Annotated in this window: 47 protein-coding genes and 1 pseudogene; 20 read left to right on the plus strand and 28 right to left on the minus strand. The window is 45.3% G+C overall.

What is annotated here, in order from left to right; all coding sequences use genetic code 11:
• The coding region (locus QT992_RS04340; RefSeq protein WP_333376595.1) for a hypothetical protein at positions 1-199 on the plus strand (199 nt) is incomplete at its 5' end.
• Between the two features lie 16 nt (positions 200-215).
• Here the strand turns inward: QT992_RS04340 and QT992_RS04345 are convergent.
• Positions 216-1,286, minus strand: coding sequence for an Mrp/NBP35 family ATP-binding protein (locus tag QT992_RS04345; protein WP_333057242.1), 1,071 nt, complete (start codon positions 1,284-1,286; stop codon positions 216-218).
• Positions 1,287-1,568: 282 nt separating this feature from the next.
• Between QT992_RS04345 and hemF the strand changes: the two genes are divergently transcribed.
• Both hemF and QT992_RS04355 read left to right on the plus strand, forming a co-directional pair.
• Positions 1,569-2,612 carry an oxygen-dependent coproporphyrinogen oxidase gene (gene hemF / locus QT992_RS04350; RefSeq protein ID WP_333233669.1) on the plus strand — a complete coding sequence of 348 codons (1,044 nt, stop codon included), beginning with the start codon at positions 1,569-1,571 and terminating at the stop codon, positions 2,610-2,612.
• A 57-nt stretch (positions 2,613-2,669) separates the two neighbouring features.
• Positions 2,670-3,032 (plus strand): STAS domain-containing protein, encoded by a 363-nt coding sequence (locus QT992_RS04355; RefSeq protein WP_006631392.1) that lies wholly within the window; start codon positions 2,670-2,672, stop codon positions 3,030-3,032.
• 245 nt (positions 3,033-3,277) lie between these two features.
• Here the strand turns inward: QT992_RS04355 and QT992_RS04360 are convergent, their stop codons facing one another.
• On the minus strand, positions 3,278-3,898 hold the full coding sequence (locus QT992_RS04360) for a chromophore lyase CpcT/CpeT (RefSeq protein ID WP_333376598.1): 621 nt from the start codon (positions 3,896-3,898) through the stop codon (positions 3,278-3,280).
• Between the two features lie 337 nt (positions 3,899-4,235).
• Between QT992_RS04360 and psb29 the strand changes: the two genes are divergently transcribed.
• The gene (psb29, locus tag QT992_RS04365; RefSeq protein ID WP_333322434.1) at positions 4,236-4,949 is read left to right on the plus strand and encodes a photosystem II biogenesis protein Psp29; all 714 of its coding nucleotides are present in this window, start codon (positions 4,236-4,238) and stop codon (positions 4,947-4,949) included.
• A gap of 271 nt (positions 4,950-5,220) precedes the next feature.
• Here psb29 and QT992_RS04370 read toward each other — a convergent pair whose 3' ends face one another.
• From QT992_RS04370 to QT992_RS04400, 7 genes are all read right to left on the minus strand, one after another.
• On the minus strand, positions 5,221-5,757 hold the full coding sequence (locus QT992_RS04370) for a late competence development ComFB family protein (RefSeq protein ID WP_006631395.1): 537 nt from the start codon (positions 5,755-5,757) through the stop codon (positions 5,221-5,223).
• 208 nt (positions 5,758-5,965) lie between these two features.
• Positions 5,966-6,907, minus strand: a complete 942-nt coding sequence (locus tag QT992_RS04375; RefSeq protein WP_333341599.1) for a M23 family metallopeptidase — start codon at positions 6,905-6,907, stop codon at positions 5,966-5,968.
• A gap of 760 nt (positions 6,908-7,667) precedes the next feature.
• A complete protein-coding gene (locus tag QT992_RS04380; protein WP_333043850.1) occupies positions 7,668-7,895 on the minus strand; it encodes a hypothetical protein in 228 nt (75 codons plus the stop codon).
• A gap of 52 nt (positions 7,896-7,947) precedes the next feature.
• The gene (locus QT992_RS04385; RefSeq protein WP_333341584.1) at positions 7,948-9,474 is read right to left on the minus strand and encodes a phosphomannomutase/phosphoglucomutase; all 1,527 of its coding nucleotides are present in this window, start codon (positions 9,472-9,474) and stop codon (positions 7,948-7,950) included.
• 451 nt (positions 9,475-9,925) lie between these two features.
• Positions 9,926-10,831 carry a D-hexose-6-phosphate mutarotase gene (locus QT992_RS04390; protein ID WP_333341586.1) on the minus strand — a complete coding sequence of 302 codons (906 nt, stop codon included), beginning with the start codon at positions 10,829-10,831 and terminating at the stop codon, positions 9,926-9,928.
• Positions 10,832-10,859: 28 nt separating this feature from the next.
• Positions 10,860-11,381, minus strand: a complete 522-nt coding sequence (locus QT992_RS04395) for a hypothetical protein (protein WP_333341588.1) — start codon at positions 11,379-11,381, stop codon at positions 10,860-10,862.
• 74 nt (positions 11,382-11,455) lie between these two features.
• A complete protein-coding gene (locus QT992_RS04400) occupies positions 11,456-11,683 on the minus strand; it encodes a hypothetical protein (protein ID WP_333341590.1) in 228 nt (75 codons plus the stop codon).
• 108 nt (positions 11,684-11,791) lie between these two features.
• Here QT992_RS04400 and QT992_RS04405 point away from each other — a divergent pair, with 108 nt between their 5' ends.
• Positions 11,792-12,916 carry a formylglycine-generating enzyme family protein gene (locus QT992_RS04405; protein WP_333341592.1) on the plus strand — a complete coding sequence of 375 codons (1,125 nt, stop codon included), beginning with the start codon at positions 11,792-11,794 and terminating at the stop codon, positions 12,914-12,916.
• A 564-nt stretch (positions 12,917-13,480) separates the two neighbouring features.
• Here QT992_RS04405 and QT992_RS04410 read toward each other — a convergent pair.
• A pseudogene (locus QT992_RS04410) lies at positions 13,481-14,410 on the minus strand (acyltransferase family protein); the annotation flags it as partial.
• 283 nt (positions 14,411-14,693) lie between these two features.
• Between QT992_RS04410 and QT992_RS04415 the strand changes: the two are divergent.
• Entirely contained in the window at positions 14,694-17,009 is a 2,316-nt protein-coding gene (locus QT992_RS04415; RefSeq protein WP_333376601.1) for a cation:proton antiporter domain-containing protein, read from the plus strand.
• Between the two features lie 197 nt (positions 17,010-17,206).
• On the opposite strand, the gene QT992_RS04420 is transcribed toward QT992_RS04415, so the two are convergent.
• Positions 17,207-17,419 carry an Hfq-related RNA-binding protein gene (locus QT992_RS04420; RefSeq protein ID WP_333097600.1) on the minus strand — a complete coding sequence of 71 codons (213 nt, stop codon included), beginning with the start codon at positions 17,417-17,419 and terminating at the stop codon, positions 17,207-17,209.
• A 312-nt stretch (positions 17,420-17,731) separates the two neighbouring features.
• Here QT992_RS04420 and dapF point away from each other — a divergent pair, with 312 nt between their 5' ends.
• Both dapF and QT992_RS04430 read left to right on the plus strand, forming a co-directional pair.
• Positions 17,732-18,574 (plus strand): diaminopimelate epimerase, encoded by an 843-nt coding sequence (dapF, locus tag QT992_RS04425; RefSeq protein WP_333376603.1) that lies wholly within the window; start codon positions 17,732-17,734, stop codon positions 18,572-18,574.
• A 379-nt stretch (positions 18,575-18,953) separates the two neighbouring features.
• The gene (locus tag QT992_RS04430) at positions 18,954-20,096 is read left to right on the plus strand and encodes a hypothetical protein (RefSeq protein WP_333317218.1); all 1,143 of its coding nucleotides are present in this window, start codon (positions 18,954-18,956) and stop codon (positions 20,094-20,096) included.
• A gap of 322 nt (positions 20,097-20,418) precedes the next feature.
• Here the strand turns inward: QT992_RS04430 and QT992_RS04435 are convergent, their stop codons facing one another.
• A complete protein-coding gene (locus QT992_RS04435; RefSeq protein WP_333337328.1) occupies positions 20,419-21,603 on the minus strand; it encodes an aspartate aminotransferase in 1,185 nt (394 codons plus the stop codon).
• Positions 21,604-21,890: 287 nt separating this feature from the next.
• Here QT992_RS04435 and QT992_RS04440 point away from each other — a divergent pair, with 287 nt between their 5' ends.
• The gene (locus tag QT992_RS04440; protein WP_333317214.1) at positions 21,891-23,171 is read left to right on the plus strand and encodes a transposase; all 1,281 of its coding nucleotides are present in this window, start codon (positions 21,891-21,893) and stop codon (positions 23,169-23,171) included.
• Here the strand turns inward: QT992_RS04440 and QT992_RS04445 are convergent.
• The 4 genes from QT992_RS04445 to QT992_RS04460 all read right to left on the minus strand — a co-directional run bounded on the left by QT992_RS04445 (position 23,154) and on the right by QT992_RS04460 (position 27,351).
• Positions 23,154-24,299 carry an iron-containing alcohol dehydrogenase family protein gene (locus tag QT992_RS04445; protein ID WP_333317212.1) on the minus strand — a complete coding sequence of 382 codons (1,146 nt, stop codon included), beginning with the start codon at positions 24,297-24,299 and terminating at the stop codon, positions 23,154-23,156. The genes QT992_RS04440 and QT992_RS04445 overlap by 18 nt on opposite strands.
• A 184-nt stretch (positions 24,300-24,483) precedes the next feature.
• Positions 24,484-24,621 (minus strand): hypothetical protein, encoded by a 138-nt coding sequence (locus QT992_RS04450; protein ID WP_333317210.1) that lies wholly within the window; start codon positions 24,619-24,621, stop codon positions 24,484-24,486.
• Positions 24,596-25,015, minus strand: coding sequence for a hypothetical protein (locus QT992_RS04455; protein WP_333337330.1), 420 nt, complete (start codon positions 25,013-25,015; stop codon positions 24,596-24,598). Before QT992_RS04455 ends, QT992_RS04450 begins: the two co-directional genes overlap by 26 nt.
• 104 nt (positions 25,016-25,119) lie before the next feature.
• On the minus strand, positions 25,120-27,351 hold the full coding sequence (locus QT992_RS04460; RefSeq protein WP_333317206.1) for a WD40 domain-containing protein: 2,232 nt from the start codon (positions 27,349-27,351) through the stop codon (positions 25,120-25,122).
• A 204-nt stretch (positions 27,352-27,555) separates the two neighbouring features.
• On the opposite strand from QT992_RS04460, the gene QT992_RS04465 reads away from it, so the two are divergent.
• The 6 genes from QT992_RS04465 to QT992_RS04490 all read left to right on the plus strand — a co-directional run bounded on the left by QT992_RS04465 (position 27,556) and on the right by QT992_RS04490 (position 33,596).
• On the plus strand, positions 27,556-27,975 hold the full coding sequence (locus tag QT992_RS04465) for a GIY-YIG nuclease family protein (RefSeq protein ID WP_333317205.1): 420 nt from the start codon (positions 27,556-27,558) through the stop codon (positions 27,973-27,975).
• Between the two features lie 5 nt (positions 27,976-27,980).
• The gene (locus QT992_RS04470; RefSeq protein ID WP_006631417.1) at positions 27,981-28,187 is read left to right on the plus strand and encodes a hypothetical protein; all 207 of its coding nucleotides are present in this window, start codon (positions 27,981-27,983) and stop codon (positions 28,185-28,187) included.
• Between the two features lie 826 nt (positions 28,188-29,013).
• Positions 29,014-30,438 (plus strand): aspartate ammonia-lyase, encoded by a 1,425-nt coding sequence (locus tag QT992_RS04475; protein ID WP_333376629.1) that lies wholly within the window; start codon positions 29,014-29,016, stop codon positions 30,436-30,438.
• A gap of 174 nt (positions 30,439-30,612) precedes the next feature.
• Entirely contained in the window at positions 30,613-30,939 is a 327-nt protein-coding gene (locus tag QT992_RS04480) for a hypothetical protein (protein ID WP_333205404.1), read from the plus strand.
• 125 nt (positions 30,940-31,064) lie between these two features.
• Positions 31,065-32,024, plus strand: a complete 960-nt coding sequence (locus QT992_RS04485) for a DUF362 domain-containing protein (protein WP_333376606.1) — start codon at positions 31,065-31,067, stop codon at positions 32,022-32,024.
• Positions 32,025-32,657: 633 nt separating this feature from the next.
• Entirely contained in the window at positions 32,658-33,596 is a 939-nt protein-coding gene (locus QT992_RS04490; RefSeq protein ID WP_333376608.1) for a class I SAM-dependent methyltransferase, read from the plus strand.
• A 619-nt stretch (positions 33,597-34,215) separates the two neighbouring features.
• On the opposite strand, the gene QT992_RS04495 is transcribed toward QT992_RS04490, so the two are convergent.
• The 9 genes from QT992_RS04495 to QT992_RS04535 all read right to left on the minus strand — a co-directional run bounded on the left by QT992_RS04495 (position 34,216) and on the right by QT992_RS04535 (position 44,560).
• Positions 34,216-35,061, minus strand: a complete 846-nt coding sequence (locus tag QT992_RS04495; RefSeq protein ID WP_333376610.1) for a WecB/TagA/CpsF family glycosyltransferase — start codon at positions 35,059-35,061, stop codon at positions 34,216-34,218.
• Positions 35,062-35,140: 79 nt separating this feature from the next.
• Positions 35,141-36,223 (minus strand): NAD-dependent epimerase/dehydratase family protein, encoded by a 1,083-nt coding sequence (locus QT992_RS04500; RefSeq protein ID WP_333376612.1) that lies wholly within the window; start codon positions 36,221-36,223, stop codon positions 35,141-35,143.
• A gap of 59 nt (positions 36,224-36,282) precedes the next feature.
• On the minus strand, positions 36,283-37,512 hold the full coding sequence (locus tag QT992_RS04505) for a glycosyltransferase (RefSeq protein ID WP_333376614.1): 1,230 nt from the start codon (positions 37,510-37,512) through the stop codon (positions 36,283-36,285).
• A 124-nt stretch (positions 37,513-37,636) separates the two neighbouring features.
• The gene (locus tag QT992_RS04510) at positions 37,637-38,797 is read right to left on the minus strand and encodes a glycosyltransferase family 4 protein (protein WP_333376617.1); all 1,161 of its coding nucleotides are present in this window, start codon (positions 38,795-38,797) and stop codon (positions 37,637-37,639) included.
• A 1-nt stretch (position 38,798) separates the two neighbouring features.
• The gene (locus QT992_RS04515) at positions 38,799-39,707 is read right to left on the minus strand and encodes a glycosyltransferase family 2 protein (protein ID WP_333317185.1); all 909 of its coding nucleotides are present in this window, start codon (positions 39,705-39,707) and stop codon (positions 38,799-38,801) included.
• Positions 39,708-39,769: 62 nt separating this feature from the next.
• Complete coding sequence (locus QT992_RS04520) at positions 39,770-41,023, minus strand: glycosyltransferase family 4 protein (protein WP_333317183.1); 1,254 nt, start codon at positions 41,021-41,023, stop codon at positions 39,770-39,772.
• Positions 41,024-41,047: 24 nt separating this feature from the next.
• Positions 41,048-41,989, minus strand: a complete 942-nt coding sequence (locus QT992_RS04525; protein WP_333317181.1) for a glycosyltransferase family 2 protein — start codon at positions 41,987-41,989, stop codon at positions 41,048-41,050.
• Between the two features lie 10 nt (positions 41,990-41,999).
• The gene (locus QT992_RS04530; RefSeq protein ID WP_333317179.1) at positions 42,000-43,226 is read right to left on the minus strand and encodes a hypothetical protein; all 1,227 of its coding nucleotides are present in this window, start codon (positions 43,224-43,226) and stop codon (positions 42,000-42,002) included.
• Positions 43,223-44,560 (minus strand): flippase, encoded by a 1,338-nt coding sequence (locus QT992_RS04535; protein ID WP_333317177.1) that lies wholly within the window; start codon positions 44,558-44,560, stop codon positions 43,223-43,225. The genes QT992_RS04530 and QT992_RS04535 overlap by 4 nt, the downstream gene beginning before the upstream one ends.
• 449 nt (positions 44,561-45,009) lie before the next feature.
• Here QT992_RS04535 and QT992_RS04540 point away from each other — a divergent pair, with 449 nt between their 5' ends.
• Together QT992_RS04540 and QT992_RS04545 are read left to right on the plus strand one after the other, a co-directional pair.
• On the plus strand, positions 45,010-45,933 hold the full coding sequence (locus QT992_RS04540) for a glycosyltransferase family 2 protein (protein WP_333317174.1): 924 nt from the start codon (positions 45,010-45,012) through the stop codon (positions 45,931-45,933).
• Between the two features lie 70 nt (positions 45,934-46,003).
• Complete coding sequence (locus tag QT992_RS04545; RefSeq protein WP_333317173.1) at positions 46,004-46,966, plus strand: polysaccharide pyruvyl transferase family protein; 963 nt, start codon at positions 46,004-46,006, stop codon at positions 46,964-46,966.
• A gap of 629 nt (positions 46,967-47,595) precedes the next feature.
• Here QT992_RS04545 and QT992_RS04550 read toward each other — a convergent pair.
• A complete protein-coding gene (locus tag QT992_RS04550; protein WP_333376620.1) occupies positions 47,596-49,017 on the minus strand; it encodes an O-antigen ligase family protein in 1,422 nt (473 codons plus the stop codon).
• Positions 49,018-49,276: 259 nt separating this feature from the next.
• Here QT992_RS04550 and QT992_RS04555 point away from each other — a divergent pair, with 259 nt between their 5' ends.
• Both QT992_RS04555 and QT992_RS04560 read left to right on the plus strand, forming a co-directional pair.
• Positions 49,277-50,695, plus strand: coding sequence for a polysaccharide biosynthesis/export family protein (locus QT992_RS04555; RefSeq protein ID WP_333317172.1), 1,419 nt, complete (start codon positions 49,277-49,279; stop codon positions 50,693-50,695).
• 135 nt (positions 50,696-50,830) lie between these two features.
• Complete coding sequence (locus tag QT992_RS04560) at positions 50,831-53,167, plus strand: polysaccharide biosynthesis tyrosine autokinase (RefSeq protein ID WP_333337342.1); 2,337 nt, start codon at positions 50,831-50,833, stop codon at positions 53,165-53,167.
• A gap of 61 nt (positions 53,168-53,228) precedes the next feature.
• On the opposite strand, the gene QT992_RS04565 is transcribed toward QT992_RS04560, so the two are convergent.
• Positions 53,229-53,438: a hypothetical protein gene (locus QT992_RS04565; protein ID WP_333337344.1), complete on the minus strand. Its 210-nt coding sequence runs from the start codon at positions 53,436-53,438 to the stop codon at positions 53,229-53,231.
• A 264-nt stretch (positions 53,439-53,702) separates the two neighbouring features.
• Between QT992_RS04565 and QT992_RS04570 the strand changes: the two genes are divergently transcribed.
• Positions 53,703-54,068, plus strand: coding sequence for a response regulator transcription factor (locus QT992_RS04570; protein ID WP_039886668.1), 366 nt, complete (start codon positions 53,703-53,705; stop codon positions 54,066-54,068).
• Positions 54,069-54,134: 66 nt separating this feature from the next.
• Here the strand turns inward: QT992_RS04570 and QT992_RS04575 are convergent, their stop codons facing one another.
• Complete coding sequence (locus QT992_RS04575; protein WP_333317166.1) at positions 54,135-54,632, minus strand: hypothetical protein; 498 nt, start codon at positions 54,630-54,632, stop codon at positions 54,135-54,137.
• Between the last annotated feature and the right edge of the window lie 376 nt (positions 54,633-55,008).

A 55,008-nucleotide genomic window follows, 5' to 3' on the forward strand; every position in this document is an offset into this window, starting at 1 on the left:
AGATGCCTGTTCCACAAACAAGCACAGGCAAGATGCCTGTTCCACAAATTCAACAGGCAAGATGCCTGTTCCACAAATTCAACAGGCAAGATGCCTGTTCCACAAATTCAACAGGCAAGATGCCTGTTCCACAAATTCAACAGGTTTCTTGTGGGGAGTAGGGGTTGGGCGGGACGCCCGCCCATCAAAAGCTGATTAACAATCCAAGATGTGAGTTAGGCTAAGGCTGCTACGGAAACTTTACCGGCAATGCGACCCGCGATCGCCCGCAACTCCCTAGCTGAAGCAGAACCCGGTTGTCCCACGACGATCGGCACCCCCGAATCGCCACCTTCCCGCAACGGAATTTCCAGCGGAATGCGGCCTAACAGCGGCACTCCCAACTCAGCAGCAGTCTTTTCCCCGCCACCGGAACCGAAAATATCGTATTGCTTATCGGGCATATCGGGTGGCACAAAATAGCTCATGTTTTCCACAATTCCCAGCACCGACACTCCCAACTGCTGGAACATCTTTAACCCCTTGCGGGAGTCCAACAAAGCGACAGTCTGCGGCGTCGTCACGATCACCACACCAGCCATCGGCACAGCCTGCGCCATTGTCAACTGCGCGTCTCCCGTACCCGGAGGCATATCGACAATCAGATAGTCTAAATCGCCCCAATTCACCTGATACAGGAACTGCCGAATGATCCCGTTCAACATCGGGCCGCGCCAAATCACGGGTTGGTCTTTGTCAATTAAAAATGCCATCGACACTAATTTGACGCCGTAGTTGAAGGCGGGTTCGAGGCTTTCCCCGCTTTTTCCGTCCCTAACCATCACTTTTGCGTCCCCCAAACCCAACATATTGGGGTCGTTGGGCCCATAGATATCCGCATCCAGCAAACCCACCTTAGCGCCGGTTTGGGCTAGCGCTACTGCGACGTTTACCGCCACCGTGCTTTTGCCGACGCCGCCTTTGCCGCTGGATATTGCGATAATATTTTTCACGCCTTCAATGCCTTGGCGATCGACCACTCCCTTCTGCTGCGGCGTCTCGGCTGTCACCTCCACTGCCACTTTTTCGACTCCTGGCAACTGTTTGACCGCTTTTTGGCAATCTTCGACAATAAATTCTCGCAGCGGGCAAGCAGGCGTTGTCAGCACTAAAGTAAAACTGACGACACCGCCGTCAATTTTTATGTTACGAATCATGTTCAATTCCACCAAACTCTTTTGCAGTTCGGGGTCTTGCACGGGTCGCAGGATTTCTAAGACTGAACTAACATCGAGTGTATTGGGCATTGTGTTCTCCACCATAGCTCTGCAATTGGGTTTGCGAATTTTCGATCGCAGGTTTAAGTATATTTTTATTGCTATTTTTTAATGTAACTTCATAGCGATCGTTTGCAGACCTGCGGTGGCATAATTACATGACGACAGGATTTGGGACTCACGGTCAATCTCAAACTCAAATGCGATCGGCAAGAATTTCTACGACCGAAAGCAATTTGGTCACAATAGGCGAATTGAGCCGTGGTCGCAATTCTTCAATTCTTCAATCTAAAATCTTAAATCTTAAATCGGATGACAGTTTCTACCACACTTAAAACCGCCACTTCCCCGTTTTTGCCGCCCGCTGACTCTAGAGCTAGAGTCAGCCAATTTATGAAAACCCTACAAGACGAAATTTGTCAATCCCTCGAACAGCTCGATGGCGTTGGCAAATTTAAGGAGGACTCTTGGGAACGCTCCGAAGGCGGGGGCGGACGTTCTCGCGTCATGCGCGAAGGCGATGTGTTTGAACAAGGGGGAGTCAATTTTTCCCAAGTGTGGGGCGAAAGTTTGCCGGCTTTGATTCTGGCCAAGCACCCCGAAGCTGCAGGTCACGATTTTTATGCAACTGGCACTTCGATGGTGCTGCACCCCCGCAATCCCTACTTGCCTACGGTTCACCTGAATTACCGCTATTTTGAGGCCGGGCCGATTTGGTGGTTTGGCGGCGGTGTGGATTTGACTCCTTATTACCCCTTGGCTGAGGATGCAGCTCATTTTCACAAAACTCTGAAAGCAACTTGCGATCGCCACCATCCCGGATATTATCCGACATTTAAACTTTGGTGCGACGAATATTTCTATCTCCCCCACCGCCAAGAAACCCGCGGCGTGGGCGGTCTGTTTTTTGACTACCAAAGCGCTCAAGGCGCGCTTTACCGCGACCATCATGTCAAAGGCAAGGCCGCTGAGTGCAGCAACAACATCGGCGTGCCGGAACCGAGGACTTGGGAGTCGCTGTTCGCCTTCGTACAGGACTGCGGCCGGGCATTTTTGCCAGCTTACACCCCAATTGTTGAAAAGCACCGATCGAAAGAATACGGCGAGCGCGAGCGTAATTTCCAACTTTACCGCCGTGGCCGTTACGTTGAATTTAACTTGGTGTACGATCGAGGCACGACCTTTGGTTTGCAAACCAACGGACGCACCGAATCGATTCTCATGTCCCTGCCACCTTTGGTACGCTGGGAATACTGTTACGAGCCAGAACCCAACTCTCCCGAAGCCGAACTCTACTCCAAGTTCTTAAAACCGCAAGATTGGGCGAATTGGATGCCTCAGCAGTCACCGACCTGAGTTAAACTACTGGGACAGTAACCACCGCGATAGATAATAAATTTGAGGGAAGGGTCAGTGATTCATATTGATCAAAAAACCCACACGCTTCAAGACGGTACAACAGTTATCGTCTTAGCACCGACAGGACGGTTGGACATCACTACAGCTTGGCAATTCCGCCTCAAGTTGCAAGAGTGTATTTCCAAACTTAGCCGCCATGTTGTAGTGAATCTTGGTCAGGTTAACTTTATCGATAGCTCTGGCCTGACCTCACTTGTAGCAGGTATGCGGGATGCGGATAAAGTTAAGGGAAGTTTCCGCATTTGCAATGTTCATCCCGAAGCCAAACTGGTGTTTGAAGTCACCATGATGGATTCTGTGTTTGAAATCTTTGAAACGGAAGAAGAAGCTCTAGAGGGGGTGCCGCGCGCAAGTTGACCACTCTCGCTTGCATCGGTTGCGGTGTAAGCGCAATTTAAGCTTGAGGCTCACAAAAAGCGCCGGAACCCTGCACAAGAACAGGAAGCAGGTAAATTATTGCCAGCTTCCTTATGCTTTCTTCCTTTCTTGAGAGGTTGAGAGGTTCACCAAAACACTAAAGTAGAAGAATAGGTCAAGGTAAAGTCTTGCCTTCTATCCTAGATAGCTATATTTTTCTTCCTAGTTTCTTGTTGCTTCTTGCTTCAAACCAATATCTCAGCAGCAAAATCCTGACGCTTGACAAATCTAAAAGGGCCCATTAAAGCTCCCCAGATAGCCTTGCCTGTGGTGGGGCTTATTCCTTTGTCGTAGCTGAGAAATTCCTCGCCTGCGGCTTCAAATCCCAAGTCTACTTGGTAATTTTGCCCCCCGTAGGCAAAGCCGCAGCGAGTGCCCTCCGGCAAAGATGCCCGAAATCGATAGCCGTTTGAGGCTAAATTTTGCACCGCAACCGAGAGGGTGCAGCCGGGGAGGAGTTGGATTTGCTCCTTCGTTAGCTTTCCCAGCAAGTCGGGGTTGCAACCGGCTCCTTTGACGGCTGCAATGTCGTTGAACATATAATACTGAGCTTCGATAAGTCCTGGCGCTATCTGTGAGTGCCTCAGTTGCACGATGCGGGGGCGGTATGGCTTGTCTAATTCCAGAATGTTGGCTTGTTCGGCAAACAGGGCAATGCTGGGTTCGGAAAATAAAGGAACGGGTAGTGGTCTTTGCCACATACGAAGGTGGACGTACCACGCCGGCTCTGCTAGCGCTTGTTCTCGGTTGTCAAATTCGCCCGCCATGTACTGGGCTAAAGCTATTAATTCAGGAGAAATTGTCATGTTTGTTTTTTGAGGATTAGGGATTGACAAGAAAAAGTTATTGTGATATGTAAAACCATATCAAGGCTGGGCAAGTCAGAAGATGAGATTTATGAGCGATCCCAGAAGAGCTATGATTGTAAAGATACTGGGTTTTTTCCCTCATATTGCGACATATTAATTGTTGCTGCCGATCGCGCGTAAAATATTTTTAGATAAAATTTTGTCTCGCAATCCGGCGGCAACGCTTAAAAAACTGGCAATTTTTGTCAGCCCGATCGCAGAGAGACTCCCCCGACTTTACTCACGCCGCGCTGGCACGCCCGCTACGGCAAAATTATTTATCTATAAGACTCAGGTGAACAATAACCGTACTGTTTCAGATACTAAGCGAAGTTTCTATACGATTCACACTCGACCGATCAACTCAATTTACCGTCGAGTGGTGGAAGAGTTGATGGTAGAAATGCACTTGCTTTCGGCGAATGCCGATTTTCAATACGACCCGATTTATGCTTTGGGTGTAGTGACAGCTTTCGATCGATTCATGCTTGGGTACGCCCCAGAAGCCGACAGAGTTTCGATTTTTAACGCTTTGTGCAAGTCCCTAGAAGACGATCCAGAGCGCTACAAGCAAGACGCTCAGCGCTTGGAAAGCGTGGCAGATCGACTTTCCGGGCAAGAGTTGCTCTCGTGGATCGATCGCTCGACCAGCTTTGAAGATACAGCGGATTTGCAAGCGTCTTTAGGGGCGATCGCCAGCAACCCTCAATTTAAGTACAGCCGCTTGTTCGCGATCGGTTTGTTCTCGCTATTAGAAAAAGCTGACCCTAACTTGGTAAAAGACCAAGACACGCGAAACGATGCGATCGCCAAAGTCAGTGCGGCCTTGCACCTGCCAGAAGACAAAGTTAGCAAAGATTTAGATTTGTACCGCAGCAATTTGGAAAAAATGGCCCAAGCGCGAATAGTGCTTCAAGATGTCATCCAAGCGGAACGGAAAAAACGCGAAAAGCGAGAGACAAAAGTTACCGCTGGCCCTTCGGCTGAGTCTTCTGACAGCAGCAATTAATCGTTTGAAGGAAGAAGGAAGTTCGGCAACGGATTTTATAACGGATGTAACGGATGTAACGGATGTCAGGAACAAGGAAGAAGGAAGAGGGAGTTTTTTATTTTTTACATCAAATAAAAACTCTTAAATTTTAATTTTTTGTTCTTGAATTCTGGCTTCTGCCTTCTGGCTTCTGCCTTCTGATGAATCTTGGGCGCTGCGGAAACTAAAAATCCCGCTTTCTGAATTGAGCGGGATCGACTTAATCTAAAATAGAGCTATTGGGGTGGTACTAAGGCTGCGGCTCAAAATTAGTGGCGTTAGCTTGCAGCCAAGTGCTTAGCTGTGAAAGAACTTCGTTTCCCGAAGACTTGCCCAAAGCTGTGGGGTTTGGGGTGTCGGGCCGATCCAAGTTGCGGGCGATCGCTGCGTTGACTTCTTTGGAAATCAAATCGTGAAGTTGCTCTTTAGCCCTGGCCCTTTGAAAATGAGCTCCCTCTTCCGTCGTAGCGTACAGAGGTGGCAGCCTATTTAAAGCATAAGCTGCAATATCTCCCACATCCAGACTAAGGTCACTCGTCGCCTCAATTTCTGCCACTCTAGCGATCGCATCGCTGAGTACCAACTCTTCCATCACGTTGATGAACTGTTTGCGTGGCAGAACCACAACTTCGCCAGTCAACAAAGATCCCATGAGACGATCGAGAGCCATGTACTCTTCGATCGACAATTCCGAAGCCGTATTGCAGATCCGTCCCACCTCAGCTTCCATAGACGGCGTTAAATAGCCATCCTGCAAAGCCTGTTCAACAATTTTTTCAATACTCATATATGCGTCCCCGCTCAACGGCATCATCAATAAAGTTTTGTGAAGACGCGATTGTTAGCGTCTTGAGATTCAAGTTTTGAGAGTTGAGTTGAGAAATTTTATATAAATCCTAACTCAATACTGATAACCCATCACAGTTATCTGCACACCCCAGCCACAAACTTACCCCATAATTGACTGCTTTATCCGTCAAAACCTGTAAAAACTCCTACTCAACTCCCTGAAGCCGCCAAGGTACAGGATCGACCGACTGCCCATGCACGTAAAGTCCCCAGTGCAGGTGAGGGCCTGTCGAAGCCCCCGTTGACCCCAGAGTACCAATTACTTGACCTGCTTTCACAAAATCGCCTTCCTTGACATCAATCCGGCTGAGGTGCATCAAAATGCTTGCTAGCCCTTGACCGTGGTCGATACCAACGACGTTCCCGTGGATTTTGAACCCTTGGGATTCGCGTCCCACTAGAGATACCCGACCTGCTGCCGGTGCGACTACAGGGGAACCGTAAGCACCCGCGTAATCAACGCCGCGGTGGTAGTAGTCCTGAGCAAATACCCCATTATAGTATCGGCGAACTCCGTAAATAGTGGTAATTTCGCCGGAGTTGGGGCGCAACAATTTGCCGTCCCAAAATTTTTCGGGTGTCACGAGTGCTTTAAATGCGTCTACGCGATCGAATTCAGCATCTGTACCTTCGCTGTCTTTCCCAGGCGGTAGCCAGATGGATTGAGTGGGAAAATTGCGATCGCGCACTTGCACGCTCAACTTCTGCACTTGTCCGTCACCTGCGACTTGGAGTTGGCGGGCACCGGGTTTCTCTAGCGGCGTCGTCGGTAGCAGGGCCCGAAAGCGACCGTTGCCGATCGGAAACGCGGGGTAGTTTTTTTGCTGTAGAGAAACTGTTGGAGTTTCCCCGCCGTTACCGTCAACCTGAATCATTACTGACAGCGTATCTCCCAGTTGGGGATTTGCCGGCGTCACAACTACCTGCAAAGCTTGCACCGGCAGGGCAAAACTCAGAAAGCCAGCAACAATTCCCCCGATCGAACTGGCGGTTAGCTTGTCTACTTTCAACTGCCCCCACCGCAAAATCCGACCTGTAATTATTTCCGTACTTAGCCCGCAGTTGTCTCGATTCACACTCATTACCATCACTAGCTGTCCTTAACCTTTGTCTCGCTGATATGTTTTTAATATCTAGACTAACTATACCAATCCGCAATGATTCGAGAGAAACAGCCGTAGGTAAAAAGCTTGGTAACAGATTGGGAGATGAGAGACTAACTTAAATAAATGCTTAACTTGAGGTGATAAGAATAATAAAAATTTCTCTAGTGCGGGGAGGAAAGCCCGCTTGAGCCAGACGCTCACACTACCGTTTCCACTACAAATCTAGGAAAACCCAAGTTTCCACAGAAACACTCTTCATCTCTAAGGATCGCGAATTAAATAACTTACAATTTTAATTGTTATTGTGGGACGGGCGGGACGCCCATCCCACAAACTTGTGGAAGTTATTTAATTCTCATTCCTAAGCGGATGGGATTATATTTTATCAGTCCTAGCTACTGTTGCATAACTTTTAATAATTAATATTAGTTATAGTTCACGGCGCTAAGCTGTTGTACACCTAATTTGACAGTCAAGTTTTCTATAATTATTGTGGAACGGGCATCCTGCCCGTCTCTGGATTCAATTTAAATGCGTAGCAGCTTACCACAAAATTATTTTTAACTCCTCTGCTCTTAAATCAATTCTTTCGTGGCAGTTTATTTTCGGAGAACCTTCCTAAAACTCTCTAGTTATTGTAGCCTAATTTTTGAGTAAATAGTATTAATTCCCAATTTTAAAATCTCACATCTAAAATGGTATGAGATAAAAATTGAGAATGGCTATAATCTATCACCTAGAATTAGAGGGATTCAAAGGCAGCGGTGAAACCATCTAAGGTCAAGCATTCTTCCATAAATTCCTCTACATCATTGACATTCTCAAGCTGATATTCCATGATGCGTTGACCATCGCCTTTCATCTTTTTGGAAGAGGAAGGCGTGGCCGGATATTTGGCAGCAATGGCTTTGAAAGCTTTGGAATGGGTATCCCAGCTTTCAGCAGAACATTTTATGATTAAAAGCCACATGATTAAATTCCTCCTTGGGTTTGGTTTACTAATAGTCTGACACGAGTAAAACTTAGATCGATAGTGCCGAAAAATCAAGGGATTCTGTTGTTTGGAAAAAAGCTAAAAGCCGAGGCACTATGTGAGCAACACCACCCTTAACATTAGACTCAACATTCAAAGGCATCACCGGATCGTGGAGTGATAAGCGTAACAGAAACCAGCCGGATTCGCTAGGTGAGGTGCAGGAAATTCGCAAACCTTCATAGTTATTGGGAACTATTTTCCAGTCTGCTTGCGTTGAGACAAATTGTTGCAGTTGTTCAATCACGCGATCGCCGTGAGCCTTGAAATCATCTACACCAAGTTTAATCCGAAATTCGGCACTTTCTTCGGGTTCTTTTAAATTCGCAATTAACTCTGGCAAAGATTGATTTGCTAGCTTTGACTTAGCCAATTCAATCAATAATTTGCTGACCAAATAAGCGCCATCATCCAGAAAGTAATTTTCTTTCAAAGCTCCATGTCCAGAGGTTTCAATCGCTAGCCATGATTCTTGTCCGGCTTCATTGAGGCGAATCGACTCGTCAATCACATTTTTGTACCCGCGTTTAAAGCGGTGGTGAATCCCTTTTAGATCCTGTTCGATGAATTGTGTCAAGCCATCGGAGGTGATAGAATCGGTAACAATGGTAGAGCCTGGGTGTTCTTTTAATATAATGGCAGAAATCAAGGCAATTAAGCGATTGCGATTCAGTTCCTTGCCAACTCCATCGACGGCCGCACTGCGATCGACATCGGTATCAAAAATAATCCCAAAATCAGCATGATGTTCAATTACCGCTTGACAAATTGACTGCATTGCCTGTTTATCTTCGGGATTTGGCACATGATTGGGGAAAGTACCATCAGGTTCTAAAAACTGACTGCCGGTGGTGTCTGCACCTAAAGGTTTTAAGACTTTATCAACATAAAAACCGCCAGCACCATTACCCGCATCCACAACAATTTTTAATCCTGTTAGTGGTTGCTCAAAATTATCTGGATGATTGACGGCTTCCCGGATATTTTTGACAAATTGGTTAGCATAAACAGAAATAAAATCATGCTTTGTAATGTTACCGGGCGATGCGGCTGGCTGAAAGTAATTGCTTTGGGCTAGTGTTAAGATATCTGTAATATCCTGCTTTTGTAACCCACCTTTGGCAGTGAAAAACTTTAAGCCATTTCGATTAAATGGCAAATGGCTAGCAGTGAGCATAATCGCGCCGTCGCAATCAAAGCCAGGGGTAATGGTACTCATAAACATGGCGGGGGTTGAGGCCATTTCAAAGTCGTACACGGTTGCACCAACTGAGGCGATTCCCTCCATGACTGCTTGCATTAAGGTTGGCCCTGATAGGCGACTGTCACGCCCGATCGCGATCGTTAATTCGGCCGCAGGTTTATTGACTTTTTGCACCAGCCAACTGACAAAGGATTTACCTAAGATTGTCGCAATTTCGGGCGTTAGGTTGACTTTTTCATTGGGGACGCCTTCGAGGGCGATACCGCGAATGTCTGATCCATTTTGAAGTTTTGTCCAGTTGAAGATTTGCATAATAATATTGAGGGTAACTAAAAAGATCGGAGTCGGCGGTTGAAACCGATTATACAAACTTTCCTCTGCGGCCCGTTCGACTCAATTTTGCCGAACGTCTTTCGCTGACTCAGAAATAAACAGGGGAGAAATTTTGGATTTGGTATTATATCATGTCCGGTCGATTACCTAATACGGTAGGGGCGGGTTCACAAAAAATATCTGCTAATAATTGACAATCTCAAAAACCCGCCCTTTTAATCGCGGTCACTCGATCGGACATGAAATTATTAGTCATTAGGGTGACAGAGTTTTTCAATTCAATCAGCTAATCGGCATTTAAGTTGTATTTAAAGAAACAATCCCAGTCTTGTGGGTGGGATTTGAGCAACGCGCCAACTATCCAATTGAAATGTGGAACAGCTTACGGGGAATTTCTGACCAATCACCGCTGAGATTAAGCTGTGATTCCTTAGCGGGGTTCAACGCTGTAAATTGCCTGCAAGCGGAACTCACCATGAGCGGGAACTTCCACAATATCTGTAGCTGCATTGGTCGTTTCTACGCAGAGTAAACGCTGATAATCTGCATCATCAAGGTCGGCCATATTTGCAGAAATTGTCACCCAAGGATTCCACACTACGACGGATTTACTACCAGATGATTTAATGCGAATACGGCGATTGAGGGCGCTATCGTCAATGACTAATTCATTGGTGACATCAAGATAAATACGATCGACTTCACCTGTTACTACCACTGCACCCACTTGAGTTTTTTCCACACCACCATCCGCTTTATCAAGATACTGGCTATTTTCTAAACCTAAAACCTGCACGCGGTTGATATCGCCGACTTGGAAATAGGTATGGAAAGCTTGGGTGAGGGGAAATGCTTTGTCGCCTAGATTGCGGGTGATTAATTCTACAGTGAGGGTTGTGCCGATCGTAATCTCGATCGCCAGTTCAAAGGCTTGGGGCCAAATTGCTCTAGTTTCATCGGTATCCTTGAGTCCGAGAGTGACTTTGGTTGCGCCGTCGGGGGTTGTGGCGGTTCCTAGCACATTCCAGAGGCGATTCCGCACAAACCCGTGACTCGGACGCCCCAAGGCTTCGGGATCTGGGCCAAACCAGGGCCAACAGATGGGTATACCGCCTTTGATGGCTTTCCCTTCGGCATAGTAGGCTTTTTCGCTGACGAACATCAAGTCTGTGGTTTCGGTGGCAGGTTGAAAGGAGAGCACTTGACCGGAATACACAGAAATTAAGGCTTTGGCTTGACCGTTGTCGATGTGAATCATCGGGAAACCACCGTTTCCCGTGGCGAAGGTGAGGTTCCCGGCAATGCCGTAGTCTGTGTTTAATTGGTCAATACTCATGCTTTTGGCTTGGTGAATTGCTTTACAATTATCCGATATTATGGTGGCTAGATTGATTAGATTGTTGAGTTTGACCTGCGAGGGTGCGATCGACACAACGATGCAGTCCCAGAAACGGATGGGGAGTGCCAACGGATCGCGAGGCGATGTGCGATCGAACGCGCACTTGCACGCTCAAATTTTGCACCTTTCCGTCTTCCGCCACTTGGATTTGGCGGGTACCGGGGCGATCGAGCGGCGTCGTCGGCAGCAGGGCCCGAAAGCGATTGATGCCCGTAGGAAAAGCTGGGTAGTTTTTTTGCTGTACGGAAACCGTTGGAGTTCCGCTGCTGCTGTTTACCTGAATCATTACTGACAGCGTATCTCCTAGTTCGGGATTTGCCGGCGTCACCTTCACCTGCAAAGCTTGTACCGGGGATACCAAACTGAGAATGCCGACAACAATTCCCCCACTCAAAATCGCCTTCTTCATGTTTGCTTTCAACAACCTATACCCCAAAATAGCACCCGCCACTATTTCCGCACTTGACTCGGAGTTGGTTTGATTCACAGTCCTTGTGATGACCGATATCCTTAATCTTTGTCTGGCTAATGTTACCCAAAGATTCTAATTTTAGTACCCTCTCACCGCCAAGGATAACGCACTATTACGACTTGCGCCAACTCAGCAAATGTATCGCGATTTAGCGGAGCGCAAGGCGCTATTTGCTGACTTTGTAGCAAAGCTGCATCAGAGGATGTTTCACGGTTTCGATCGCGGTATAATTTTGTCATTCTGAGTGGAGGGCGATCGCAGCGAATGATCTGAGATTGTGGGAAAATACTGAGATGTTTCACTTCCGTGCGCTGCATTTAACATGACACAGAAACACTTATTTCAAAAATATTATAAATTTTTAATATTTGACATATTTATTATTTAAATGCCACAGTTGTAGATATTACAGAGGTTAAAATGCTATGCCAAGCGATCGCGATCAACCCAGAGAATACGATGCAGTCAAAGGGGGGCAAAATTCAATTCCTGTCAGTGCGGCGGTACAGGGAGGAATTGCCGGCGTTAAAACCCGATTGGCCTTGCCCTCTGTCGAAGCTAGAATCGCCGCACTCTCCGATGCGCTCAAATATGGAGATGCAGGATTAGATTTGATACTGGGAGCATTGCAGGATGAGTCAGTACAGGTTAAATTAGCTGTCTATTCACTACTGAAAGATAGAAATGAGAAGAAGATAAAACAACATTTACAAAACTATTTTTTTGATTTTGATGTCATCACTGTTAATTCTAATGGACGAGAAAGCAGTCGCAGCAAGTCGTTTGCTTTCTACTTCCCCGAAGACCTAGGAAATGGAATTGTGTTGGAAATGGTTTACATTCCCGGTGGCACATTGATGGTAGAGTCGCCAGTAACAGAAGTTGATAGATATAGAGATTATGGGGAAGGTGAGAAGCCTCAAGTCACAATACCCGCTTTTTATGCAAGCAAATACCCGATCACCCAAGCAGAGTGGGAAGCAGTTATGGGAAATGGAACCAACCAATCGAGTTTCACAGGCGAAAAACGTCCTGTTGAAAATGTATCGTGGCGGGAGGCATTTAGATTCTGTAAAAAACTATCGCAAAAAACCAGTAAAAAATATCGTCTTCTGAGTAAAGCAGAATGGGAATATGCTTGTCGTGCCGGTGCAACAGCAGCCCCATTTGAGGGTGCTTATTTGTCAATTATCCAACAAGTTAACCGTGACGGCAATCATCTCGACTTTGATGCACCGCAGGGTCTTGAACGCCAAATAAAGGATGTGGGGAGTTTTCCGCCTAATGCTTTTGGACTTTACGATATGCACGGCAAGGTTGCGGAGTGGTGTGGCAATAGTGGCTTGGATAATACCGATAAAGGCCCCGAATCTACAGGCGGTATTATCTCACTCTTAACAAGGATGGAGCTTGACTCTCTCGGCCATACAGATCCCAAGTGGTTCAATCGCATCTTGCACCTGTGTCACAGCCCGTATCAAGAAGGCATCGGCTCTTCTTTGATAGAGGGTGTTCGCGTAGCCATGTCGTCGTATTCTTCCCCCTCCTAGTTTTTCCAGCAAGGGTTCTTCTTGACTGTCAGAGTAATTATCCAGTAGATCGGATAAATTCTCACAGGGCGTTTGACTAAAAAAGATTTTAACTGATTTCTCTGACCGATCGCATATCTGTGAACGTACACCCTGAGAAAACCACTCACTACAAAAAGGTAATTAAAATCACTCCACCCTGCCTGAAATAAATTAAAAAAAGTAACTTGATTTTTTCTCTCGGCGCTCATCTCGTTGAGGTGAAACATTACCCCCAATAAAGGCGCAATCTCTCGCTCAAATTGCAAGAGATTAAGGTTTTTTTGAGCAGTGAAACTCTTTGGTATCAGAAAATACCTGGTTCTATAGTTGCAGTTGTCCTGGCTCCCCAACTATAGTCAACGCGCCAAACATAGTCAACACATTAGATACTATAATATAACTTTATACTTTTTTCATAAACTTGTGCAAGAAGACTTCCGACTGATCGTTGACTTAGTTCTAGTTCTCGCTGCTGCCGCAGCAGGAGGAATCTTTGCATCGCTTTTGCGACAGCCGGTAATTCTCGGGTATCTCCTGGGATGGTTAGATTCGGCCTTCTGCTTTGGGATGAAACATTTTTTCAACAATATTTTTACGCAGAAAAACTGTCAATGGTTTTTCTATCAAAGAGTAGAATATGCAACCGAAAACTACGGCGAACACTGCCAGTAGAGCCGGAGCAAAGAAACCGTCGTAATATTTTCCTAAATTCGCCTTTTGCAAAATTTTTGTCATTGCTAAAATCAGCGGCGAGTGGGTCAGAAATATCGAGTAGGAGGCATCTCCCAAGAAAATTAAAAAATAAGGAATTTTAGGGGAATCCTTGAGGTCTATCGAGGTAGCAGCAATGATTAACATAGCTGCTAGCACTCCAAAAGTAGGGACGCGCCGGAACTCTATGTTTCTCCAGGCGATGAGGATTCCTAAAATAACATATCCTAAATTTGCTATTCCAAACAATATCCACCTGTACTTGCCGATCTTATTGTTATATTTAATCACAATATACCCAGCCATGCAGCCCAAAACAAATTCTAGATTCATACCCCCAAATACTAGAGCCAGCCAGACAAAAGAGTTGGGGAATGTTACAATTTTCCAAAAATGTAGAATCGTGACAAATAGCCAAGTCGAAAGTATCGGTACAGAATGTTTTGGTTTGAACCAGATAGCTATACTGAACAGGAAGTAAAAATATAATTCGTAAATTAAAGTCCAACCTACCACGAGAATGGGCTGTTCATTTTGAGGAATCAAGAGAAGCGAGCCAATTACGTATCCTAAACCTAAATCTTGATTGTTAGCAAAACCGGGAATTACTAGAAAAAAACACAAAAGTGTCAGAGTAATAATCCAGTATATGGGATAAATTCTCACGGCGCGCTTGACTAAAAAAGATTTTAATTGGTCTTTTTTACCGATCGCATATCTGTGAACGTACACCATGATAAAACCGCTCAATACAAAAAAGTAATCAACACCGCTCCAGCCTGCCTGAAATAAATTAAAAAAAGTAACTTGATTTTATCTCTCGGCGCTCATCTCGTTGAGGTGAAACATTACCACTAATACAGTCGCAATCCCTCGATAAACTTGCAAGAGGTTAAGCTTTTTGTGAGGAGTTGAACTCTGCGCCATGAGAAAATACCTGGGTCAAGGGTGGCCGTTGTCCTTGCTCCCCAACTACAGTTAACCCACTAAACATAGTCAACACATTAGACACTATAATATAACTTTATACTTTTTTCATAAAGTTGTGCAAGAAGACTTCCGACTGATCGTTGACTTAGTTCTAGTTCTCGCTGCTGCCGCAGCAGGAGGACTCTTTGCATCGCTGTTGCGACAGCCGGTAATTCTCGGCTACCTGCTGGGAGGGATCGTAGTTGGGCCGGCAGGTTTGGGGCTAATTAAAGAATTAATTCAGGTAGACACCCTGGCTGAATTCGGGGTTGCCTTTCTGTTGTTTGCCTTGGGAGTGGAATTTTCTTTCGCCGAACTCCAGAAAGTTAAAGCCATTAGTTTGGGCGGGGGGGGCTTGCAAATTGTGCTGACGATCGCCATTACTACTGCAATTTCCTTGGCGGTAGGCTGGGTAGAATCGCCCGCTCAAGGCGTGTTTTTAGGAGCGATTCTGTCGCTTTCCTCGACCGCAGTCGTCCTGAAATGCTTGATGGAACGCAATGAATCCGGTACTTCCCACGGTCAAGTCATGCTGGGAATATTAGTAGTTCAAGATTTGGCTTTGGGGCTAATGCTAGCAGTTTTGCCGGCACTCAATCAGCCAGCAGAAGCGATCGGCATGACGGTAGCGTGGGCCCTGCTGCGGATCGGGTTATTTGCTGTCGGTGCTGTAGTCGCCGGCATTTGGATGGTACCGCAGTTGCTGCGCTACCTCGCGAAAACAGAAAGTCGGGAACTGTTTTTGCTGGGAGTTGTGGTTTTGGCTTTAGGGATTGCGCTGCTGACAGAATATTTGGGTTTTTCGATCGAGATGGGCGCATTTGTGGCGGGTTTAATGATTTCGGAGGTGGAATATGCCGACCAAACTTTAACTTATGTCGAGCCTTTGCGAGATATTTTTGCATCCTTATTTTTTGTCACCATCGGAATGTTAATTGACCCGATGTTTCTGTGGAACCATCTAGAAGTAATTCTGGGACTGGTATTTATAGTATTTGTCGGCAAATTCTTGATTATAACGCCGATCGTCCGACTATTTGGCTATCCGCTAAAAACAGCATTGATCGCAGGTTTGGGCTTAGCTCAAATAGGAGAATTCTCCTTTGTACTCGCTAGTGCCGGCCAAGCTATGGGGCTGGTTTCGCGGAACGTTTACCTGTTAATTTTAGGCACGACAGCAGTCACCCTCGTGCTAACTCCGTTTGTATTGAGAAGCGTGCCACAGTTATTGAAATGGGCGGAAAATTTCGGGCCTTTGCAGCGCTATTTTGACGAAACATCTCAACCTGTGGCAATAGCTGAAACTTTGCCGGAACAAAATTATGTTGTGGTTTGTGGCTACGGGCGAGTCGGCAGAATTTTAGTCAAAATGCTGCAAAGCCGCAACTGTTCAGTTGTGGTGATCGACGAGTCAGAAAGTAGAATTCAAGAGTGCAGAGTCCAAGGAATTCCTTACATTTACGGGAATGCTGCCAGCTTGCACGTATTGGAAGCCGCGCGGGTGGAACGGGCAAAAGCAATGGCGATCGCCCTTCCCGATCCCATGAGCACTCGCTTGTGTCTGAAGCGGGCTTTAGAATTAGTCCCGGATTTGGATATTGTGGTGCAGGCCAACCAAGATAAAGACATCGAACTGCTTTACCAACTGGGGGCCTGGGAAGTTGTGCAGCCGGAGTTTGAGGCCAGTTTAGAACTGTCTTCCCACTTGTTGGCTAGTATTGGGATCTCGGCAATGGCGATCGCGCGGGAAGTGCAGCAAATTCGCAGCAGCCGCTATCTGGAATTGCGGCCACCGCGCGAACCTTTGGCGGTTTCGCGGGATTTGAAAGTCGCGGTTCGAGATATGAACAGCGAGTGGTACAGCTTGCCGTCGGGTTCTCCCATCGCCAGCATGACTCTGGAAGAAACTAACTTGCGGCAGTTGACAGGGGTCAGTGTAATGGCGATCGTCCGCCAGAATGGCGAGGAAATTGATTATCCCAACGGGAAGACAGCTTTGCAGTCGGGCGATCGACTTTTTGTAGTGGGAGAACCGGAAGAACTCATCAGTTTTGAGTTGCTGGCGAAGGGGGAAGTTGCAGTGCCGCAAGGCGACAGTTCTTGCCAGTGGCTGAGGCTGCCAGCAAAGAGCCCTTGGGCGGGCAAAAAACTGTCAGAGGTAGATGTGCTGACCCAGTACGGGGTGCAGGTGCGGGCGATCCGCCGGGAAGGGAAATTTACTCGCTGGCCGGACGGAACTACCAATTTGCAAGAAGGCGATCGTTTGCTGCTGTGCGGCGGCTTTTACGAACTCGGCTTGATGCAGCGGACGGCCTCACCGCCGGTGCCGCAACCTGCTTTCAAGCTGCCTTTGGTCAAGGCCCAAGTCAGTGAAAAGCTGTTTAGCGATTAGGGAAGTTCGGCAACGGATTCTGTAACGGATGTAACGGATGTAACGGATGTAACGGATGTAACGGAGGTCAGGAAGACCGAAGTTGGAAGAGGTTCGAGGGAAGAGGGAAGATTTTTCCCCTCTCCCACTCTCCCAATCTCCCCCTCTCCCACTCTCCCAATCTCCCACTCTCCCCCTCTCCCCCTCTCCCACTCTCCTCAGCCGTTGGGTTTGAGATAAGCAATTGCTGGCCGCGAGATCAGAATTTGTGTTTCTGACGGATCGAGGAGGCAAATGCAGCTATTATCCTGCCAAAAAATTCTGCCCGCTAGTAAGTCGCCGGTAAGGAGTTTGATCTCCACCTGTTGTTTGTCTTTGATGTAGCTTTGTATTAAGCGAACGCTGGGCAATCCGGTTTCAAATTCAGACATAGTTCAGAAAAATATAGTCAAATATTACCTTAAACCATATTCTTCTGTTTATACCGTTTAACCCTTACTGCCGCAACTACAAGCGCGTCTACCCGATGAGGGATAAACAAGTTGGCGGCTAGTTTTCGACCGATATTCATTGAGGGATTGACATCAGCATTAATTAGATATCCCTGTGGAGTTATAAATATTATATTTGTTTATATTTCACTAGAAAGGACTATAAATTGCATAAAGTTTTATAATACTGGGAAATGGGTAATTTGGTCATCAAATTATCTAATCCGTTTTAACCAAAAGAGGTTTGTTTTTATGCCGATCGAGTTTGCGAAGTATCACGGACTGGGAAATGATTTTATTCTGATTGACAACCGCCACTCGTCAGAACCCGCGATCGCGCCAGAACAAGCTGTGGATTTGTGCGATCGACATTTCGGGATTGGCGCAGACGGTGTGATATTTGCTCTTCCGGGTCAAAACGACACTGACTATACAATGCGGATTTTTAACTCCGATGGTTCGGAACCGGAAATGTGCGGCAACGGGATTCGCTGTTTGGCTAAGTTTATCGCGGATTTGGACGGGTCAGAGGCGAAAACTCAGTACCGCATCCACACTCTGGCTGGTGTGATTAGCCCGGAATTGCGATCGGACGGTCAGGTTAAGGTGGATATGGGAGTGCCCCGGCTGCTGGCTGCGGAAATTCCGACAACTTTGGCTGCAGCGGATGCCAAAGCTATAGATGTGCCGATCGAAGTTGCTGATAAATCTTGGTCTGTTACCTGCGTCAGCATGGGCAATCCTCACTGCATTACTTTTGTAGAGGATGTTGCGGCGATTGCTTTAGAAACTGTCGGGCCTCAATTCGAGCACAACAAAGCCTTCCCGCAGCGTACCAATACGGAATTTATTCAAGTGGTACGTTCAGACTACGTAAAAATGCGGGTGTGGGAAAGAGGCGCGGGTGTTACTCTAGCTTGTGGGACTGGTGCTTGTGCTGCTGTGGTAGCTGGAGTGTTGGTAGGAAAGTGCGATCGGGTAACTGCGGTTGAACTCCCCGGCGGCGTTTTGGAAATCGAATGGGCGGAAGTTTCTGGGCGAATTTACATGACCGGGCCGGCACAGCGAGTATTTACTGGTTGTATTAGTCATTAGTCATTAGTCATTAGTCATTAGTCATTAGTCATTAGTTATTAGTCATCAGTCATTAGTCAGAAGGGATTTTTTGTTTAATTAACAAGCAATAAAAATTATTGAATTCAAAATTTTTATTGAATTCTGACCAATGCCTTCCGCCTTCACAAATCATATCATGTCCGGTTGAGCGACCGCGATTTTTGTAGGGGCCCGTGAGCCAACAATACCTGCCAATAATTGACAATCTCAAAAACCCGCCCCGACGGGGATATTATGGTTAATCGATCGGACATGATATTATTGGCTGCGGACTGAAGACTGAAGACTAATAACTAAGCCTGAAATCTAAAATCTAAAATCTAAAATCTAAAATCTAAAATTAAGTAGGTGGGCTTGCATGGCTGGAGGTATTTATCTGATTCAGGACGACGACAGGCTGGTAGAAATGATGGAACAGCCCTATGACTCGGAAGACCAGTTACAAGACTTGCTAGTAACTTATCCTAATTTGATCGCGGGAGACCAAATCGATCGGGCGACGGCGCGCAGGTGGCTGTTAATTTCGCGGGAAGCCGCACCCAGCGATGAGGAAACAGCGGTGCAGTGGTCGCTGGATCATTTGTTTCTCGACCAAAATGCCGTTCCTACTTTGGTGGATGTCCGGCGAACTCCTAATGCCGAACTGCGGCAAAAAGTTTTGGGTCAGTCGATCGACTATGCTGCTAATGCGTTGGTTTACTGGCCTGTCGATTCAATTATTGCTCTGTTTGAAGCTAATTGTCGCGATCGGGGTCGCGATCCTGAACAGATTTTTGAAGAGTTTCTCGGTGCAAATGCTAATGAAGACCTATTTTGGCAGAAGGTTAAAACTAATTTGCAAGCGGGTAAAGTTCGCTTAGTGTTTGTAGCTGACGAGATTTCTGCTGAAATGCGCCGAGTTGTGGAATTTCTCAACGAACAAATGGACCCGGTTGAAGTTTTCGCCCTGGAAATTAAGCAGTATGTAAGTGAAGACGGTTTGAAAACGCTGGTTCCCAGAGTGATCGGTCAGACAGCGGAAGCACAGCAGAAAAAATCCAGCGCAACGCGCGAAAGAAGGCGCTGGGATGAATCTTCATTTTTTGCGGAAATCAAAGCTAGACGAGGCGCAGACGAGGCGCAAATGGCAAAAGCAATTTACCTTTGGGCAAAAAGTCAAGAACCCGAAGTTCAGATCCAGTGGGGAACGGGGGATGCCTATGGCGGTTTCGCGGCTCAATTGCCTCAAAAGGGAAGAAAACCCTATCAGTTATTCACTGTAGATATTGCTGGCAGAATGGAGATTTCTGCTGACAATTATGGTTCCCAGCCGCCGTTTAATGCGGAACAGAATTGGCTGGAATTGAGAAGTAAGCTGAGTGCGATCGGTCTGTCGCTGCCTATAGAACCTGGTGAGAGAAGGTCGCCTAGTCTGGCTTTGTTTACTTTGCAAGATGAATCTGGCCTCAAGCAAGTTATGGAAACTTTTGATTGGGTGATTGAGCAAATTAAAACGTTATAGTCATTAGTCAGTAGTCATTAGTCAGTAGTCAGTAGTCATTAGTCCTTGGTAGTTAATAATTGGTTACGATCGCCAACAAATAACAAATAACCAATAACAACTAACAACCCACAAATAACCAATAATATCATGTCCGATCGATTGACCGCGATTAAATGCCGGGGCGGGTTTACAGATTTTCCCGTTTCTATTCAATATCTTGGTGAACCCGCCCCTACAGGAATCATGGTTAATTGACCGGACATGATATAACAACTAACCACCCACAAATAACCAATAACAACTAACAACTGACTAATGACTACTGACTAATGACTAATGACTATTGATAGCGAATGTTTGCTTGTTTTAAGCGCCGCAATGCTTCTCCCAGTCGATCGCAATCTGCAATTAAACTAATTCTCACATATCCTTCGCCGCCCGGCCCAAAAGCATTGCCAGGAGTCACCACAACACCCGTTTGCTGCAAAACATTCAGGGCAAAATCAGTCGAACTCATGCCGCGAGTGCAGGGAACCCAAAGATACATTGCAGCCAGAGGTTTAGGAATATTCCACCCTAATTCTGCCAATCCTTCCACCATGAAATCCCGGCGAGTCCTGTAACGATTCTGCACTTCGTGCAAGTAACTGTCCGGCAATTGCAGTGCAGTTTCGGCTGCTGTTTGCAAAGCGGAAAATATACCGTAATCTAGGTTAGTTTTTAATGTCCGCAAACCTTGAATAATTTTGCTATTTCCTACTACAAAACCGACGCGCCAGCCTGCCATATTGTAGGTTTTGGACATGGTGTGAAATTCAACGCCGATTTCTTTACCGCCGGGAATTTCTAATAAACTTGTCGGTTGATAGCCGTCAAAGGCTAATTCCGCATAACACAAGTCGTGAACCAGCAAAATTTGATGTTTGTGTGCGAAAGCCACAATATCTTTGTAAAATTCGCGGGGTGCAGTTGCTCCAGTCGGATTACTGGGATAATTGAAATAGAGTATTTTGGCTTGTTCGGCTACGCTGTCGGGAATGTCGGCTAAGTCAATTACCCAGTCGTTTTCTGGTTTGAGGATGATGTTGTGAACTTTTGCACCGGCGATGATTGGGCCGCGAAATAATACGGGATAAGCAGGACTGGGTACTAATATTAAGTCCCCTGGATTGATGTAGGCGATCGCAAAATGTGCTAAACCTTCTTTAGAACCCAACAAAGGCAATGCTTCGCTTTCTGGATCGAGTTCAACATTGTAGCGACGGCTGTACCATTTAGTAATAGTACGGCGGAAACTGGCAGTTCCTTCAAACGGTGGATAGCCGTGATTGGCAGAATTTTGGATGGCTGCGACAGCGGCATCTACTACTGGTTGAGGAGTGGCACCGTCGGGGTTTCCCATTCCTAAGTCTATTAAATCGAGTCCTTGTTCGCGGGCGCGGGCTTTGAGTTCGTCGAGACGGGCAAATACGTAGGGCGGTAGTTTTTGCAACCTGTCAGCAGGGCTAATCCAATCCAAAGTCATTTATTTTGTGTCAGTTGTCAGTTTTCCTGGTTTGTAGTCAGGACTTCCGTCCTTTCTAGCACAGCCTTTTCAGGACTTTAGTCCTTACTACAAACTGTTTTAACTAATGGGAGGTTCGGGGGGCTATAAGTCCCGCGCGCTCCACGGTACTCCGTTCAGCGTCGGGATACATGGACACCCCGCGTCGTAGAGCTTCGCTCCGCCGAAGGCGTATGAGGGGTTCGATGCCCCGACAATCGACACACTATCGGTTCTAACAGGAGACATAAATCGGTTAGAATGTTGGTATGTTGAACTTGACCTACAGCTACCGAATCTATCCAGGACTTGACCAAGAAGCTCAAATGCTTGACTGGTTGGAGCAATGCCGTCGCGTATATAACTACGCCCTGGCAGAGCGCAAGGACTGGATAAATTCGCGTAAATGCCCGGTCAATGCTTGCAGTATCCGGCAGGAATACATCATCACTGCACGCACACCCTATCCCGACTACTACAAACAGCAGAATGCGCTGACCAAAGCTAAAGAGTTGATTCCAGAACTGAAGGCAGTTCACTCTCAAGTCTTGCAAGATGCTTTGAAACGACTGGATAAGTCGTTTAAGTTCAAGCAGGAAAGAGGGTTTGGATTCCCTCGATTCAAAAAGTTTGGTCAGTATCGTTCGTTTGTCTTTCCGCAATTCAAATCGAATCCAGTCAACGGATTTGAGATCAAATTGCCGAAAGTTGGAGCGATGCCCATCAATTTGCACCGACTCATCCCAGACGGGTTTCAGGTCAAGCAAGTTCGGGTAGTCTTCAAAGCATCGGGCTGGTATGCTCAACTGATTCTGCAAGCCGATGTTTCCGTTCCTGAAATCATGCCGCAGGGTGAACCCATCGGGATTGATTTGGGATTGGAAAAGTTCTTGGCTGTATCGACAGGTGAATTGATAGAGCGCCCTCGCTTTTTCGTGGATTTGCAAAGCAAGCTTCGATGGCTGCAACGCAAATTGAAAAACAAGAAAAAGGGTTCTGCCAACTACCGGAAAGTTCAAGCCAAGATTCGCGCTTTGCATGAACACATTCATAATGTTCGGCGTGAGTTCCACTTCCTGACGGCGCACTCGCTTTGCGACTTGGCTGGGATGATCTTTGCTGAGGACTTGAACCTCAAGATGATGAGTCGTGGCATGTTGGCAAAGCATTGCTTGGATGCTGCTTGGGGTAGTTTCTTGGAAATGCTCAAATGGGTGGCTTGGAAGCGGGGTGTTTATTTTGCCAAGGTTGACCCCAATGGGACAAGTCAAACTTGCCCTCAATGTGGGGCGCATACTGGTAAAAAGGAACTGAGTGAACGGGTGCATCATTGCGATGAATGTGGATATATAACTGACCGAGATGTAGCCGCCGCGCAAGTGGTGGAGCAACGAGGTCTTGTAGCCGTTGGACAGACGGTGATACTGCCTGTGGAGGAAGGTTGCCTGGGAACCCCGATGAAGCAGGAAACCTCAAGAGCGATCTTGGGAAGCCCGCGCTCTACCCGATCGAGGGTGAGCGTCGGGAGGATGTCACTTCTTAATCTTTAATTCTCCCACAGGTGCGGTGGTAGAAACCATCGCTGCCATTAATTGTTGGGGAACAACTTTAAAAGGCAGTCGGTGGATGTCGGAATTAGGATTGCAGGCTATGTCGGCGGCGCGCTGCAATTCTGCTATGGTAATGTCTCCGAGTCCTAGATTGTCTAAAGTTTGGGGCAATCCAATTTCGCCGTAGAATTTTAGCAGTTGCTGTCTGGCGCTAGCGGCGAGTTGATTGTTTTGCAGCATTTCTTCTAGTCGCAGTTGTACTAAAATGCCGTAGGCGACTTTTTCGCCGTGCAATGTGCCGTGACTTGCTAATAGATGAGTTAGGCCGTTGTGGACGGCGTGGGCGGCGACGGTGCGACATTGAGCACCACCAATTCCGCCGATTACTCCTGCTAGCAATACGGCGGCATCTGTGACTTCTTGCCAGGTTTCGCTACCCGGTTCTTTGAGGGCGGCGGCTGATTTTTGGAATAAAATATCGCGCAGTATTCTAGCTTGTTGAACGGCGGAAATTATCAGGGTTTGTTCGGAGTGTCCGCTGCTGACTGATGCTTCGTACCATTTGGCGATCGCATCTCCAATTCCTGCTACTAATGTCCGCTGCGGTGCGGTTTGAATTAAGCCGTAGTCGAGTATTAATAAGTCGGGACATCTGGCTAATGTGACATCGTATTGGAATGCACCTTGTTCTGAATAAATGTTAGAAAGGGCTGTCCAAGCCGCACAGGTGGCTGCTGATGTCGGTATTGTGACGATCGGGATTTTGCACTGATGGGCGACGAGTTTGGCTGCATCTAAGGCTTTGCCCCCGCCGACACCGATGATGAAGTCGGCTTGATGGGTTTGGGCTGCTTCGCGGAGGGTTTCGAGGCTGGTTTCGCTGCAATCCTTGCCGTATGCTGTTTCGGCGGATTTTAACTGCTGCTGTTCGAGGATTGGTTGCAGGTACGGTTGGGCGGCGGCTAGCGAGTTGCTGCCGCCGACGATTAGCGGCCGCTTTCCGAAACGGGCGATCGCATCTCCGGCTTGTGCGATCGCCGATCGACCCCGCAATACACAGGCGGGAGCAATTGTCAAGGAATAAATTGCAGTTGGGGTGGCGGTTTTGGTGCTTTGGGTTTGAGTCATCGAAACTGGATAAGTGACGAGAAGGTTGACGCTTTGCAGGATTGCTGGATTTTCTAGGATAACTCTAACCCATGTTGGGCGATCGGGTAAGTTTTGTAAAGTTTTTATTAAGTATTGTGCGGGGTTGGGGGATGGGAGAGGGGAGTTGAGGGGAGTTGGGGAGTTGAGGGCGATCGAATTATGATTAAAGTTGAGGCTTAACGTACAACTCCCAGACTTGTTTCACTGCTGCTGCATCTGCTTGAGAAATTTGCCCGATTTTCGCTAGCAACAAAGACTTTTCCAAACAATCTAATCTAGACAAACGTACTGTAGTCATCATAAAGTCCTTCGTCTTCGGGTACGTAGCCTTTCAAAAAAGCGTCGTGGCTGCGAGTGTAACATTTCTCAATTAAATACTCCTCGCCATCGAGTACCGACAACTCGGTTAATTCAGGATAAGTCAAAAAATCTTCGGCTGTAGCAGGTATAAATGGTGCTAGTATTTTATGGCGTTCTGCTATTGGCAGGCTAGCAATTTCTCTAAGTGATAGCTTGAGAGTAGGTGCAGTTGTTGACGAACTGTTAGGCTCAAAAGTTTCGCTGGGTAACTGCTTTTTATGTTCCGCTTTTTGCACCAGTAATTGTGCAAAGTCGAGCAATTCTTGTTGTTTCTCAGTTGGCAACAGTCGCAGATTCTCTAAGACTGCTTGCTCAAAATTAATTGTTTCTGACATTTAAATTACTTTCCTTAAGTGTTTCTCGGTTTATTTCTCACGCAGTCAAGTTTTGTAGTTCCCTATTGGCAAATCGACCATAATTTTTATCTTTCCCTCTTACTTCACCCATCACACCGCCAAATCTTGATACTTTTATCAGAACTGCCACTAACCAGAGTGTTTCCATCCGGGCTAAAACTAACCGAATTAACCTGGGCTGAATGCCCTGTGAAAGTGCGAATTTCCTGTCCGGTTTTCAGATTCCAAAGCTTGATAGTGTTGTCTCCACTACCACTCGCAATAATTTGTCCATCCGGGCTGATGACCACGGAAAAAACAGACTCTGAATGCCCTGTGAGAGTGCGAATTTGCTGTCCGGTTTTCAGATTCCAAAGCTTGATAGTGTTGTCTCCACCACCACTCGCAATAATTTGTCCATCCGGGCTGATGACAACGGAAAAAACCGAGTGTGAATGCCCTATGATAGTGCGAATTTCCTGTCTGGTTTTCAAATTCCAAACCTTGATAGTATTGTCATAACTGCCACTAACCAGAGTATTTCCATCCGGGCTGATAGCGACAGACCAAACCGAGTATGAATGCCCTATGAGAGTGCGAATTTCCTGCCCGTTTTTCAGATTCCACAGTTTAATAATATTGTCTTGACTGCCACTAGCAAGAGTTTCTCCGTCTGGACTAAAAGCAAGAGACCGAATTAAAAACGAGTGACCTTTTAGAGTGCTGATTTTTTGTCCAGTTTCCAGATTCCACAGCTTAATTTGTTTGTCAGAACTTCCACTAGCTAAAATTGTTCCATTAGGGTTAATGGCAACGCAATAAACCGCACCTGAATGCCCTGAAAAAGTACGAATCAGTTCTCCTGTATGGAGATTCCAAAGTTGGCTGCAATTTCCACTGCTGTCACTAGCAAAAGTGTTGCCATCAGGACTAATAACTATGCACGTAACAGGTGAAAAACATACGTCATTAAGAGTTTTTACACATTTGAAGGAGTGAGCTTGTCTAATGATTTGTTCTTCTCTTGGTTGTTGGCGTTGGGCTTCAGCTTTGACAGCTTTTTCTCTTTGTTGTTGGCGTTTTGCTTCAGCTTTGACAGTCTCTTGAGATTGACCTTCAGCCTCTACTTGCTCAATCAGCTTTTTCAACTCCTGTTCATATTGTTCTCCCTGTCGCCGCTGAATATCCTGAAGAATATCAAAATAAGGTTTCAGCCATTCTTCTGCCAACCCATCTTCAGCCAATTCATCCTTTAAATTAAACAACTGAGGTTCATAGCTAGGGTCAATATTGATATAATACAAATCCGCTAAAAATCCAGCCAGCAACTTGTGAATCGCCACAATCAACTGCCGAATGATGCGGAGGGCTTTTTTCTCAGTTACTCCCGATGCTAAAAGTGCATCTTTCGCCTCTTCCCAGTCAAAAACTTTGGTAGAAAACAGGGAGACTTCCTGATTATTCAGGAATCCCCAAAAGCCGACGCGAAAAGTTACCGCATAGTCGCTGATATCGCTATATAAAATTGTAGTAGGAACCGGAGATAAAATTCGTTGCAAGCGTTCCACATCAATATCACCAATCGACTCAGTGAAATAATCGCTATAAAACTTAACTGGGCGTAAGACATCCTGTTGAGGATAATGCTGTCTGAGAAAATCTCCCACACTTCTCATCTCAATTGGCAAATCTTCACAGAAGGTTTCCGGGCATCGCTTGCTAATTTTGGGCGGTGATAGTAAGATTAAGAAGCGATGTTGCTGCTCAAGTAAAATCTGCTTAGTTTCCTCTCGATTCAACTTAGAAAACCAAGTATCTTTATCCCAAATTGTTTGGATTTCAGCCAGCTTGATCTGAATATCCTTTGCTTGCAATTCCCGCATCAAATCCCGCTGCAAGGCTGCCAGCTTCACTCTATCCTGCTGTTCCTGTTGGTGCAACTCAATGCGGCGTGCTGTTTGTGCTACTGTTAGCTTTAACAATTCCCGGTCTCTGGTATCTTTCGCCTTCGCGTATTCCAGCATTTCCTCGGAATAACGCTGTTTTGCTAGCTCTATCTCAGTCGAATCGGAGGATATCTGATTGGGATCGGGAATCAGAAAATCTACCCATTGTTGAGCTTTATTGCCGAGGGTTTCTCCTAGTTTGTGACCGATATTTCTGGCGATGGGCGACAGCACTTCCAAGATTAAGGGAGCGATAGCGAGGATTGCTTTTGCGAGCATAAATGTGGGTGAGGATGCGGTTATTAATAGTGTAGCAGGATGTTGGGAGGTATAATTCGGATGGTTGCCAGATATTCTGCACTTGTTGCTTTTTAGATTTAATTTCATCATTGATACTCCTGGACGCAGAAACCGGGTTTTTTACGGAAATAACGTTACATTTTTTACCGGCAGGTAAAACTCGATCGCTCGCCCCTTTCCCATATCCTAGAAAAATACAGGCACGGCCAAGGCTCAAATCAGCTCGGGCTCGATCGCCTTCTCTGTGCGATCGCGCAAAAAACCATCCCTAGTTGATGATGGTTGTAACAGAATTTGTGGGATTATGATTTCTGTGCAATTAGCCTTCTTGCCTTCATGCCAACGAATGATTCTGACATACAAATCCAAGCGCGAAGAATTCTAGACGCGATTGCTTTCATTCCTTTTGAGCAATGTCAACCCTTGACCCGTGGGTTTGAGAGCATTCCTGCGCGTCCTGGCATTTATGCAATCAGGCACAGAACTGATGGATTGCTCTACATCGGTAAAACCAAGAGCTTACGAGGTCGCTTCAGTGGTGGGCACAAAGCTTTTTTGTGGGCATGGCTCGATAAATATAGCGATGAAGACATACGGATTGCAGTACAGACAATTTCTCACTGGCAGAACCCTGCGTTACTATTGGAGCTAGAAGCCATCATTCTAAGAGCTGCTGAACCCCCTTACAACGTCCAAATTCCAACTGAGATGTAAATGCCATGCAAGCCAAACTTCAAGAGCAACTTTCCCTCGCTGATGCCGAAGTTATTTTAGGACGTTTTCCTGAACGAATTCGTGCTGCCCTAATTGCTCGTGCTGCTGAAATTGAATATCCAATCGAAGCAGTCATTGAGATGGCGATCGCTAGTTTCCTTGACACGGAGGCATTAGGTTTTGCAGATTGCAAACCAGGACGCGGACAATAACAGCGTCAAGTGGCGATGGCCGCGGCCTAACAACCCGGTTGGAGCGGACTACCGAAAGATATTGGTGGTGATGCAAAAGTTATTTCTAGCCACTCAACCGGAACGTTACATTTTTCTTTGCCGACAAGTGAAACACAACGATCGCCCGCAACTTCTTGGGATCGCTCGCCCCTTTCCCACATCCTAGAAAAACACAGCTATTCAAATCCGAAAAAAGCCGACTAACCATCACCTTGAACCTCAATAGTATAACTGTAGCCCTGTTCAGTGAGCCATTAAAATCGTCGGTTTTTCCGGGATGGCTGCGGTGGGAACAATGCTGGATATAGCCTTTACTGAAGCCGGAAAAATCGCAGAGGCACTTAAAGCCGATTATCAAAATATTTAGCGGGTGTTTGAAAGTTTTTGCTGGTTTGTTCGTGGGAGTTTAACACTATGAGTGAAATGGATTTACTTGTATGATTATACCTGACTCGCCTTGTGTGCGTGCGATCGCCCTTGCCGATTGACTAATTTTAGCTTTTGCAAACTGTCAATCGATTTGAGATTTGAGATTTTAGATTGAAGCCTAAGATGTGGGATAATTTTGTACGATCGGGACTTACGCATTACTGTAAAGTTGCCGGCGCGCGCCCAAAAGTAAGATCGCCCGTCAGCCGTGTTACCAAAAAAATTGCCAGTCCAGGACGCACAAAAACCTTCAGAAGCCGGGTTTCTTGACAAAAAACTACGCTTTCAAACAGATTCCCCGACAACAAACCCGGTTTCTGACCAACTGTGCGTAAGTTCTGTTTGCACAATTCCTAATTATCACAAACCAGACGATATGACTCAAACGCCAACCGCAACCTACCGCACCGAAAGCGACTCGATGGGAGACAAACAAATCCCATCTAATGTCTACTACGGCATCCAAACTCTGCGCGCAGTTGAAAATTTCCCGATTAGCGGCATTAAGCCTTTATCAACATACGTTGATGCTTGTGTTTTAATTAAGAAAGCAACGGCGATCGCCAATGGTGAACTAGGCTGCATTCCCCAAGACATCAGTCAAGCAATTATCCAAGCAGCAGATGAAATCCTAGCTGGCAAATTGCGCGATCAATTTGTAGTTGATGTCTACCAAGCCGGCGCCGGAACTTCTCACCACATGAATGTTAATGAAGTTCTTTCAAATCGCGCTTTGGAAATTATGGGCGATGAAAAAGGCAACTACAAGCGCGTCAGTCCTAACGATCATGTAAACTACGGTCAATCGACAAATGATGTGATTCCGACTGCAATTCGGATCGGCGGATTGTTGGCGTTAGAAAAAACTCTGTTTCCGGCTTTGTCGGATGCCGTAGTCGCCCTAGAAAACAAAGCCGAAGAATTCAAAGATATAGTTAAATCCGGCCGCACTCATATGCAAGATGCCGTACCGGTTCGACTCGGCGATACCTTCGGCGCTTGGGCGCAAATTCTCAGAGAACATACCTTGAGAATTGACAGGGCATCCGATGATTTGACATCCCTGGGATTGGGGGGAAGTGCGGCAGGAACAGGCTTAAATACTCACCCTGAATACTGTCAAAAAGTTGCTGAAATTCTCTCCGAATTAATCGACCACCCCCTGAAACCAGCAAAGCATTTAATGGCTGCTATGCAGAGTATGGCACCCTTTGTAAATGTGTCTGGTGCACTGCGAAATCTCGCTCAGGATTGCGTTAAAATCTCCCATGACTTGCGTTTGATGGACTCCGGGCCGAAAACGGGTTTGAAAGAAATTCAACTGCCTCCTGTGCAACCTGGTTCGTCAATTATGCCGGGAAAATACAATCCTGTGATGGCAGAAATGACATCGATGGTGTGTTTTCAAGTTATGGGTTATGATAGCTCGATCGCCCTTGCCGCCCAAGCGGGACAATTGGAATTGAACGTGATGATGCCCCTAATCGCCTACAATCTCATTCACAGCATCGAAATTTTGGGCAATACCATCAGCGCCCTGAGCACCAAATGCCTCGCCAAAATTGAAGCTAAGGGCGATCGGTGTCTCGCCTACGCAGAAGGCAGTCTCGCCCTCGTTACCGCCCTCAATACTCACATCGGCTATCTCAACGCCGCCGCCGTCGCCAAAGAATCTCTAGAAACAGGCAAATCTTTGCGGCAAATTGTGCTAGAAAGGGGTTTAATGAGTGCAGAAGACTTGGCAAAAGTTCTAGATTTAGAGAAAATGAGTGCGATGCCAACATCTTCTGCTAACGTATAGGATCTCGCCCGAATCAGCTAGAAACTAGAAGGCTGAACTCGATTTAATTCTGCCTTCTGCCTTCTGAGTTCTGCCCGATCGCTGTCACAGGTGAAAGTTAAACAATTCAGAATTCATTTTTTTTACATTTAATTCTGAATTTTTTTTATAGTCTAAAGTTGGGGAGCAAAATTTATGCGCGCAGGTTCTTTTGCCAAATTAACTCAAGATAAAGAGAACACAACTCAAGTGACATTTCATTATGTGGAAGGTCAGGCTGAAACTTTCACTATTCCGATGCCTGCACAAGAATTCCAAGAGGAAGTGCTGCATTTATTAAATCAACCTTGGTTGACTTTCCATTTAGCCGATCAAACGGTTTTTATCTGCACAGCCAGAGTGGTAAAAGTAGAAGTAAAACCTGCTATCCCTGAACTGCAAGGTCAAGGAATATTCTCTAACTCGCTGCGAGTTAGTACCATGCAGCGGGCGGCAGTTGGTAGATTGCCAACGAATAGTTAGGGTTCATTTGTATTGAGATTATTCTTGGTAACGCAGGCGCAGATCACCCTGCTTATGGTGTTCCGTGCCTGTGTTACACTGAGATTATTCCCGATCGATAACCAATTACAAATTAATTCATAATTATGTCTGCTGTTAGTTTAATTCAGGCCAATTCCTACGATCGCCCAATCTTGCAAGCATCTTTAGAAAGTTTGCTCGCACCCTTGGGCGGAATCTCGGCTTTTGTCAAATCGGGCGATCGGGTTTTACTCAAACCCAATCTCCTTACCGGTTCTCGCCCTACAAAAGAATGCGTCACCCGCCCGGAATTGGTTTACTGTGTGGCTAAAATGGTCATTGAAGCGGGAGGAAAACCATTTTTAGGCGATAGTCCAGCTTTTGGCAGCGCGATGGGTGTAGCCAAAGCCAACGGTTATTTGCCGCTGTTGCAAGAACTGAATTTGCCAGTAGTTGAGTTTCAAGGAAAACGCTACGAAACTGTCAGCGAAGATTTCAATCATCTGCGAATTTGCAAAGAAGCAATGGAAGCCGATGTAGTGATTAATTTGCCCAAACTCAAATCTCACGTTCAATTAACGGTGACAATGGGCGTGAAAAATTTGTTCGGCTGCGTCCCCGGTAAAATGAAGGCTTGGTGGCACATGGAAGCTGGCAAAGATAGCGCCAGATTCGGTGAAATGCTAGTAGAAACGGCCAGGGCAATTAACCCAAATTTGACGATTTTGGATGGCATTATCGGTCACGAAGGTAACGGGCCAAGCGGCGGCGAACCTAAGTTTTTGGGAATTTTGGCAGCCTCTGATGATGTGTTTGCTTTGGACAGAACTTTAGTTGAAATTATTAATGCCGATCCGGCGGCGGTTCCCACTGTAGCTGCGGCCATGAGATTGGGACTTTGCTCGAATTTGGAGGCGATTGATTTTCCGCTTTTGCAGCCGGAAAATCTCAAGGTTTTGGATTGGAAGTTGCCGGAAAGCATGATGCCAATAGACTTTGGTATGCCGCGGGTGATTAAGTCTACTTTCAGGCATTTTTATATCCGGTTTATCAAAGAACGGATCGGGGCTTACGCCGATCGATAGGAGACCTTCGCGACCTACACATAAAAATCAGTGCTTGTCAATCACCTCTTGTGCTGAAGATTAAAGAAAAGTTTGGTTTCCCAACTCAACTGGGAGCTAAATTTTTACTTCAAGGAACAATAGCGAACGCAACATTTGCGTCCACCGATATATATGAAATCGCAAATTTTATACTTCGCTTTTGCAACAAAATCAGCAATATTATTTAGGCACAAAGGCGATCAAGCTTTTATTTATATCGATCGCAGCCGACATCGCTACCCAGTTTTATAACTTAATTTATACTTTAATTATTGCTGAATTCCTAAATATAGGAAAACTTACTCACAGCCCGATCGCGGAATGTGTAGTTTTTTATCACACGTGACAAAGCAAGTTAAATGCGTTAGCTTAAAGTTCGATGTAAGCTGAAAACCACGCCGCAGCAATCCTGTTTCCGAAACCTAATAATTTTGGGGCAGTCATCCGCTGTATTTCAGATTCGGCAATTGTCACTGGCACATAATTTATTTCCTGATTTGAAATCCAACATCAGTGGTTATTAGTACATCAAGTACCTAAATAATGAAAACTAAAATGCCAAGTCAAAATTGCTTAAGTCCTACCGTCGTCTGTCCGATATCGGGACAGAGTATGAAACCGTGGCTATTGATACCCGGTGATTGGCGCAGACCTGCAAACAAAGAATCCTTTCAATTGTACTGGTGCGAAAAGTCACAACTTGGATGCATTCATCCTTTACCCGAAGTCAACAAAATCGCCAGTTTCTACGAGATTGACGACTATTATACTCATCATACAGACTCTACAGGTTCCGAGTCTTCCTCTTCTATTTCCTTCTGGGATAAATTACGCACGCATCTAGCTTGGCGTTTCGATCGCGGAGTAGATGTCACAAGTCAATGGTGGAAGCAACAGTTCGCGACTGCTTCCTGCTCGATATTAGAAATCGGTTGCGCCAACGGCCAAATGCTGCAAGAACTGCAAGCAGATGGTCACAAAGTCTGGGGCGTAGAACCCGATCGACAAGCTTTGGTTTTGGCCGAGCAGCGAGGTCTTGATGTATTTTATGGTACTGCTGAATCTTTGCCCCCGGAAGTCACGTCTACACAGTACGACATGATTGTGATGAACCACGTACTCGAACATACCAGAGATCCTTTACTTGCACTCCGCAATGCCATGCAGTTGCTCGTGGATGGCGGCAAATTGGTAATGGAAGTACCAAATAACTCTTGTATTGGGCTGAAGTCATCAGGGATTGCATGGATGCATCTAGATGTACCAAGGCATTTGTATTTCTTCACACCGCAGAGCTTCCGCGCTATCTGTGAAAAAGCGGGATTTGAGATAATTTCTACTGAGTTTAATGGCTACTATCGCCAATTTGCCAACAGTTGGATCGATGATGAAAGAAAAATTTTGAGTGTGTTCGATTCAATGGAATCCCCTCGGATGGTAAAGCCCAAAGAAAACAGTAAGGCCCAAGCTTGGAATCTACTGCTGAAAACAATTTTTGCGGCTGATGAAAACAAGTACGATTCGATCCGGATTGTAGCCCAAAAGCCATAGCAAGAGCGAGGTAAGGGCAATAAACTTTTGGTTTTGTATCCAGTTTGGTTAGACAGTCACAATACTTTTGCGATCCCCTGCGATAATCCCCAATGCCAGGAGTTCGCTCAAACAAAATGCGGCTATTGACCCAGAAATCCACCTGACTCGATCGAGACTGACGCAGAAACTTTGTATGTAATGTGTGCAGTCGGGAGCTTACCACATAGATAAGGTAAAAATTGTTTTCGGGCGTAATATCGTTTCCGGTGGCATCGGAATAATATATTCGGATCGTGTCAGTGGGAGCTTAATATCTCGCTACCCAAATCGCGAGCTCTTAAGCTCCCACTATAATTCCGATGCCACCGGATTTGATATCAGTTTTCTTGAATATGCGATCGTAGTTGCACCTCAAAAAGATTAGTTATATCATTTCCGGTTATACTCATATATGATGTTGACTGTTGACTGTTGACTGTTGACTGTTGACGGCGTGAACGCCGTGAACGGCGTGAACGCCGTGAACGCCGTGAAGTCGAATTTACTATTCCGATGCTAACGGATTTGATATTACGATGTGTTTGCTTTTTAAATTTTTTCTTGTGAGCACCGATAATTCACAAGAAACTTTTAAATTTCAACCATATAATACTTCTTCTACAGGTGGCGTGGCGTCTGTGGGGTCGAACTGTTTGATTTTCAAAGCTTGTAGCAAAAACAGCCAGATATAAAGCGGATTCAAAAAAACATACCGCTGCCAAAGGCGCCGAGGTTCCTTCATCATCCGAAACAGCCATTCCAAACCTATTTTAGATAAAAAGTCAGGAGATTTAGCCAAATTACCCGCATGAAAATCGTAAGCAGCACCTACAGCAATCAGCGGCATTGATAAGTCGTCCCGGTATTCGTAAGCCCAGACTTCTTGCCGGGGACACCCCAAACCGACAAAAGTAATTGCTGCACCGCTGTTGCGAATTTGCTGTGCAATTTCTTGTTTCTCTTCGGGCGAAACGTGCCTAAATTTAGAAGGCTGAGATCCAGCAATAATTAACTTGGGAAAACGCTGGCAGAGATTGCGAGATAAAGCTTCCAGTACAGAAGCTTGAGATCCGTACAAATAGATAGGTAATCCCTCTTCTGCCGCACGTTCGCAAATTTGTAACATCGCATTCGGCCCGCAAACTCGATCGGGCAATTCCGTATGGTAGAGCCAATTTAACGCCCACCTGACCGGCTGTCCGTCTGGCAATACTAAGTCAATGTGATTAATCCGATAACGATGAGTGCTGTCGAGAACCCCAGTCATTACCCCGTGAACCGCGAGAGCAGAAACTGACATTGGTTTTCCGGCGCTGGCTGCCGCAATAATTTTGCTAACAGCCGCTTCATAATTAACGGCATTTACTAATATGCCCAGTACATTCTTTTTCCCTTTATCAATCATGGAGCACCTCTTTAAGTCAACGCTCGCGGTTACACTCATAAAATCTCCCCTAAGATTTGTTTAACCTTGTATTCTTCAATCGTTTACCGCAATTCCCAGCACATTCTTTTGGCCCCGCTCAATCATTAGAATCCTCTTTCAGCCAACGATCGCGGTTACATTCATAAATCTCCTGTAGGATTTGTTTAACGTTATATTTCATTTTCCAGTTGGGATAGTGACTGGAAAATTTGGAATTGTCGCTAATCCACCAAATGTGATCGCCTATGCGATTCCCTTCAGCATAAGTCCAATTAAACTTGCGTTCTGCAATTGCCTCGCACATCTGGATAGCTTCTAACATCGAACAATTGCTGTACCTGCCTCCTCCTGTATTATAAACTTGGGCGCTTTGGGGAGCTTTATAAAATTCATAAAATGCCGAAATTAAATCAGCGCTATGAATGTTATCGCGAACTTGCTTGCCTTTGTAGCCAAACACCGTGTAAGGAGTTCCCGTGACAGCACACTTCATCAAGTAGGCGAGAAAGCCGTGCAATTGAGCTCCAGAGTGATTGGGACCCGTCAAACAGCCGCCGCGAAAACAAGCGGTGTTCATATTAAAATATCGACCGTATTCTTGGACTAAAACGTCAGCAGCTACCTTAGAAGCACCAAACAAACTGTGCAGGCACTGATCGATTGACATATCTTCCCGAATGCCGGTTTCGTAAGTATGGCCGGGTGCAATTTCCCACCTGTGTTCTAATTCAATTAAAGGCAAACTGTTAGGCGTATCGCCGTATACTTTATTGGTAGAAGTGAAAATGAAAACCGCTTTAGGACAGTACAAGCGAGTTACTTCTAGAAGATTGAGAGTGCCGTTGGCATTGACGGTAAAGTCTATTTTCGGAGCACGGGAAGCCCAATCATGGCTGGGCTGGGCTGCTGTGTGAATTACTAATTCGATCGACTCGCCGTACCGCTGAAAGATATTGGTAATCGCTTCATAGTCGCGAATGTCCACATCTAAGTGATAATACTTGGTACCCAAAGACTTTTCGAGCAGTTGGCGGTTCCAGTTTGTAGAACCATCAGCACCAAAAAAGAACTGGCGCATATTATTGTCGATGCCCACTATATCTAAGCCTTGTTTGGCAAAGAACTTACACGCCTCAGAGCCAATTAATCCCGCCGAGCCAGTAATGATTGCAACGCCCACGTTTCACCGCCTGAAAAAATATAGTTTTTTGTGTTTTGCCCGATCGAACCCATCAGAAGTTATCCTGATTTTCGATAGACTATATCTTCGCACAATTGAGCAAAGAATTCGCCTTTAACATCCCAATCATATACTTCCCGGACGTGAGTGCGACCTGCTTCACCCAAGCGCGATCGCAACTCGGCATCGCCGGCTAAATTAGCGATCGCCTCAGCTAGACCCTGCACGGCCTGTTCTGGATTGTAACCAGGTACTTTTACCCCCGTTTGCGCCGTCACTTGAGTAGCAGGCCCTCCCAAATCCAAGCAGATGATGGGACGCCCCGCCGCCATCCCCTCCAAGCAAGTCCAGCCACCTGAATCGTGCAAGCTAGGGTGAATAAGTACATGAGACTCCCCTAGCTTAGCCAAAGTTTCCTCGCGTGGCAGCCTCCCCCACAACTTAACTTGAGAAGCAATACCCAATTCTTCCGCTAGAGACTGAAGGCGATGGCGTTCCGGGCCATCCCCCAGCAGCCAATATTCGGCATTCGGCAAGTTAGCTTGGGCAAAGGCCCGCACCGCAAGGTGATAGCCCTTCCAGTGCAGCAGCCGCCCCATACTGATGAACCTGATCGGGGAAAGCCCTGGCATCTGGCACTCTCCCAGCCTCGCCATCTCTTCCTTCGACAGACACGCCTCCGAAAGCACCTGCACCTTTTTAGCACCCATCGCCCGCACCCGTTTCGCCGTGTCCTCCGTTGTCGCAAAAGCTAAGACACTTCGCCTAGCCGTCATCCTGGCAAAGGGATCTCTCTCACCCAGGCGCTGTCCCCAATCTCGCGCCGTTTCGTAAAGTTTTGCTTTAGAGCTAAAATCAGCCCAAAAAGGTTTAGGGGCTGCTTCGCCACCGCCCACAGGCCCCCAAATAAAAGGAATTGGCAGCAGCGAGATGAAGCTAGGCGACCAAAATTTAACGTAGGTGACGTGGCGGGCGATGTCGAAATTAATTTGGCGGTGGAGCTTGCGCGCCTCTAAATAAGCCAAAATTTGCCACAGGTAATAGTGCAATTGCAGCCCTCCCTGTCTACCTTTAAAGTTTTCGCTCCAGCCGAAAGGCTCAATGTAGACAAAGTGCAGGTTAGGGTTCGGGTACGTGGCGAGGAAGGCTTCAATAGCGCTACGGTAAAAGGTGCGAGTTAGTACCCAAACTTCTTGATGCTTGGCGGCTTCTACCACCGCATTCCAGCCCACTCCTTCCTCAGATCCTTGTCCGGGTTCGCAGGCAAAGGCAGATAAAAGAATTTTCATCGGCAATTGGTAGTGGTTAGTGGTTCGTTGTTAGTAATTAGTCGTAAGCAGTTAATTTGTTGTTAGTAGTTATTTTTTTACTTAAAAACGATATTTTTAGCTACTATCCACAACAGCTTAACCACTAACCACTAACCGTTAAAAAGGATGTTACTTCGACATAAGCTTGGGCGGCTGTTTCGGGAGTTTTTTGAGCAATTAGTTCGCGTGAGCGCTCTCCCATTGACTTAATCAAATCTGGATTGTCCAGAAAGCGCCGCATCGCTTCAGCTAAACATGAGGGATCGTGAGGATCGAAAATATAACCATTTTCCCCTTCAGCAATCAACTCACAAGCAGCCGCACCATTTGAGCATACTATAGGTTTGGCAAAAACCATCGCCTCCGGTACCACCATTCCCCAGACATCTTCAAAAGTAGGAAATACAAAAACATCAGCTTGCTGAAAGTAAGAACCCAAACTTCCATATTCCACCCATCCGGCCCAAGTTACCTGATCTTCAAAATTGCGCTCTTTAATAAAATTTTCCAGTTCTTCCCGCTGATCTCCCTTGCCAACAATCAACAGCGAATAATCAACATAACCTTGACTTTTAAGAATAGCGCAAGCTTCTAAAAGCGTCTTAATTCCCTTTCTTGATGTGATCCGCCCCACATACAGAAACATTGGGCGTTTCAACTCCAAATTCGGCGACTCAGTGCCCTCCAGCCGTTTCATTAAAGCTCCTGCATCTGGCACCAGATAGGTTCGGGTAAAAATTTTATACTCCGGTACATTAAGCACTTCTATCAGATATTGCTTACCCGCATTACTATTAGAAACAAAAGCATCAGCAAACCGCACAAGTATCCGGCGAACAAATGTCCGAAAACTGGAATCTCGAAAATCTGTATTGGGGGAACTACCATCATAAATAATCGCAATTTTCCACCGCATCAGCGGTTTTAAAAGCGCTACAATCACAGTCCACAAAGAGAAAGCTTGGGGAAATACGACTTGAGGACGAAATTCGAGCAGATAGCCGATAATACTAGGTGATACTACGATAAAGCCGCGATCGTAGCCTGTATCTATCTTTGTCGTCTCCACAAAACTGGTCTTTCCTACTAACTGAATTACCGACGAACCCGGCATTTTTGGATCGAATCCCGGCCAAACCCCACCAGTATAAAATACAGTATTCTTAAAAACCTTCGTAAATTCTCTCAAAACCGGCTGCCAGTAGGCTCCCAGTCCCACTTCCGGGACAAGCCAAGCAATGCGGAGTTCATTTCTATCAACCATCCTATTCACCTTGAGTTTTGTTTTTAGTCAATCCCAGTTTACTCAACACTGAAAGCCAAACTAATCTGCGATAAGGTAGCAGCCAATAAATTGGCCACAACCAGCCACCATGCCGCTGAGTAAATACTTTCCACTCTTGAGCCGGTTGCAGGGTAGTATCTTTGAAGGATAAACCTTTCGGTTGGCTCATTTTATCCAATCCTTCACTTAAATTCTCAGCAGCCGTTTTAGTCACCTGGGGGTTGAGAGAACAACTGCCTAAATAGCCAGGAGCAATCCAAACTGTACATCCTTTCTGTCTGGCTCGTAAACCATAATCCCAATCGCCAATATAATGGACAAAAGCCGGATCGAGGTTGCCGACCATTTGCACAACACTGCGGGGAATTAATACGCAGTTGCCGTGAATAGTATCGCACATCTGAGGCTCTTTTGTTGGTTCTAGGATACCATATCGGAAGGGGTGCAAAGGGTTATTTCGCACAAGACCGCCGTATGTTGTTTGACCCGTTTCGGGGTCGCAGGTAGAACCGCCAACGATCGCTTTAGCTTCTCCTTTTTCTGATAATTTTTGAGTGGTTTCTAGCAATACACTTACTGTTTCGGGATAAATAAGAGTGTCATCATTTAACCATAGGTAGTAGTCGGGATCATCTTTCATTGCTTCGCTGAAAGCCCCACGCATTCCCCCGTTCCAAAATAAGTTCCCATCGCCGGAAAAAATATTGACTTGAGGATAGATTTGACGAACTGCATCACTGGTGCCATCGGTACTGGCATCATCGACTAGATAGGCTAAAATATCAACCTCGCCTGGAAGTGCCTGCTTAAAAAGAGCCTCTAAGCAAGCTAATGTTTTCTGTTTGCGGTTGAAGCAAGTTAAAAGGGCGGCGATTTTAGTACGGTTCATTGTTCCCAATTGTGCGGGTTATAGCGATAGCCCGGTAAAATTTACTACGTAAAATCAGATTTTTACTTTGGATTGGGCACAAGATCGTTAAAAACAGACAAATAGCGATTTGCTTGTATGTCTAAAGTAAATTCTTGTTCCACTTTCTGGCGGGCGCGAATACAAAGTTTTTGGTGCCGATTGGGATCTTCTAAAACCCAAGCAATTCCTCGCGCTAAGTCTTCTGTTTCATAAGGTTTAGCTAAATAGCCATTGGAGCAGTGTTCGATCAGATCGGGCAGTCCCCCAATATTAAATGCGACACTGGGGATGCCGCAAGCATGGGCTTCCATGACTGTATTTGGCAAGTTATCTATCACGGAAGGGGCGACAAAAATATCGGCGGCTGCATAAACCGTTGCTAGGGAAATATCATCTGCGAGTTTCCCCAAATAGTGAGTTTTAAAACCAAGTTCAATGGGATTTTCCGGTTGAGAAGATCCAAAAACCAGCAACTCTATCCGATCTTTCCAGCCTGATTTACTGAGGCTTTGTAAAGCGGGTACGAGCAAGTTAAATCCTTTCCAGCGATCGCCCGTTCCACCTGCACCTCCAAAGAGTACAATTTGTTTATCTTGAGGTAAATTCAGGATTTCTCGCGCCCAGTGACGATTTATGGGTTTGTACTTTTGAGTATTGATGCCATTAGGAATTATTTCCACTCGAAAATCTTTGAATAAAGAACTAGAATGAGCGCATTTCGCTAACCAAACACTAGGGCTAACCAAAGTTAGGTTAAGCTGAGCCCAAGCTTTAGCTTTCCGCTGCCACACCCACCGCGACAGATCCGAATCTTTATTACTGTGAAGTTGCGGACAACTACCACAAGATTGAGCGTAGCGATTGCAATCTTCACTATAGTGACAGCCGCCTGTAAAAGGCCACATATCATGCAGCGTCCAAACTAAGGGCTGCTTAAAATTGGGAATAGTTTCTACTTGTAAATACCCCCCACAAACCCAGTGTAAATTAATAATATCAGGAGCGAGTTTATCCAGTCGATTCGATAGAGCATCTGGCAGCAGTTCTGTAGAAAATATAACGGGGTTTCTCTTAGGGTAGAGCCGCAATGGTGCATTAGATAAAGTTGAAATAATCTTGTCCAACTTATTCGCAATACTATTCTGTGACGAAATTACAGTGCGATCGCCACTACTCTTATTTTTTACCAGCATTTGCGAAGACACACCAATCCCCTGGAAACCTTGGTGCAGTCGATAAGCGGCGCGGGCAGCCCCCCCTTCACTATCAGAACTATTGATAAGTACAACCTTCATTTCCCCTGCCTCTCCTCTAAATTTCTAGCTGACTTTGCCTGAGTTTTTCAAAAGTTTATTAACTTTTTTTTGCACCTTCCTTAGCAATGGTGGCTCGTAATCATATAAAGTGTTTTCAGTAAAATTATCTGCTTGCACATCCCGAATGGCAAAGGCTGGGTGTTTCATCGGAAATGTTATAGCTTCTACAGGCATATTACTATAAGGACTGTTGACATCCTCCGTATTAGTTCCCCCTACACCATGTCCGATATTAGAAGCTAAATTGACATTGGCAAGAATATTCATACCATTTTGAATAAAACTAGCAAATGTCCACTGAAAAGCCCAACTCTGTAATTTTTTTTCATAACAACGCTGAAAAGTATTTGTCCAAACTTTTGCAGTATGGGAGTCTCCCAGTACATCCATCAAAAAATTACCATCGCGAATTTCTGGCCACAGGTTCATATCTAAATCATAGTGCTGCCAAGCTCGCCTCCAACTCGCCCAACTCCAGCAGTGATTGTAGACAGAAAAGTAGTAACTATAATCAGTTCTTTTCCGCCCCAATTGAACATTTTGACCAGAAATTGACAGCATCCGCCGATCGTCTCGGTAACGATCCAGCAATTCTTCAGCGAAGCGGAAAAAAGTAGGATGAGGGAGACAGTCATCCTCAAGAATAATTGCCTCTTCAACTTTATCAAACACCCAATTCATACCACTAGAAACCCGCAGGCGACAACCGAGATTTACGTCTGCGTAATTCTTCAAAACTTCGCAGTCCCAATCTACTTGGTCAATAATAGCTCTAGCGGCAGCACATTCTCGATCTTCTCCAGGCCTATCTGGACGTGGCCCGTCAGCAATTACTAGCAATTTGGGAGGTTTGGCCTGACGAATTGCCTCAAATACTCTAGCCGTTGTATCTGGGCGTTTGAAAATGATAAAAGCGACGGGTGTTTGGATTTGGTAATTGAACATTTCTGCGACTCTAATTTTTATAGTAGTCTTCAACATCTGAATTAACAATATCAGCAGTCATCTCGGATTTAAAATTAAACCACTTCTGAAGCATTACAGCCGCTATGTATGCCAGTGTATCATTGCTAGTCTGATAGGGCAAAAATCTATAGCGAAAACTAGCCATTCTAGGGTCGCTTTCTTGGTATAAAATATCTTGGGCAAAGTTCCCCCAACGCTCATCTATCAAATCAATTGTCATACCAGCATGAGCCGAAGGTAACAACATATTAGAGCCGTGAAGACCAATTACTAAGCGGCTTTGTGAATAAACACGGCATATTTCCTTTTCTATTTCTTCATTAAAACTATCTACTCTGTAATCTTCTATCCATTCTGGAAACTTAGTTTTTGTCCCCAAACCAGCTACTGCAAATTTTGCTTCTGGTACTTGCAACCGGATTTTATGAAATAACTGCTGAATTTTTAAATTTTGCAAGGGCAATGCCCTTTCTCGTTGATTTAGCTTTTTCAGAACTCGGAACAGCCCACTGTTAACTAATAAACGATCTTCCCGCCAAATAAAAGTAATTTTTGTTTCTGGTTCATCAAATTTGTGTTTGGGAACTCTAGTAAACCGCGTGATGTCAAACTGGCTAGGATGAGAATGGGCTTCGCTGACATAAATTTCATCAAAGCGTTTAGTTTCTTCCTCCACAAACTCGGCGAAGCTGGGATAGTAAGTTTGACCATTTTTTAAAGAAATAGGTACTGTCCAGACTTCTGCAACTTCATCGGGGACCATCCACCTTAGAAACTTAGGAACTATCACCACTAACCCGCAGTCAGAGTTGCATTCTAAGTGCCTTTGTGCATTTAGCAACTTCAGCAGGGAATGACCATAAAGATGATCGATACAGTTTAAGATAATTACCCGCTTGCAGGGTTTAAAAATCTCTTTTACAATCTCAAGTTTTTCTGGTTGAGGATTTTGGAGTGAATTGAGTAATGGTTTGCCTAGCCATTCTTTTGTGTTAGCAACTTTGGCAAAAACTTCACCTTTGTTTGTATCAACTTGGACAGAGTTTCTGACTCCATGACCTACTCTCAACTCGTCGATTATTTCGCTACCACATTCCGCGCACTTACAGTCCAAAACAATATGTATCCCTTGCCACAAAATTTTTTTTGCCTTGAGTTCCGTGTCGCAATAGGGGCAATTCGATCGCTGTTCGATTTTCGGTTTAATTTGAATCACTTTACTAATCCTCTGATTCTACAAGCTGCCTTGTATAAGTTAAGGGAGCGCCCGATGAAATTGCCAAAAGGCCGCAATTCCTTAATCAAGAAATTGACTAATATAATCACGTAAAAATAAGTTATCAGAGTAGCCGCCGTTGCTCCAAAAGCTCCATACTTAGGAATCAGCAAAAAGTTCAACCCTACATTTAAAATAGATCCGACTACAGTCAAGTAAAGACCGTAGCGCAACTGACCTTCTATGTTCAGATATGTGCTCCGTGCTACTCCAAAGTTACTGCCAAATTGGGCCCAAACATAGATTCCAAGCACCGCTGCTGACTGTGCATATTTTTCACCGTAAAGTAGATGCACTATCCAGGGAGAAAGTAATGATATCGGTATGGCAACTCCCAACCATAAAAATATCATAATATCCGAGTAAATTTGAAATTTATTTAGATATTCTTCATAATTTGTCTTTCTCAAATTTGCTAATTTGGGAAAAATAGAGCTGGATACGATCATCGGCAAGAAATCGCAGATTTCCGAAATTTTAACAGCGGCAGCATAATAGCCCAGTTCGGCATTTTTATTCATCGCACCGAGCATTATCTGATCGGTTTTTGAGTACACATAAACTGCAAATCCCGACAAAATTATCGGCCAACTCTCCGATAGCAGTTCCTTACACCGTTCCCAACTAAAATGCCACTCCTTAATTTTATTCCCCGTAAGCTTATAAAAATATATATAAGCTATTCCTACCAATGCCACCTCTGTCAATCGAACCCAGGCGAAGGCAAGCAGGGGGGCTTTAATTGTTACTAACCCAATCCTGACAGCAGCAACTAAAAAACATACCGAATTTTTAGCCAACACTGTATATTTTGACTGGATTTGGGACTGAAACCAAAAATTGATTGCTTCAAAAGCATTAAAGATAGTTCCCGCAGCGATGATACCTACCAGCCACCGAGTCAGAGTGTCGTTGGGCTTGAGTAGCCCAATCACCGTGACAGTTAACAACAAAGTGATGCAGCCACCAGTAAATTGCATTCCGAAGGCAGTTCCCAGGGTCTCATTTTTGCATTCTGGGTCGCGAGCGATATTCCTCACTACCAGAGTACCCAACCCCATCGTTGCCACCGAACTAAACAGCGACACAAAGGCGATCGCGTAGTTGAGCAATCCAAATTGTGTCGGACCAAGATAGCGAGCCACCCAAAGGCCTACAAACAGACCTAGACCCATCTGCAATATTTGGTCAGTGAACAGCCAAGCTATGTTGCTTAGTACCTGGCGCAGACCCGGACCAAGCTTTTGACCTATACCAGCCAACTTGTCTAACATCGGCAATCTTAAATTATTACCAAATAAAAATACACTTTTTGAACTTTTTGCAATCTAGCTAGAGTAGTAATGCTTTATAGTCTATCATAAGACTAGCACTTATGCAGCATTTACACCAATCACCCTAGCTACAACTTTTCCCACTATGTATTCTAAAATTTCAAATACCATACGATTCGTTTAACCTAAACGAGTATTATTACTCATTTAGGTTAGTTTAGCTCATTTGCTAGAACAACTGAGGAGATTGGTAGGTGTGGTTTAACCCAACTCCTATCCCTACAAATGCAAAGGTGAAAGCATAATCCCTAGTTTACTGGGTATGATCCACTATGCTAAAGCAGGATTAAAAGGCAGAACTGAACTACTCAGAGCCAAACTTGGTAAATGTTGAGCAAGCAGTCTAGACGTAGCGAAAGCAAAAAGGATGATAAGTTGGAGTTTAATATATGAAAACACCTGTGGCTTTTTTTGGATTTAATCGCCCTCATACAACAGAGAGGGTATTTGCAGCGATTCGGGAAGTTAAACCGCCTAAACTTCTACTCGTGGTTGATGGACCACGCTTTGACAAGCCAGAGGAAGCTGAAAAATGTGCTGAGGTAAGGGCCATAATTGAAAAAGTGGACTGGGATTGTCAAGTTTATAAAAATTATGCTGAGGCTAATATGGGCTGTAAGCACAGGGTAGCTAGTGGGTTAGATTGGGTATTTAATACAGTAGAAGAAGCAATTATTGTCGAAGATGATTGCTTGCCAAATCCATCTTTTTTTCAATTTTGTGAAGAAATGCTGGATTTATATAGACATGAACCTAGGGTAATGATGATTAGTGGGACTAATTATTTGGAGGAATGGAAATCCGATCGGCAAAATTATCATTTTTCTTATTATGGAGGTATTTGGGGCTGGGCTTCTTGGCAGAGGGCCTGGCAATTTTATGATATTAATATGCAGGCTTGGATCAATCCTGACGTGAAAGCAAAAATTAAAGCTATACTGGCTGATGAGGCTCAGTATAAAATTAGAGCGCGGGATTTGGAAAATACTTTTCAGGGTAAGGTAGATACGTGGGATTTTCAATGGAGTTTTGCTCGCTTGGCTGAAGGGGGCTTGTCGATCGTGCCTTGTGTCAATTTGGTGGCTAATTTAGGTTTTGGGTTAGCGGCTACTCATACTGGAACTGTCAATAAGGAAATAGCAGAAATGAAACAATTAGATTTAAGATTTCCTCTTGAAATCAATGATAATCTGATGGTGGATCGAGAGTACGATCGATTAATGTTTGAAAAATTATTTATCAGCCATGAAAGTTTGATTAATAAGGTGATCAAACACTTAAAAAAAATTCCCGATAAACTCTGGTTAAAATGATTTTTGCCAATCCCAATGAAATGATACGAAATGTCCCTGTCAACTTACTCAACTTAATGAAAAATAGGCTATGAAAACTATCTCAGTCTTGGATACCTCAATCTGTAGCTCTAATTTAGGAGACCAGATCATTATGGATGCAGTGAATAGCATTTTATATGAGATGTTTCCCGATCGACTATTTATTAATTTTCCTACCCATGATGTCATATCGAGCGATTCTTACCGCTTGATGAGTAAAAGCAGTTTAATTTTTGTCGGTGGGACTAATTTATTGTCCTCTAACATGAACTCATATAATCAATGGAAGGTCAGTTTAATGGACTCTCTATTTATTACAGATATTACGCTAATGGGTGTGGGATGGTGGCAATACCAAAATCAGCCTAATTTATATACTAAATTTTTGTATGAACGGCTATTAAGTAAAAAATATCTGCACTCAGTCAGAGACAGTTACACAGAAAAACAGCTAAAATCGATCGGGATTAATAATGTAATTAATACTGCTTGTCCTACTATGTGGAAATTAACAGAGGAACATTGTGTCCAAATTCCTCAAGGTAAAGCAGAGTCAGTATTAGTTACTTTTACTGAGTATAATCAAAATCCTAGTTTAGATAAGCAGTTAGTGGAATTACTGAAACAGGAATATAAGTTAATTTATTACTGGACGCAACAGCCCAAAGATTATCAGCACATGAAAGATATATGTGGCGAGGGAGCAATTTATCTTAATCCTAGCTTATCAGCTTTAGATATGGCTTTGTCTCAGTATCCGGTTGATTATGTAGGGACACGATTACACGCTGGGATTAGGGCTTTACAATATAAAAGGAGAACTTTAATTCTGTCAGTTGATAATCGCGCTACAGAAATTTCCAAAGATACTAATTTGCCAGTCGTACAAAGAGATGATTTAAACAGTGTGGCTAATTGGATTAATGCTAAAGAAGAAACTTTAGTAAAAATCCCTTTAACAGCCATTAATGAGTGGAAAAAGCAATTTTTAGCGACGGTCAATAATTATTAGCTAACCTGTTACGCATTTAAACTGTATATTTTAGCAAGCGAGGACGCTTACACTGCAAGGATTTCACTGTCACCCAATAACCTATTTAGATGCTTAATTAATTATGAAAGTATTAGTGATTAATACATCGGATATTAGTGGTGGAGCGGCGAGGGCTGCTTACCATTTACATGAAGATTTACAAGGTCTAAATGGGGAGCATCCCGATTTTGCAAGTGCGTCAGTTGTTTTTGCAAGTGAGGCAAGGTAAAATGTGGGTAACATTTATTTTTGGGATAGGCAAGTGTGTAACCATTTTGCTGCCTATCTTTTTTTACCATAACTCGGCTGAATCTTTGCCCAGTCGTCAGGGTTTTGGGCGGGTTATCACCCCTTTAGGTCTACGTCTTAGCTTTCATGTCACCCCTTCAGCTTACATTCAGGACATTCCATTGATTTTAATTCTCGGTTGATGTTTTTTGTTACTCTGGATCGCTCTCTATCATACCTCAATCCAGCAAGGCCGATTTTCAGTGTTTAGAAAATATAAAGGCGGTTGTGGAACGCTTGGCTATCGAGCAAAATCAGACTCGTCAGATGATATTATCGCACAGCTTGGCACATCTTCGATCCGCCCAAAGAACTTTACTTCAGTCGAGAGTGCGAGCTACAGAAGGCCTTTGAGGGTTGCTGCTGCTACTGTTGGAATTGTTCCTAGTATTGTCTATGGCAAGTCTAACTGTCAACATTACATAACTCAGCCAAGCATTTCCGATTCCCAGGATCTGAGTTTCTGTGATGTTGCTCATAATAATAGACACCAGAAAACAAATAGGGATTCCCGCGTCTTCCAGCTTGCTACGACTCAAATACCGAACTGCGTAAGCTAAATTGAGCAGCAAGGAAGTCATCATTAAGATTAATCCCGGCCAACCGAAGGCTAACAATATTCCGAGCGCGCCATTGTGAGGATTTTTCGGTTGAAATCCATTAGTAGTATAAATAAAATAAGCAGGAGTAGCGGGGCCTAACTTATCTTGTTGAAAAAATCCCTCGTATCCGTAGCCAAACCAGGGGCGCTGATTGGCCGCAGCTATTAACTGCGGCCAGAATTCTGTCCGCCCAGTTAGAGTCAAGTCCTTGCCTAACCCACCTACAATAATCTCCTCTAGGTTATCTACTACGAAAACCGTCATAATTATGCTGGCCACCAGGAAACATATAATCGCAGTAAATGCCCACTGAAAAGTTAATTTTTTTAGAAAGTTTAGTGATGACACTGCAATTATTAATATGATAGTAATCACTAGAGCCGCTCCCGACTTATTAGCTCTCACCAGGTAAAAAGAAAAGAACATCATTCCCAAAGAAATCCAGCGTTCTTTCTGAGTTTTAGCTCCTTGAAAATAATGCAAATACCAAAATGCCGTACATAAAGCTAGGATTCCACCGAGAGAATTTTTAGCTTGCGTTAGGCCTACAAAGTCGCCTGCTCCCGGTGGTTTCATTATAAAACTTGCCAAACCCAGTGCCGTGTATCCCCACCGCCAAAAACGAGATAGATCATGCCATTTATATTGCGCGGCCAAGTAAAATCCGAAAGCAGTAAATGCTGAAAAAGCTAGGCCTGCTCTTAGCGTTACGTCAGGAACTAGAGACCATAATGTAGACAGTGATGGCAGTAATATGTAAAGTAAAAAGAAAGGATTCACGATCAATACTTTGGCCAAAAAATCTATAAACTTGCTACCAAAAGCTTTAATCCTAGAAAATAAAATTAATACTATCCACGGGTAAAAAAAATAAGGTAGCATACTTAAAATACTGCCAGATGTATCTTGCAAATTAGTAAGATGCAAGTAATTAAAAGGAGGTTGTGTGAGAGAGGGAGAGATGAAAATATAAAAATAAGCAAAAGTTTTTTCTAAAGCCAAAGCCATTTTTTTGTTACTAGAAAATTGAAATAATAGCAAAGTCGCGATGGCGATTATAGCCATTAGCATCCATATAAATAAAGAATTACCTAAAATTAGCTCTTTCAGCATAGCCGCTTTAGACACTGGTTGAGTCATAATTGCTTTCCTTTACCACAAACAAGCTCAAATTATATAGATATAAAATATAGCAGTCAACCCGCAACCACGCTAAGACAGAAATTAGGGAGAAAGCAAAAATACAGCATCCTTTTTTCGGCGATCGCTTAAAATAATGAGCTTTTTGCCGAGCACTAAAAAGGCTACACTTATATAAATCATAGTCAATAAAATTAGGTGGTGTATGGTTAACACCCATTTTCCAAGACAGATAGCCCGGTCGGTTGTGGGTGTTGTCTTGTTTGCTTCCACTGTCATCGCTGACGCCAGAAGCACCCCGGCACAACTTCCCATCCCGCTAGGCGCAGAGCAAGCCCAGACCGTTGCGCCCGTTACGAGATCGCCGGAAAGCTATAAACTCGGCGGCGGCGATCGCATCCAAGTAGAAATACTCGAAGTACCCGAACTCAGCCGCGGCTACGAAGTTCTTTCCGACGGTTCAGTCAACCTGCCCCTGATCGGCTTGGTCTCCGTCCGCGGCCGCACCTTAGTAGAAGCCACCAACATCATCCGCAACGCCTACCGCCGCGTCCTCAAAGACCCGATAGTCACAGTCAGCCTCGTCGCCGCCCGCCCCCTCAACGTCGGCGTCATCGGAGAAGTCACCAGGCCCGGAAACTTCATCCTCTCCCTGACTCCAGGCCCGGGGGACGCGCCCAGCGTGCAGTACCCCACCGTCACCCAAGCGATCAGACTCGCAGAAGGCGTCACGGGTGTCGCCGACATCCGCAACATCCGCGTCCGCCGTCCCCAACGAGACGGCCCCGATCAAGTGCTCAACGTCAACCTGTGGAAATTCTTGCAAGAAGGAGACATCTCTCAAGACATCATTTTGCAAGACAGAGACACAATCGTGATTCCCACAGTCGCCAACTTCAACCAAGCAGAAGCTCGTCAATTTGCGACAGCCAACTTTTCACCACCCCCAGAAAAACCTCGATCGATCTCAATCGTTGGCCAAGTCACCCGCCCTGGGGCTTACGTCGTGATCGGCGGTAACACCACAAACGACCTCAGCCGCGAAGGTTTCCCCACCGTCATCCGGGCCATTCAGCTAGCTGGCGGCATCACCTCGGATGCCGACATCCGGCAAATCCAAGTGCGGCGCGTCACCAGAAGAGGCGAACAAATTATCCCAGTCAACCTGTGGCAGTTTCTAGAATCCGGCGACGGCGCCCAAGATACCATCCTCCAAGAGGGAGACACGATCGTCGTGCCCAAAGCTACGATCGTCAACCCTGCTGAAGCTGGCGTACTCGCGAGCACTAACTTTGCTCCCACTGGCATTAACGTTTTTGTAGTAGGAGAACTCAGAACATCCCTCGATCCCTTGAGGCTCCCAGCTAATGCCACACTGAATCAAGCTTTAGTTTCCAGAGGATTTTTTGGCTACGAGAATACCAGAGCTAGAAGGGATAAAGTTGAGCTAGTCCGCCTCAATAACGACGGTACAGCTACTAAACGGACGATCGAAGTCAATTTAACTCAAGGAATTAACGAAGAAACCAATCCTCAACTTCGCAACAACGACATGATTATCGTATCTCGCAGGGGTCTCGTCGATTTTGTCGATCGCATGAACGCTGTAATCGGACCTGTCGGGCCAGCTACCGGAGTGTTAAATTTTATAAACGTTCTCCGATTTTTATTCAGGTAAGAAGGTGGCGGGTGAGGTGGATAATTCCTGGCAAAGGCTAGAATAAACTAAACAATAAGATTACCCAGCCGCGACCTGGCCGCTTCAAAAATATCAACCTCAAAAATATCAACCTTAAAAATACCCAGGCTGAATATGGATAGCAGACAAGATTACCAACCCTTCACACCCAAATCAAATGGCAAACGGCCGGAGTTATCTGCTCACAACTACAGAGATCACTTCGTAGAGGAGAGAGAAGAAGAAAAGCTAGACTTGTCCTGGCTGTTAGGCGTCGTGCGCCGTCGCTTCCTCGTCATGGCAGCAGCCACAATTGCTTTGAGCGCCCTGGCAGGAACAGCGATCGTCCTCACGTCTAAACAGATTACGATCGAGTATGAAGGCTCCTTTTCCTTGTTGGTAGAACCAGCCACGGCTGAAGGTTTGCAATCCAAACAATTAAACAACACCCAAGCTGCCGACTTAGCAAGAATTAATATAGAAGGAATTAGCCTACTAGACTACGAAACCCAAATTAGGATTTTGCGTAGCCCCAAATTGATGCAGCCAGTGATTGAGGAATTGCGGGCTTGGTATCCCCAAATGAACTATAGCGAACTGAGCTCAAAAATGTCGATCGACCGCATCAGCTACACGAAAGATGGCAAACAGCAAGGCACAAAAATTTTACAAGTTCGTTACAAAGATTCAAACCGAAAAAAAATTTACACCGTATTGGATAAAATTTCAAAAGCTTATCTAGACTACAGCTTGCAGCAACGGCTGACGGGCATTAATCAAGGTATTAAATTTATAGATGCGGAGATGCCCAAGCTCCGAGAAAGAGTGGAAGTTTTGCAATTGCAAGTCCAAAGACTGCGGCAGCAGAGCAACTTGTTTGAACCCCAGCTAGAGGGAAGATCTCTGTCTGAACAAGTTCAAAGCATTCGGGGCAAGCAAGTAGAAATTAGAGTTCAGCTAAAAGGGATGCGAAACCTCTACCAAAGCTATGAAAAACTACTCAACGAAAATAATCCGCAGGGGCTGCTGATGACCCAAGGACAAGCTTACGGCGGACTCTTAGGTCAAATTCAGAGAATAGACTCGGAATTGTCATTAAAATCAGCTCAGTACAGAGAAGACAGTTTGCCAATTTTAGCGCTGCGAAAAAGTCGGGAAGAACTGATTTTAACCGCCACTAAACAAGCAAAAGAAGTGGTGATGGGAAATTTAGAGACCCAAATCAAAGAAATTGAAGCGCGCGATCGCGAAATGACCGCTTTGCAAAATGCTCTCAACCAAAAAATTAGAAACTTTTCAGTTACAACCCGACAATACGACAATTTACAGCGGGAACTGCAAGTAGTTACTAAGAGTTTGTCGGACTTCTTGGCAAAACGAGAAGCCTTGCGGATTGATGCGGCTCAGGAGCAAATACCCTGGGTGCTGATAAATCCTCCGCAAATTCCGCTAGACAAATTCGGCAACCCTATAACAGCTACCGTCAAACAAACCAGAAAACAGTTAGCGCTGGCAGTAATTTTAAGCAGTCTGCTTGGCATAGCAGTCGGCTTGCTCGTAGAGGTACTAAATACTGTGTTCCACACTCCAGAATCACTCAGAATGGCCACAAGATTGCCAATACTCGGGGTGATTCCGTTTACCAAGAAAGTCAAGCGCCGACCGCCAGCTAGACCGAGGAAACTAACATCGGCTCGATCGAACTCGAAAGTGGAAGTAGTCGAACCAGCCGAAGCTAGACATACTGGTTCGATGAGCAGGGGCCCAAGTATTTTGAGCGACTTGGACTATCAATTTTTAGAAGCATTTCGATCGCTATACACGAACATTCACTTGCTGAGTGAAGGCACGGCAATTCGATCGCTCTTAGTCGGCTCAGCCTTAGCCGGAGACGGCAAATCTACAGTAGCTTTGCACCTAGCAGCCACAGCAGCAGCAGTCGGACAGCGAGTATTGTTAGTAGATGCAGATTTGCGCTGCCCGCAACTGCACGCTAAGTTAGGACTCCCAAACGTGCGTGGCCTGGGCGATGCCATCTCCACGGATCTCAGCCTCAACGACGCGATTCAACGAGCCCCGAACCAAGAAAATTTGTTCGTACTCACCGCAGGCCAAATTCCCCCCGATCCGATCAAGCTTCTTTCTTCCAAAAAAATGCAGTATCTAATGGAGCAATTTCAAGCATTTTTTGACTTAGTAATTTATGACAGCCCGCCAGTAGCAGGCTTGGCAGACACCCACTTGATCGCAGCTCGCACAGACGCTACGATTATGGTCGTCCAAATTGGGCAAACAGACCGATCGCAAGTTAGCAAAGTTTTAGAAGAATTAAAAATTTCTGGATCTTCCGTCTTGGGAATCGTTGCTAACGGCTGCAAAAACACCGGTCACAGCTACCGCCAGCGCCCGGTCGTTTTAGACAAGCTCTACGACCAAAAACTATCGGCTTTAGGTACGAAAAATCCTAATTAGACAAATGTTGATGCAGGGAGCATCTCATATTTGTAAAAAAACTTCTTCTAGCTCCTTCCTTCTAGCTCCTTCCTTCTAGCTCCTTCCTTCTTCCTCTTTCCTTCTTCCTCTTTCCTTCTTCCTCTTTCCTTCTTCCTCTTTCCTCCTGCCTTCTGCCTCCTGCCTTCTGCCTCAAAACTCCAATTTCTAGCGGAGGGCTGCTTTCATTGAGATGCTCCCGTTGATGCAGGCAGCCGAGGGCCGCCGTCCTCAACCGGAAACGCATAACCAAGCTATACCCTGATTTTTTGATAATAGTACCATTTGAGAAAGAAAATGATAGACTAACGGACATAGCCTCCTGTGTCAACCGAGATTGCGCGGAACTTTAAATTTTGCCTAAATTACTCAGAAAATGATTGAGAAATCAGCAAAAGTGGGTAAACTACATTTAGCAGAGCGCAATCTCAATCAGGAAAAGACACCTTTGAAGGTGAACGTTAGTGTAAACGTTAATGTGAACGTTTCAACCCAGAAACTTGGTAGGGATTATTCTATGAGTACAGTTATGGTTGTTGATGATAGCGTCACTCTGCGGGAGATGATCGCCGACTTGCTCAAAGGTAGAGGACTCAACGTCACGGTAGCGAGTGATGGCGTAGAAGCTCTAGAGCAAATCAAGGCTAACCGCCCAGATTTAGTCGTTCTGGATATCGTGATGCCCCGGATGAACGGCTACGAAGTCTGTCGTCGGCTCAAAAGCGACCCTAAAACCCAAAATTTGCCGGTGGTAATGTGTTCGAGCAAAAGCGAAGAGTTCGATCGCTATTGGGGAATGAAACAAGGAGCCGACGCTTACATCGCCAAGCCATTTCACCCTCAAGAATTGGTCGGCACTATTAAGCAATTGCTGCGAGGTTGAGGTAGAGGAATAGGGACAGGAAAAAAAATGTCTTGAGCGCTGATTATTTCTGCTCCCGCAGCCTCTCTAAACTACTCGATTGACAATAGTCCAAACATCCCCGTCCGATCGCACGTAGGGAACAGAAATACTCTTAAAACCCGTAATAAAAGGCTTGTAATAAACCTGCCAGTAGCTGGGACTAATTTGGTCGGCGATGGCCTTGAGTCCCTTCACTTCCGCCGCCAGTTGGGCCGCCAGTTCATTAATCCGTTCCGCGTGTCCCTGAGCTAGTAATCTTCCTTCTTCAACTTGCTCCTCCATCGGAGTTATTCTTTGCAACTTTACTGACTGCTGCTGTTTCTGACCCAGTTGAGCAGACAGAGCCGCGATCGCGTCATCTATCCCCTTGACTTCTGCCGACACTTGTGCTGTTTCCCTCGCGTGACGACGATAAGCATCGGCGATCGCTTGGGGCGAATCACCGGCTGGGACAACATCGGCAATACTAAGCTGCTGGCGTTCCAGGCGCAATTCCTCAATTTGAGAGTAAATTGCCTCTATATCTGTCTGAAGTTTGTCCACCTAATTATTACCGCGTGATTGTTGGATATTTTAGCATATTAACACAAACCCATCACCTAATCGGCATATAAATTGCATATTTTAGGCGGGCTAGAAGCAAAGCCTCACAAGCAGAAGTTGAATTGTTTGAAAAATACAAATTTTTATATTTCTCAGTTGAGCGATTCCGTCGATATCCAGTCGGGTTAATCAGGTCGTGTCCGGTAAAATCAGCATTATAGATTGGTGGTGAGGAAGGCAAGTACGAGCGAGTTTTACGAGGATTAAAGTCGCCACTACAAACACAATTCCAATTTACCATTTACCATTTACCATTTACCATTTACCATTTACCATTTACCATTTACCATTTACCATTTACCATTTACCATTTACC

It is taken from the genome of Microcoleus sp. T3_D1 (assembly GCF_036700405.1).
Lineage (GTDB): Bacteria > Cyanobacteriota > Cyanobacteriia > Cyanobacteriales > Microcoleaceae > Microcoleus.

Excerpts from the sequence above, each read along its gene's own strand:
- QT992_RS04345 (WP_333057242.1), bottom strand. The coding sequence starts at position 1,286 with ATGCCCAATACACTCGATGTTAGTTCAGTCTTAGAAATCCTGCGACCC.
- hemF (WP_333233669.1), top strand. The coding sequence starts at position 1,569 with ATGACAGTTTCTACCACACTTAAAACCGCCACTTCCCCGTTTTTGCCG.
- QT992_RS04360 (WP_333376598.1), bottom strand. The coding sequence starts at position 3,898 with ATGACAATTTCTCCTGAATTAATAGCTTTAGCCCAGTACATGGCGGGC.
- QT992_RS04370 (WP_006631395.1), bottom strand. The coding sequence starts at position 5,757 with ATGAGTATTGAAAAAATTGTTGAACAGGCTTTGCAGGATGGCTATTTA.
- QT992_RS04375 (WP_333341599.1), bottom strand. The coding sequence starts at position 6,907 with ATGGTAATGAGTGTGAATCGAGACAACTGCGGGCTAAGTACGGAAATA.
- QT992_RS04380 (WP_333043850.1), bottom strand. The coding sequence starts at position 7,895 with ATGTGGCTTTTAATCATAAAATGTTCTGCTGAAAGCTGGGATACCCAT.
- QT992_RS04385 (WP_333341584.1), bottom strand. The coding sequence starts at position 9,474 with ATGCAAATCTTCAACTGGACAAAACTTCAAAATGGATCAGACATTCGC.
- QT992_RS04390 (WP_333341586.1), bottom strand. The coding sequence starts at position 10,831 with ATGAGTATTGACCAATTAAACACAGACTACGGCATTGCCGGGAACCTC.
- QT992_RS04400 (WP_333341590.1), bottom strand. The coding sequence starts at position 11,683 with ATGCAGCGCACGGAAGTGAAACATCTCAGTATTTTCCCACAATCTCAG.
- QT992_RS04405 (WP_333341592.1), top strand. The coding sequence starts at position 11,792 with ATGCCAAGCGATCGCGATCAACCCAGAGAATACGATGCAGTCAAAGGG.
- QT992_RS04420 (WP_333097600.1), bottom strand. The coding sequence starts at position 17,419 with ATGTCTGAATTTGAAACCGGATTGCCCAGCGTTCGCTTAATACAAAGC.
- dapF (WP_333376603.1), top strand. The coding sequence starts at position 17,732 with ATGCCGATCGAGTTTGCGAAGTATCACGGACTGGGAAATGATTTTATT.
- QT992_RS04430 (WP_333317218.1), top strand. The coding sequence starts at position 18,954 with ATGGCTGGAGGTATTTATCTGATTCAGGACGACGACAGGCTGGTAGAA.
- QT992_RS04435 (WP_333337328.1), bottom strand. The coding sequence starts at position 21,603 with ATGACTTTGGATTGGATTAGCCCTGCTGACAGGTTGCAAAAACTACCG.
- QT992_RS04440 (WP_333317214.1), top strand. The coding sequence starts at position 21,891 with ATGTTGAACTTGACCTACAGCTACCGAATCTATCCAGGACTTGACCAA.
- QT992_RS04445 (WP_333317212.1), bottom strand. The coding sequence starts at position 24,299 with ATGACTCAAACCCAAAGCACCAAAACCGCCACCCCAACTGCAATTTAT.
- QT992_RS04450 (WP_333317210.1), bottom strand. The coding sequence starts at position 24,621 with ATGATGACTACAGTACGTTTGTCTAGATTAGATTGTTTGGAAAAGTCT.
- QT992_RS04455 (WP_333337330.1), bottom strand. The coding sequence starts at position 25,015 with ATGTCAGAAACAATTAATTTTGAGCAAGCAGTCTTAGAGAATCTGCGA.
- QT992_RS04460 (WP_333317206.1), bottom strand. The coding sequence starts at position 27,351 with ATGATGAAATTAAATCTAAAAAGCAACAAGTGCAGAATATCTGGCAAC.
- QT992_RS04470 (WP_006631417.1), top strand. The coding sequence starts at position 27,981 with ATGCAAGCCAAACTTCAAGAGCAACTTTCCCTCGCTGATGCCGAAGTT.
- QT992_RS04475 (WP_333376629.1), top strand. The coding sequence starts at position 29,014 with ATGACTCAAACGCCAACCGCAACCTACCGCACCGAAAGCGACTCGATG.
- QT992_RS04480 (WP_333205404.1), top strand. The coding sequence starts at position 30,613 with ATGCGCGCAGGTTCTTTTGCCAAATTAACTCAAGATAAAGAGAACACA.
- QT992_RS04485 (WP_333376606.1), top strand. The coding sequence starts at position 31,065 with ATGTCTGCTGTTAGTTTAATTCAGGCCAATTCCTACGATCGCCCAATC.
- QT992_RS04490 (WP_333376608.1), top strand. The coding sequence starts at position 32,658 with ATGAAACCGTGGCTATTGATACCCGGTGATTGGCGCAGACCTGCAAAC.
- QT992_RS04495 (WP_333376610.1), bottom strand. The coding sequence starts at position 35,061 with ATGAGTGTAACCGCGAGCGTTGACTTAAAGAGGTGCTCCATGATTGAT.
- QT992_RS04505 (WP_333376614.1), bottom strand. The coding sequence starts at position 37,512 with ATGAAAATTCTTTTATCTGCCTTTGCCTGCGAACCCGGACAAGGATCT.
- QT992_RS04510 (WP_333376617.1), bottom strand. The coding sequence starts at position 38,797 with ATGGTTGATAGAAATGAACTCCGCATTGCTTGGCTTGTCCCGGAAGTG.
- QT992_RS04515 (WP_333317185.1), bottom strand. The coding sequence starts at position 39,707 with ATGAACCGTACTAAAATCGCCGCCCTTTTAACTTGCTTCAACCGCAAA.
- QT992_RS04520 (WP_333317183.1), bottom strand. The coding sequence starts at position 41,023 with ATGAAGGTTGTACTTATCAATAGTTCTGATAGTGAAGGGGGGGCTGCC.
- QT992_RS04525 (WP_333317181.1), bottom strand. The coding sequence starts at position 41,989 with ATGTTCAATTACCAAATCCAAACACCCGTCGCTTTTATCATTTTCAAA.
- QT992_RS04535 (WP_333317177.1), bottom strand. The coding sequence starts at position 44,560 with ATGTTAGACAAGTTGGCTGGTATAGGTCAAAAGCTTGGTCCGGGTCTG.
- QT992_RS04540 (WP_333317174.1), top strand. The coding sequence starts at position 45,010 with ATGAAAACACCTGTGGCTTTTTTTGGATTTAATCGCCCTCATACAACA.
- QT992_RS04545 (WP_333317173.1), top strand. The coding sequence starts at position 46,004 with ATGAAAACTATCTCAGTCTTGGATACCTCAATCTGTAGCTCTAATTTA.
- QT992_RS04550 (WP_333376620.1), bottom strand. The coding sequence starts at position 49,017 with ATGACTCAACCAGTGTCTAAAGCGGCTATGCTGAAAGAGCTAATTTTA.
- QT992_RS04560 (WP_333337342.1), top strand. The coding sequence starts at position 50,831 with ATGGATAGCAGACAAGATTACCAACCCTTCACACCCAAATCAAATGGC.
- QT992_RS04570 (WP_039886668.1), top strand. The coding sequence starts at position 53,703 with ATGAGTACAGTTATGGTTGTTGATGATAGCGTCACTCTGCGGGAGATG.